The sequence below is a fragment of the Rhizobium sp. N621 genome, assembly GCF_001664325.1.
GTDB classification, from domain to species: domain Bacteria; phylum Pseudomonadota; class Alphaproteobacteria; order Rhizobiales; family Rhizobiaceae; genus Rhizobium; species Rhizobium esperanzae.
The window spans coordinates 909,089-966,230 of sequence record NZ_CP013495.1 but is presented as its reverse complement, the minus strand read 5'-3'; the positions used below and the strand labels follow the sequence as shown (position 1 = coordinate 966,230).

General features: G+C 63.1%; 48 protein-coding genes (2 of these 48 cut by a window edge). 21 read left to right on the top strand and 27 right to left on the bottom strand.

The features are described from left to right. Together AMK00_RS04670 and AMK00_RS04665 are read left to right on the top strand one after the other, a co-directional pair. Positions 1-759, top strand: the 3' portion of a protein-coding gene (locus AMK00_RS04670; protein ID WP_064809726.1) for an SDR family NAD(P)-dependent oxidoreductase. The gene continues 9 nt to the left of window position 1, outside the view; the window shows 759 of its 768 coding nt (coding positions 10-768); its start codon lies off the left edge, out of view; it ends in the stop codon at positions 757-759. Positions 760-837: 78 nt separating this feature from the next. Beyond that, positions 838-1,761 (top strand): pirin family protein, encoded by a 924-nt coding sequence (locus tag AMK00_RS04665; RefSeq protein WP_064809725.1) that lies wholly within the window; start codon positions 838-840, stop codon positions 1,759-1,761. Between the two features lie 36 nt (positions 1,762-1,797). Here the strand turns inward: AMK00_RS04665 and AMK00_RS04660 are convergent, their stop codons facing one another. Next, on the bottom strand, positions 1,798-3,774 hold the full coding sequence (locus AMK00_RS04660) for a phospholipase D-like domain-containing protein (protein ID WP_064800890.1): 1,977 nt from the start codon (positions 3,772-3,774) through the stop codon (positions 1,798-1,800). A gap of 263 nt (positions 3,775-4,037) precedes the next feature. Here AMK00_RS04660 and dxs point away from each other — a divergent pair, with 263 nt between their 5' ends. Continuing rightward, a complete protein-coding gene (gene dxs, locus AMK00_RS04655) occupies positions 4,038-5,954 on the top strand; it encodes a 1-deoxy-D-xylulose-5-phosphate synthase (RefSeq protein WP_064809724.1) in 1,917 nt (638 codons plus the stop codon). A 282-nt stretch (positions 5,955-6,236) separates the two neighbouring features. On the opposite strand, the gene AMK00_RS04650 is transcribed toward dxs, so the two are convergent. After that, a complete protein-coding gene (locus AMK00_RS04650) occupies positions 6,237-8,180 on the bottom strand; it encodes a methyl-accepting chemotaxis protein (RefSeq protein WP_064809723.1) in 1,944 nt (647 codons plus the stop codon). 265 nt (positions 8,181-8,445) lie between these two features. On the opposite strand from AMK00_RS04650, the gene AMK00_RS04645 reads away from it, so the two are divergent. Together AMK00_RS04645 and AMK00_RS04640 are read left to right on the top strand one after the other, a co-directional pair. Beyond that, entirely contained in the window at positions 8,446-9,192 is a 747-nt protein-coding gene (locus tag AMK00_RS04645) for a TlyA family RNA methyltransferase (RefSeq protein ID WP_064809722.1), read from the top strand. After that, the gene (locus tag AMK00_RS04640) at positions 9,189-10,439 is read left to right on the top strand and encodes a class I SAM-dependent RNA methyltransferase (RefSeq protein ID WP_064800886.1); all 1,251 of its coding nucleotides are present in this window, start codon (positions 9,189-9,191) and stop codon (positions 10,437-10,439) included. Before AMK00_RS04645 ends, AMK00_RS04640 begins: the two co-directional genes overlap by 4 nt. Positions 10,440-10,498: 59 nt before the next feature. On the opposite strand, the gene AMK00_RS04635 is transcribed toward AMK00_RS04640, so the two are convergent. Beyond that, a complete protein-coding gene (locus tag AMK00_RS04635; RefSeq protein ID WP_064800885.1) occupies positions 10,499-10,948 on the bottom strand; it encodes a winged helix-turn-helix transcriptional regulator in 450 nt (149 codons plus the stop codon). 85 nt (positions 10,949-11,033) lie between these two features. On the opposite strand from AMK00_RS04635, the gene AMK00_RS04630 reads away from it, so the two are divergent. Together AMK00_RS04630 and AMK00_RS04625 are read left to right on the top strand one after the other, a co-directional pair. Further along, positions 11,034-11,852 (top strand): oxidoreductase, encoded by an 819-nt coding sequence (locus AMK00_RS04630; protein WP_064800884.1) that lies wholly within the window; start codon positions 11,034-11,036, stop codon positions 11,850-11,852. Between the two features lie 80 nt (positions 11,853-11,932). After that, positions 11,933-12,937: an MBL fold metallo-hydrolase gene (locus tag AMK00_RS04625; RefSeq protein WP_064800883.1), complete on the top strand. Its 1,005-nt coding sequence runs from the start codon at positions 11,933-11,935 to the stop codon at positions 12,935-12,937. A 29-nt stretch (positions 12,938-12,966) separates the two neighbouring features. On the opposite strand, the gene AMK00_RS04620 is transcribed toward AMK00_RS04625, so the two are convergent. Both AMK00_RS04620 and AMK00_RS04615 read right to left on the bottom strand, forming a co-directional pair. After that, on the bottom strand, positions 12,967-13,719 hold the full coding sequence (locus AMK00_RS04620; RefSeq protein ID WP_064800882.1) for a crotonase/enoyl-CoA hydratase family protein: 753 nt from the start codon (positions 13,717-13,719) through the stop codon (positions 12,967-12,969). Between the two features lie 29 nt (positions 13,720-13,748). Further along, positions 13,749-15,524 (bottom strand): acyl-CoA dehydrogenase, encoded by a 1,776-nt coding sequence (locus AMK00_RS04615; protein ID WP_064809721.1) that lies wholly within the window; start codon positions 15,522-15,524, stop codon positions 13,749-13,751. Positions 15,525-15,729: 205 nt separating this feature from the next. On the opposite strand from AMK00_RS04615, the gene AMK00_RS04610 reads away from it, so the two are divergent. Continuing rightward, positions 15,730-16,725 (top strand): transporter, encoded by a 996-nt coding sequence (locus AMK00_RS04610; protein ID WP_064809720.1) that lies wholly within the window; start codon positions 15,730-15,732, stop codon positions 16,723-16,725. 421 nt (positions 16,726-17,146) lie between these two features. Further along, positions 17,147-17,410: a DUF982 domain-containing protein gene (locus tag AMK00_RS04605; RefSeq protein WP_064805928.1), complete on the top strand. Its 264-nt coding sequence runs from the start codon at positions 17,147-17,149 to the stop codon at positions 17,408-17,410. A gap of 134 nt (positions 17,411-17,544) precedes the next feature. Here the strand turns inward: AMK00_RS04605 and AMK00_RS04600 are convergent, their stop codons facing one another. Both AMK00_RS04600 and AMK00_RS04595 read right to left on the bottom strand, forming a co-directional pair. Then, positions 17,545-18,012 (bottom strand): BA14K family protein, encoded by a 468-nt coding sequence (locus AMK00_RS04600; protein WP_064809719.1) that lies wholly within the window; start codon positions 18,010-18,012, stop codon positions 17,545-17,547. A 125-nt stretch (positions 18,013-18,137) separates the two neighbouring features. Further along, complete coding sequence (locus tag AMK00_RS04595; RefSeq protein WP_064811639.1) at positions 18,138-19,382, bottom strand: aromatic ring-hydroxylating oxygenase subunit alpha; 1,245 nt, start codon at positions 19,380-19,382, stop codon at positions 18,138-18,140. Between the two features lie 402 nt (positions 19,383-19,784). Between AMK00_RS04595 and AMK00_RS04590 the strand changes: the two genes are divergently transcribed. The 3 genes from AMK00_RS04590 to AMK00_RS04580 all read left to right on the top strand — a co-directional run bounded on the left by AMK00_RS04590 (position 19,785) and on the right by AMK00_RS04580 (position 22,908). Continuing rightward, a complete protein-coding gene (locus tag AMK00_RS04590) occupies positions 19,785-20,393 on the top strand; it encodes a DUF6656 family protein (RefSeq protein WP_064809718.1) in 609 nt (202 codons plus the stop codon). 68 nt (positions 20,394-20,461) lie between these two features. Next, positions 20,462-21,442: an L-threonylcarbamoyladenylate synthase gene (locus AMK00_RS04585; protein ID WP_064809717.1), complete on the top strand. Its 981-nt coding sequence runs from the start codon at positions 20,462-20,464 to the stop codon at positions 21,440-21,442. Between the two features lie 29 nt (positions 21,443-21,471). Continuing rightward, positions 21,472-22,908, top strand: coding sequence for an FAD-binding oxidoreductase (locus AMK00_RS04580; protein WP_064809716.1), 1,437 nt, complete (start codon positions 21,472-21,474; stop codon positions 22,906-22,908). Positions 22,909-23,226: 318 nt separating this feature from the next. On the opposite strand, the gene AMK00_RS04575 is transcribed toward AMK00_RS04580, so the two are convergent. After that, positions 23,227-26,562, bottom strand: coding sequence for a DUF1217 domain-containing protein (locus AMK00_RS04575; protein WP_064809715.1), 3,336 nt, complete (start codon positions 26,560-26,562; stop codon positions 23,227-23,229). A 301-nt stretch (positions 26,563-26,863) separates the two neighbouring features. Between AMK00_RS04575 and AMK00_RS04570 the strand changes: the two genes are divergently transcribed. Beyond that, positions 26,864-27,430: a DUF6101 family protein gene (locus AMK00_RS04570; protein WP_064800872.1), complete on the top strand. Its 567-nt coding sequence runs from the start codon at positions 26,864-26,866 to the stop codon at positions 27,428-27,430. Between the two features lie 95 nt (positions 27,431-27,525). On the opposite strand, the gene ubiA is transcribed toward AMK00_RS04570, so the two are convergent. The 5 genes from ubiA to AMK00_RS04545 all read right to left on the bottom strand — a co-directional run bounded on the left by ubiA (position 27,526) and on the right by AMK00_RS04545 (position 34,067). Next, positions 27,526-28,485 (bottom strand): 4-hydroxybenzoate octaprenyltransferase, encoded by a 960-nt coding sequence (gene ubiA, locus AMK00_RS04565; RefSeq protein WP_064809714.1) that lies wholly within the window; start codon positions 28,483-28,485, stop codon positions 27,526-27,528. A gap of 274 nt (positions 28,486-28,759) precedes the next feature. Next, positions 28,760-29,572, bottom strand: a complete 813-nt coding sequence (locus AMK00_RS04560) for a MipA/OmpV family protein (protein WP_064809713.1) — start codon at positions 29,570-29,572, stop codon at positions 28,760-28,762. Between the two features lie 176 nt (positions 29,573-29,748). Further along, positions 29,749-30,330: a histidine phosphatase family protein gene (locus AMK00_RS04555; protein WP_064811638.1), complete on the bottom strand. Its 582-nt coding sequence runs from the start codon at positions 30,328-30,330 to the stop codon at positions 29,749-29,751. Positions 30,331-30,364: 34 nt separating this feature from the next. Next, entirely contained in the window at positions 30,365-31,624 is a 1,260-nt protein-coding gene (locus tag AMK00_RS04550) for an SAM-dependent methyltransferase (protein WP_064800870.1), read from the bottom strand. A 133-nt stretch (positions 31,625-31,757) separates the two neighbouring features. Then, positions 31,758-34,067 (bottom strand): Tex family protein, encoded by a 2,310-nt coding sequence (locus AMK00_RS04545; RefSeq protein WP_064809712.1) that lies wholly within the window; start codon positions 34,065-34,067, stop codon positions 31,758-31,760. Positions 34,068-34,487: 420 nt separating this feature from the next. Between AMK00_RS04545 and glyS the strand changes: the two genes are divergently transcribed. Further along, positions 34,488-36,602, top strand: coding sequence for a glycine--tRNA ligase subunit beta (gene glyS, locus AMK00_RS04540; RefSeq protein WP_064809711.1), 2,115 nt, complete (start codon positions 34,488-34,490; stop codon positions 36,600-36,602). Positions 36,603-36,795: 193 nt separating this feature from the next. Next, positions 36,796-37,284: a DUF523 domain-containing protein gene (locus tag AMK00_RS04535; RefSeq protein ID WP_064809710.1), complete on the top strand. Its 489-nt coding sequence runs from the start codon at positions 36,796-36,798 to the stop codon at positions 37,282-37,284. Between the two features lie 136 nt (positions 37,285-37,420). Here the strand turns inward: AMK00_RS04535 and AMK00_RS04530 are convergent, their stop codons facing one another. The 10 genes from AMK00_RS04530 to AMK00_RS04485 all read right to left on the bottom strand — a co-directional run bounded on the left by AMK00_RS04530 (position 37,421) and on the right by AMK00_RS04485 (position 48,406). Beyond that, positions 37,421-39,244 (bottom strand): methyl-accepting chemotaxis protein, encoded by a 1,824-nt coding sequence (locus AMK00_RS04530; protein WP_064809709.1) that lies wholly within the window; start codon positions 39,242-39,244, stop codon positions 37,421-37,423. Between the two features lie 417 nt (positions 39,245-39,661). Beyond that, positions 39,662-40,123, bottom strand: a complete 462-nt coding sequence (locus AMK00_RS04525) for a plant virulence effector HPE1-like domain-containing protein (RefSeq protein WP_064809708.1) — start codon at positions 40,121-40,123, stop codon at positions 39,662-39,664. Positions 40,124-40,216: 93 nt separating this feature from the next. After that, on the bottom strand, positions 40,217-41,500 hold the full coding sequence (gene purD / locus AMK00_RS04520; RefSeq protein WP_064809707.1) for a phosphoribosylamine--glycine ligase: 1,284 nt from the start codon (positions 41,498-41,500) through the stop codon (positions 40,217-40,219). 66 nt (positions 41,501-41,566) lie between these two features. Beyond that, complete coding sequence (locus AMK00_RS04515; protein ID WP_064809706.1) at positions 41,567-43,498, bottom strand: DUF2207 domain-containing protein; 1,932 nt, start codon at positions 43,496-43,498, stop codon at positions 41,567-41,569. A gap of 37 nt (positions 43,499-43,535) precedes the next feature. Further along, the gene (locus tag AMK00_RS04510) at positions 43,536-44,798 is read right to left on the bottom strand and encodes a 3-phosphoshikimate 1-carboxyvinyltransferase (RefSeq protein WP_064809705.1); all 1,263 of its coding nucleotides are present in this window, start codon (positions 44,796-44,798) and stop codon (positions 43,536-43,538) included. Positions 44,799-44,889: 91 nt separating this feature from the next. After that, positions 44,890-45,441 carry a LemA family protein gene (locus AMK00_RS04505; RefSeq protein WP_064809704.1) on the bottom strand — a complete coding sequence of 184 codons (552 nt, stop codon included), beginning with the start codon at positions 45,439-45,441 and terminating at the stop codon, positions 44,890-44,892. Positions 45,442-45,502: 61 nt separating this feature from the next. Next, positions 45,503-46,054, bottom strand: coding sequence for an AAA family ATPase (locus tag AMK00_RS04500; RefSeq protein ID WP_064809703.1), 552 nt, complete (start codon positions 46,052-46,054; stop codon positions 45,503-45,505). Further along, entirely contained in the window at positions 46,051-47,007 is a 957-nt protein-coding gene (locus AMK00_RS04495; protein ID WP_011424229.1) for a glycine--tRNA ligase subunit alpha, read from the bottom strand. Before AMK00_RS04495 ends, AMK00_RS04500 begins: the two co-directional genes overlap by 4 nt. Before the next feature lie 328 nt (positions 47,008-47,335). After that, positions 47,336-47,527: a hypothetical protein gene (locus AMK00_RS04490; protein WP_064809702.1), complete on the bottom strand. Its 192-nt coding sequence runs from the start codon at positions 47,525-47,527 to the stop codon at positions 47,336-47,338. Positions 47,528-47,545: 18 nt separating this feature from the next. Further along, positions 47,546-48,406: a S49 family peptidase gene (locus tag AMK00_RS04485; RefSeq protein WP_064809701.1), complete on the bottom strand. Its 861-nt coding sequence runs from the start codon at positions 48,404-48,406 to the stop codon at positions 47,546-47,548. A 182-nt stretch (positions 48,407-48,588) separates the two neighbouring features. Here AMK00_RS04485 and AMK00_RS04480 point away from each other — a divergent pair, with 182 nt between their 5' ends. After that, the gene (locus AMK00_RS04480) at positions 48,589-49,929 is read left to right on the top strand and encodes an Nramp family divalent metal transporter (protein WP_064809700.1); all 1,341 of its coding nucleotides are present in this window, start codon (positions 48,589-48,591) and stop codon (positions 49,927-49,929) included. On the opposite strand, the gene AMK00_RS04475 is transcribed toward AMK00_RS04480, so the two are convergent. Both AMK00_RS04475 and AMK00_RS04470 read right to left on the bottom strand, forming a co-directional pair. After that, entirely contained in the window at positions 49,919-50,716 is a 798-nt protein-coding gene (locus AMK00_RS04475) for a tRNA1(Val) (adenine(37)-N6)-methyltransferase (RefSeq protein WP_064809699.1), read from the bottom strand. The two genes, AMK00_RS04480 and AMK00_RS04475, sit on opposite strands and share 11 nt — an antisense overlap. 7 nt (positions 50,717-50,723) lie before the next feature. Continuing rightward, on the bottom strand, positions 50,724-50,951 hold the full coding sequence (locus tag AMK00_RS04470) for a putative signal transducing protein (RefSeq protein ID WP_064800855.1): 228 nt from the start codon (positions 50,949-50,951) through the stop codon (positions 50,724-50,726). A gap of 108 nt (positions 50,952-51,059) precedes the next feature. Between AMK00_RS04470 and AMK00_RS04465 the strand changes: the two genes are divergently transcribed. The 4 genes from AMK00_RS04465 (at position 51,060) to moaB (ending at position 55,484) form a co-directional block, all read left to right on the top strand. Then, positions 51,060-52,076 (top strand): polyprenyl synthetase family protein, encoded by a 1,017-nt coding sequence (locus AMK00_RS04465; RefSeq protein WP_064800854.1) that lies wholly within the window; start codon positions 51,060-51,062, stop codon positions 52,074-52,076. A gap of 127 nt (positions 52,077-52,203) precedes the next feature. Beyond that, positions 52,204-54,036: a tetratricopeptide repeat protein gene (locus AMK00_RS04460; RefSeq protein ID WP_064809698.1), complete on the top strand. Its 1,833-nt coding sequence runs from the start codon at positions 52,204-52,206 to the stop codon at positions 54,034-54,036. A 12-nt stretch (positions 54,037-54,048) separates the two neighbouring features. Continuing rightward, on the top strand, positions 54,049-54,933 hold the full coding sequence (locus AMK00_RS04455; protein ID WP_064809697.1) for a 4-(cytidine 5'-diphospho)-2-C-methyl-D-erythritol kinase: 885 nt from the start codon (positions 54,049-54,051) through the stop codon (positions 54,931-54,933). Continuing rightward, positions 54,933-55,484: a molybdenum cofactor biosynthesis protein B gene (moaB, locus tag AMK00_RS04450; protein WP_064800851.1), complete on the top strand. Its 552-nt coding sequence runs from the start codon at positions 54,933-54,935 to the stop codon at positions 55,482-55,484. The genes AMK00_RS04455 and moaB overlap by 1 nt, the downstream gene beginning before the upstream one ends. Positions 55,485-55,566: 82 nt before the next feature. Here moaB and AMK00_RS04445 read toward each other — a convergent pair whose 3' ends face one another. Both AMK00_RS04445 and AMK00_RS04440 read right to left on the bottom strand, forming a co-directional pair. Beyond that, positions 55,567-55,902 carry a hypothetical protein gene (locus tag AMK00_RS04445; RefSeq protein WP_064800850.1) on the bottom strand — a complete coding sequence of 112 codons (336 nt, stop codon included), beginning with the start codon at positions 55,900-55,902 and terminating at the stop codon, positions 55,567-55,569. Between the two features lie 408 nt (positions 55,903-56,310). Continuing rightward, the gene (locus AMK00_RS04440; RefSeq protein WP_064809696.1) at positions 56,311-56,829 is read right to left on the bottom strand and encodes a glycosyltransferase family A protein; all 519 of its coding nucleotides are present in this window, start codon (positions 56,827-56,829) and stop codon (positions 56,311-56,313) included. 139 nt (positions 56,830-56,968) lie between these two features. Here AMK00_RS04440 and AMK00_RS04435 point away from each other — a divergent pair, with 139 nt between their 5' ends. After that, positions 56,969-57,142, top strand: the 5' end (the start) of a protein-coding gene (locus AMK00_RS04435) for a PA0069 family radical SAM protein (RefSeq protein ID WP_064800848.1). 984 nt of this gene lie beyond the right edge of the window; 174 of the gene's 1,158 nt are visible here — the first part of the coding sequence; the start codon lies at positions 56,969-56,971; the stop codon falls past the right edge of the window.

Here is a 57,142-nt window from a genome sequence, read left to right as displayed (position 1 = left end):
AGATTGAAGGGCAAGGTCGCTATCATCTCTGGCGGCGCGACCGGCATGGGTGGCGCTGCCTCGAAGCTGTTTGCGGCCGAAGGCGCGCGTGTCGCGATCATCGACCGCAATGGCCAGGCGGCGGCCGAGACCGTCAAGGCGATCCGCGATGCCGGCGGCGAGGCCGACTGCTGGACGGCCGATGTCTCGGATGAAGCCGCTGTCAAAACAGCCGTCGCCGGCGTCGAGGAACGCTACGGCGCGGTCACCGTGCTCTTCAACCATGCCGGCACGATCGTCATCAAACCCTTCCTGGAAACGACCGTTCAGGAATGGGACTGGCTGCATGCCGTCAATGTGCGCTCGATGTTCCTGATGACCAAGGCTGTGCTGCCGAAGATGATTGCCGCCGGCGGCGGCTCGATCGTCTGCACCTCGTCGATCTCGGCGGTCGCCGCCACGCCGATGGAAGTGCTTTACGACACCACCAAGGGCGCCGTGCATATGTTTGCCCGGGCAATTGCAGTGGAATTCCGCGACCGCAACATCCGCTGCAACGCCGTCTGCCCCGGCTTCATCCGCACGCCGCACGGTCTGCGCGAGGTGGCCGACCTGCAGGCGCTCGGCGTCGATGTTTCGGATGCCGCCATCGCCGCGCAGCAGGGGCGGATCGGCGAGCCGGAGGATGTGGCACGGGCCGCCCTTTATCTCGCCAGCGACGAGTCGAGCTTCGTCAATGGCGCCCATCTCTTCGTCGACAACGGCTTCACCGCCATCTGAGCGCAAGCCCATCTCGATTGGACGCGCGAGGTGTGAGTCTCTATCTATGGCCGACGTCCTTACAAGCGGAGACCCGTCATGTCCTTCTTTCCCGGTAAAGACCCCCTGCCCGGCGATGCCTTCGCCTGTGACGCGATCGAGAACCTGATCATTCCGCGCACCAGCGATATCGGCGGCTTCCAGGTGCGGCGCGCCCTGCCGACAAGGCAGCGGCGGCTGGTCGGACCGTTCATCTTCTTCGATCGCATGGGGCCGGCGATCCTGAAGCCCAACGAGGCGCTCGACGTCAAGCCGCATCCGCATATCGGGCTGTCGACCGTCACCTATCTCTTCGACGGCGAGATCCGCCATCGCGACAGCCTCGGCACCGAAAAGGTCATCCGTCCCGGCGATATCAACCTGATGACGGCCGGCCGCGGCATCGTCCATTCCGAGCGCACGCCCGACAATCTGCGCGGCCACCCGCTGCTGATGTCGGGGCTGCAGACATGGCTGGCGCTGCCCGACGACAAGGAGGAGATCGATCCCTCCTTCGCCCACACGGAAAAGACCGACATGCCGCTGATCGAAACATCCGGTGTGCGCGGACGTGTCGTCATCGGCTCGTTCGAAGGCATGACATCGCCGGTCGGCACGCTCTCCGACACGCTCTATGTCGATCTCAACCTGCAGCCCGGCGTGCGCTTTCCCTTCGGCGCCGGCCATGAGGAACGTGCCGTCTATGTGCTGTCGGGCGAGGTGGTGATCGCGGGCGACCGTTTCGCCGCCGACCAGCTGCTGGTCTTCCGACCGGGTGATGCGATCACGCTCGAAGCCGGCGGCGACGGCTGTCACCTGATGCTCTTCGGGGGCGCGGCGCTGAACTCGAAACGCTATATCTGGTGGAATTTCGTCTCCTCCTCGAAGGAGCGGATCGAGAAGGCCAAGGAGGAATGGCGCACCGGCCGCTTCGATATCGTGCCGGGCGACGAGGAGGAATTCGTGCCTCTGCCGGAAGGGTGACGGCGGCGATGCAGCGCCGCCGGCAACGTGCGAACATCAGCCCGCCGCGAAATAGCGCGTCAGCGCACCCTTCGTGCGATTGATGTAGCCGTCCTGCCAGCTGTCGTCGACGTTGAGAAAGCCCGACCAGCCTTTCTTGCCCTGCCGCTTCAGCTCCGCCTCGACGGCACGGAAGCGGTAATGATCGTAGACATCGAGGATATGCACCGCATAGGCTTCGGCAAGCGCCCGGTCGCCTTTGACGATCAACATGTTCTCGTCATTGGCGTACGAGGCCTTGAAGCCGAGATTGTGGCTGCCGAGGACGACGACGCAGTCCTCCGACAAGGGATCGATCACCAGCACCTTGTCGTGAATGATGGCGCCGACTTTCTTGGCCGTCAGCTCCTCCGCACCGAAATCCGCCAAAAGCTGGCGGTCGTCGATGCGCGAGGCGCGGACGATCGAGACATTGGCCTCGTCGAACGTATGGGGCGAGACGGCGTCGACATCGTCGTCCTCATCGTCGGGGTCGTTCTTCTTGCCGGCGACGTAATTGGGCATGGCCTGCGGGCTGGAAACGGCGCCGGTGACGATCAGCTTCTGATCCTTGAGGCCGATATCGATCGCCTCGCCGACGATGCAATCCCTGCCCGATTGGCCGGGATAGAAGGCGAGGAACAGCACGGCGTGCTCGGCACGGCGCATCAGCCGGTAGACCTCGCGCAGGTCCGGCGGCGTCGCCTTGCCCTTCTTGCGGCTCTGCATGTTTGGCGAAAACCATGCTTCGATCGAATCGCCATTGACGGTCGGGATGAGCGAAGGCGTTTCGTTCGAGTGCCGGAACGCCTTGCTCTGCTGGTTGTCGGGCATGCCGTCGTCGAATTCGACCGGCGCTTCCAGCGTCGCATTGTCTTCCAGCATCCGCTCCCAATACGAAACATAGGCCGCGGCGACGGCATCGTTCCTGACGATCAGCGCATTGTTGGACTGGCCGGCAAGGCCGGTGGCCGTCCAGTTGGTGCTGCCGGTGAAGACGCTGCGGTCACCGCCGGCCGGCGGAATATGGACGACGAACTTGTTGTGGCCGATCTGGCTCGAATTGTTGAACATGCGGTGGTGAATCTCGACGCCGGCCTCGATCAGCGCCGTGCGTGCGTGGGCATTGCGCACATCCCAATCGTCTCCGACTTTTCCGGTATTGGCGAGGATGATCCGCAGCTTGTCCTTGTTGGCAAGCAGCAGGTCGAGCAGTTCCAGGTCCTCCAGCTCATAGAGGGCGACAAGGAAGCGGCCGGGCGCATTCATGAAGTCCCTGAGCATCGGGATGACATCGCCGGCAAGATATTTGCGGATGCCGTTTTCCGGATTGGAGATCATGTCGATCAGCTCGTTCGGCTGCTTGACACCGTCTTCCAGCAGAACGTTGCGCAACCATTGGGCGGCAAGGATGCCGTTGGTGAAGCTGGATTCGAACTGGCCGCGCTTGCGCGTCACGTGCACAGGATTGGAGGCGACGGCCGGCCCGAGATAACCGAGCGGCCGCGGCGGCCCTTCATAGGCCTTGACCGCGATTTTCTCAAAGCTGCCGTTCTTCTCGATCGGCTTGCCCTTGTCGTCCCGCTTGTTGATCTCGACCGTCTGAGGCGTCGGATCGGGCGCGGCCTGCATGCCCGGTTTCAGGTCGCCGAGCGGGCGGATCTCATAGCGCACGCGGACCTCGTCCGGCCGCCGTTTCATTTCGTTGCGCCGCTTGCGCAGCGTCAGGTCGCGCCAGGAGAACTTCTGCACCGGCCAGAGCGAGGTGGTTTGCGGCAGCCAGTGCGGATTGCGCTGTCCCTTGAAGGCGACCCAGGCGGCGCAGGTCACACGGTCCTCGCTGCCATCAAGCTTTTTCGCCACGTTTCCCTGCTCGTCGAGATAAACGCGGACGACTTCGAACCCGAGGCATCCCTCGATCTTGGCATCGATGTCCCAGGCCACATAGGCGACCTCGTTGTTGACATAGGCATGCGCTGCAACAATCGTTCCCATGATCTGTCCCCCAGCCAGTGCGGCAACAGTGCTACCATTCCGTGTCATATTCAAGCTGCTCGCCGGTTTGCCGCGCGTTCGCTCGGCTGGGCAAATCAGGCGAATGCAACTCACAGAAATAGAAAGTGATATCTTCCGAAACCGCTCACACTTTTTTCCGCCATGCTCTAAGGTGAAAACCTTCGGTTCCTGAAATGCACTTGTTTTGCCCCGATCTAATCGAATAAAGCGAAACGAGGAAAAGCAAGAAAGAGCGCCCGCCCGTGACACAACTGCCGAAGACCCCCCTGCTCGACCAGGTCGTCTATCCCGCCGACCTGCGCAAGCTCGAGGATCGCGAGCTGCCGCTGCTTGCCCGCGAGGTCCGGGACGAAATGATCGATGCGGTGTCGCGCACCGGCGGTCATCTCGGCGCCGGTCTCGGCGTGGTCGAGCTGACAATCGCCATCCACAGCGTCTTCGATACGCCCAATGACCGGCTGATCTTCGATGTCGGCCACCAGTGCTATCCGCACAAGATCCTCACCGGCCGGCGCGACCGCATCCGCACACTGCGCCAGGAAAACGGGCTTTCCGGCTTCACCCGCCGGGCGGAAAGCGAATATGATCCCTTCGGGGCGGCGCATTCCTCGACCTCGATCTCGGCTGGCCTCGGCATGGCGATCGCCGCCGATCTCGAGAAGACCGACCGCCGCGTCATCGCCGTCATCGGCGACGGCGCGATGTCGGCCGGCATGGCCTATGAAGCGCTGAACAATGCCGGTGCCCTCGATGCCCGCCTCATCGTCATCCTCAACGACAACGACATGTCGATCGCGCCGCCGACGGGAGCGATGAGCGCCTATCTCGCCCGCCTCGCCTCCGGCCGCACCTATATGGGCTTCCGCGACTTCGGCAAGAAACTGACGGCCTATCTCGGCAAGAATATCGACCGGGCGATCACCCGCGCCGTCGAGCATGCCCGCGGCTACGTCACCGGCGGCACGATGTTCGAGGAGATGGGCTTCTATCATATCGGGCCGATCGACGGGCATTCCTTCGATCACCTGCTGCCGGTGCTGCGCAATGTGCGCGACAATGCGCGCGGCCCGGTGCTGATCCACGTCGTCACCCAGAAGGGCAAGGGCTATCCGCCGGCCGAAGCCGCCGCCGACAAATATCACGGCGTCAACAAGTTCGACGTCATCACCGGCGCCCAGGCGCGGGTGAAGCCGAACGCACCGAGCTATACCAGCGTCTTTGCCGAGGCGCTGGTGCAGGAAGCTGCCCTCGACGAGAAGATCGTCGGCATCACCGCCGCCATGCCGAATGGTACCGGCCTCGACAAGCTCGCCGAAGCCTTTCCGTCGCGCTGCTTCGATGTCGGCATCGCCGAGCAGCATGCCGTGACCTTCGCCGCCGGCCTGGCTGCGGAAGGCTACAAGCCGTTCGCCGCGCTCTATTCCACCTTCCTGCAGCGCGCCTATGACCAGGTCGTGCACGACGTGGCAATCCAGGGACTGCCGGTGCGTTTTCCGATCGACCGCGCCGGCTTCGTCGGCGCCGACGGCCCGACCCATGCCGGCTCCTTCGACACCGCCTTCCTCGCCACCCTGCCCGGCTTCGTGGTGATGGCAGCAGCCGACGAGGCCGAACTCAAGCATATGGTGCGCACCGCCGCCGCTTATGACGCCGGCCCCATCTCCTTCCGCTATCCCCGCGGCGAAGGTGTCGGCGTCGACATGCCGGCCCGCGGCGAAATCCTGCAGATCGGCAAGGGCCGCATCGTCAAGGAAGGCACCAAAGTGGCCCTGCTTTCCTTCGGCACCCGGCTTGCCGACTGTCTGCTGGCCGCCGAAGATCTCGAGGCCGCCGGCCTGTCGACGACGGTCGCCGATGCGCGCTTCGCCAAGCCGCTCGACCACGACCTGATCCGCCAGCTCGCCCGCCACCACGAGATGCTGATCACCGTCGAAGAAGGCTCCGTCGGCGGCTTCGGCAGCCAGGTGATGCAATATCTCTCAAGCGAAGGCCTGCTCGACAACGGGTTGAAGATCCGTTCGCTCGTGATGCCCGACATGTGGATGGAACAGGCCAAGCCGGAAGCGATGAACGCCCATGCCGGGCTTGATCGCGCCGGGATTGTTTCGACGGTGTTCCGGGCGCTGGGGCGCAGTATTGCGGTTGGGGTTGCTGGATAATGATTGGTGAGGGTGCCGTGTGGCCCCCTCATCCGCCCTACGGGCACCGTCTCCCCTCTGGGGAGAAGAGATTTGCGGCGACGTCTCGACTCCCTCTTCTCCCCTCGGGGGTCCGAAGGACGGGTTGAGACCCGTGGCTCAACCCCGGTCGGTGCCCGTAGGGCGGATGGGGGGGGGGCCGCGAGGTCGGACGGAGACAGAAGCTTATTCCCAACAAAAAGGCGGTGCATCCGCTGCGCCGCCTTTTTCATTTGACGTCTCTTTCCGAGAAGGAGCGCCCTCTCAGAACTCCGTCCAGTCTTCCTGCACCGCAGCTGCTGCCGTTGCCTGTCTTCCGCCGAAGGCTTTGCTGACCTTGCTGGCGAGCGCACGGGCCGGTGAGGCGACCGGGCGGGAGGCGGGCGTTGCGGCTGAAGTCTTCTGGGCCGGAGCGGCAAGCTGGGTGCCGAGCTTGAACTGACGCAGCAATTCGTCCAGGGCGCTGGCTTCCTGGGCGAGCGCATGGCTCGCCGCAGTCTGTTCCTCGACCATGGCCGCATTCTGCTGCGTGCCCTGATCCATGTTGTTGACGGCGGTGTTGATCTCCTGCAGCCCGATCGACTGTTCGCGCGTGGCGGTGACGATCGCGTTGACGTTGCGGTTGATCTCCTGCACCTCGGCGACGATGACTTCCAGCGCCTTGCCGGTCTCGCCGACCAGCGACACGCCGGTCTGCACATGCGTGCCCGACGTGGTGATCAGATCCTTGATCTCCTTGGCCGCCTTGGCGGAGCGCTGGGCGAGCTCGCGCACTTCCTGGGCGACGACGGCAAAGCCCTTGCCGGCCTCACCGGCGCGGGCGGCCTCGACGCCGGCGTTCAGCGCCAAAAGGTTGGTCTGGAAGGCGATGTCGTCGATGACGCCGATGATGTTGGAGATTTCGCCGGAGGATTTTTCGATCTGCTGCATGGCGGAGACGGCGCGGCGGACGACGTCGCCCGACTTTTCGGCGCCGAGGCGGGTGCGCTCGACGAGATTGCCGACATCCTCGGCGCGCTTGGCGCTGTCGCGCACCGTCGTCGTCACCTCTTCGAGTGCTGCTGCGGTCTGTTCGACAGCGGCGGCCTGCTGCTCGGTGCGGTGGGCAAGATCGTCGGCGGCCGAGCGGATCTCGCCGGCGCCGGCATTGATCGCCGAGGCGTTGTGGCCGACCGACTGGAGTGCTGCCTGCAGCTTTTCGACGGCATTGTTGAAGTCGTTGCGCAGGCTGTCATATTGCGGCGCGAACGGCGTCTGGATGCGGGCGGCGACATCGCCGACAGCAAGGCCGGCAAGGCCGCCGGCCAAGGCGTCGACGGCATGGCGGAGCTCGCCTTCCTCGCGCGCCTTCTGCTCATCGCTTGCCTGGCGCTGGCGCTCGGCATCGTCACGCATGCGGTCTGTTTCACCGGCAAGGCGCAACTTCTCGATCGCCGCCTGCTTGAAGACCAGCACCGACTGCGCCATGCGGCCGATTTCGTCGCCGCGCTCGACAGCCGGGACCTCGATGTCGTTCTGACCGCCGGCGAGGCGATCCATGGCGGCAGTCATGCCGACGACCGGGCGGACGATGGTACGCGACATCAGCCAGGCAAGAAGGGCGGCGGCAAGCGAGGCGACAATGCCACCAGCAAGCAGTGTCGTCGCCAGATCGCTGTTGGCATCGGCCCGGATCGCGGCAAGCGCATTCGACTTTTCGCGGGCGGTGGCCTTGATCTTGGCGGACGCCTGGCGGAAACCGTCGAGCTGGCCCTTGGTGGCGTTGACGCCGATCTTGACGACCTCTTCGATCGGCATGTCGGTTTCCTTGCGCGCCTTGGTCTGCGGTTCGGCAAGCTCATGGAAATAGAGGTCGGCGGCCTTCTGCATGCTGTCGATCATCTCGACCAGCTGCGGCTCGCCTGATGCCGTCTGCCTGGCGGCGGCGATCGCCTTCAGCATGCGCTCGCGATTGGCGAAGACGTCGCCATAGGTGCTGTCACTGCGGAAGAGGATGAAGCCGCGCAGGTTGACCGCCTGCTCGAGCATGGCCTGCAGCGCATCATCGATCTGATTGACGAGCAGCTCCGATTTTTCCTGCTCGGCGGAGGCAGCCGCCGATGCCGTCGCCTTGGAATAGACGAAAGCCGAAACGGAGATGAAGATCAGAATGAGGGCTGCGAACGTGGCCGCAAGCTTCCCGTTCAGGGATATGTTTTTAGCAGACATGGTCAAATTCTCCTGACGACAATCGACGCGGCGAGAGACGGTCGCGCGCTAGGCGCAACCGCAGAGATTTGGAATCGGAAACATGATCGGCGGAAGACGCCTGCGCCTTCATGGCACCAAGCGGTTTGGACCAACCGCTGCAATCGTGCCGACCCTATGCGGGCAGACTTTAAATTTGCTTAAATTGCGCATCTCAGGAATTGCCCTTTAATCGGCTGGGAATAAAATGCTTGCAACCGACTGATTTGCCGGTCATTCACAGCCGATGTCCGATCAGAACAGCCAACGCCTCGACCAGCTTCTCGTTTCCCGCGGCCTCTTTGCCAGCCGCTCGCGGGCGCGCGACGCCGTGCAGCGCGGCACGGTCAGGATCGGCGGCCAGGTCGTAACCAAGGCCGGCGCGCTCTTCGACGACGATGCCGATATCGAGATCGACGATCCGGCACAGGCTTACGTCTCGCGCGCCGCCCTGAAGCTTGCCGCCGCTCTCGACCATTTCCGACTCGATCCGTCCGGCCATCACTGTCTCGATATCGGCGCTTCCACCGGCGGCTTCACCGAGGTGCTGCTGCAGCGCGGTGCTGCGCATGTCACCGCAATCGATGTCGGCCATGGGCAGATGCATCCGCGGATCTCGGCCGACCCGCGGGTGACGAACCGCGAAGGCCTCAACGCCCGCCATCTGACCGCCGACGATATCGGCGAGCCCGCCACCTTCATCGTCTCCGATGTCTCCTTCATCTCGCTGAAGCTGGCGCTGGCTCCGGCGCTCGATCTTGCCGTGGCGGGTGCCGTCGGCGTGCTGCTGGTCAAGCCGCAGTTCGAGGCCGGGCGCGAGGCGATCGGCAAGGGCGGGCTTTTGAAGGACCTCTCGTCTGCTCCGGCCGTCGCGTCGGAGCTGGAGCGTTGGTTCACCGAGGACATGGGCTGGAAAAGCCTCGGCCTCATCCCCTCCCCGATATCAGGCGGCGACGGCAATCGGGAATACCTTCTGGCAGGATTGAAACCGTGAGCACCGAAACCGTCACGATCGAGAAACTCGGCGCCCAGGGCGACGGCATCGCAAGCAACGCCGGCGGGCCTGTCTACGTGCCCTTTTCCCTGCCGGGGGAAATGGTGGCGATCGCCCGCGTCAAAAGCCATGGCACGATCATGTCGATCGCAGCGCCCTCGCCCGACCGGCAGGAACCGCCCTGCCGGCATTTCGGCCCGGATGGCGTCAACGGCACCTGCGGCGGCTGCACGCTGCAGCATCTGGCCGACGGCCCCTACCGCGCCTTCAAGCGCCAGCTGGTCGTCGATGCGTTGAAATCCAAGGGGTTGACGCCTGATGTCGGCGAAATCGTTCCGGCCCACCCGGGCGAGCGCCGGCGTGTGGTGTTTGCGGCGCGCCGGACCGAGAAGGATATGCTGATCGGTTTCAACCAGGCCGAAAGCCATCATATCGTCGCCATTGAGGAATGTCCGATCTCGTCTCCGGGCATCGTCGCCCGGCTGCCGGCGATCAAGGCGATCGCTGCGTCGCTGGCGACCAGCGCCGAACCCTTCCGGATCGCCGTGCTCGAAACGCTCTCCGGCCTCGACCTGGCGGTCGACGAGATCAAGAAACTCTCCGACCCGCAGCGGCGCAAGGCGATCGAAACCGTGCTCGGCCTGCGCGGCATCGCCCGCGTGACGCTGAACGGCGAAATCCTCGTCGAGCCGGCCAAGCCGATCATCGATTTTGACGGCGTCGAGGTTTCACCGCCGGCAGGCGGCTTCGCCCAGGCGACCAAGCCGGCGGAAGAGGCGATGGCGGAGCTGGTGCTCGCCCATGTCGGCAAGGCCAAGCGGATCGCCGATCTTTTTGCCGGCGCCGGCACGTTTTCGCTCAGGCTGGCGCGAATCGGCCGGGTGCATGCGGTCGAGGCCGAGGCAACGGCGCTCGCAGCCCTCGACCAGGCCGCCCGCAAAACCCAGGGGCTGAAGCCGGTGAGCGTCGAAAAGCGCGATCTCTTCCGCCGCCCGCTGATGACGCAGGAGTTCAAGCCGTATGACGCCGTCGTCTTCGATCCGCCGCGCGCTGGCGCGGAGTTTCAGTGCAGGGAGCTTGCCCGCTCAGCCGTGAAGAAGATCGCGGCCGTCAGCTGCAACCCGCTGACGCTGGCGCGCGATCTCGCGATCCTCGTCGAAGGCGGCTACCGCATTACCGGGGTAACGCCGATCGACCAGTTCCTCTGGACCTCGCATGTCGAGGTGGTGGCGACGCTGGCGAAATAGGCGGCTGCCTGACGCTTCGCAGTCAATGCGATCGCGATATCCGGAGCGTCAGCAACATCTTATCGATCGCCCGGTTCGCTTCCCTGCGGCAAACTCATGCGCATTGGCCGCGTTCCGAGCTTTGCGCCGGTAACGGCATCGATTGCGATCGGCTCGATCTCCGATCCTGACTCGACGTCGATATAGCGGGCGAGTTCGCCATCGCAATGGCGGTGCGCCCAAGCCCCGATCATCATCAGCACAGGCAGAAAATCGCGCCCGGCTTCGGTGAGGACATATTCTTCGCGCGGCGGCCGTTCGGAATAGAGCCGCTTCTCCAGCAGACCGTCCTCCGTCAGCGCCTTGAGACGCTTGGTCAGCATGGTCGGCACGATGCCGAGGCTCTTCCTGAACTGGTCGAAGCGGGTGAGGCCCGTATGGGCGTCGCGCAAGACCAGAATGCTCCACGCGTCACCGACGGATTGAAGGCCGCGGGCGACCGGGCATTGCGGAATCGGATTATTTTTCATTTAGTATCTTTTCGATAGTGACACGATATCGAAAAGATAGTAACAGATCGGCCAACGATGATCCACTCTTTTGGAAGCTGACGATATGACCGACAAAAACAGAAGCGTTGCACTGGTCACCGGTGCGTCCTCAGGCATCGGCCTTGCGACGGCGGAGTCTCTGGTGAAGGCCGGCTACCGCGTGTTCGGGACCAGCCGCAAACCGGCCGCCGACAGGCCCGGGATAACGATGCTGATCTGTGACGTGGCCGAGGAAGCCTCGGTGCAGGCGGCTGTTGCGGAGGTCGTCCGGCAAACCGGCCGGCTCGACCTCGTCGTCAATAATGCCGGCATCGGCCTCATCGGTGGTGCGGAAGAATCCTCGATCGCCCAGGCCCAGCGGCTTTTCGACGTCAACGTCTTCGGCGTGGCGCGCGTCGCCAATGCGGTACTGCCGGTCATGAGGAAGCAAAAGAGCGGCCGGATCATCAACATGAGCTCGATCCTCGGCCTCATCCCGGCTCCGTATAACGCCTTCTATGCCTCGACCAAACATGCGCTCGAGGGTTATTCGGAATCGCTCGATCATGAAGTGCGCAACTTCGGCATTCGTGTTGTTCTCGTCCAACCCGGCGTCACCAGAACATCCTTCGAGGAAAATCTGACGCGAGCAGACCAACCTCTTCCGGTCTATGCTTCGGAACGCGCCCGCAGCGAAGCGCTGATGCGCAAGTGGGTGGAAACGGGCGATGCGCCCGAGGTCGTCGCCGACATGGTCGTGAAAGCCGCAACCGCGAAGAAGCCGAAGCTGCGCTATTCCGCCGGCAAGCAATCGCGCCAGGTCCGCTCGCTTCGCCGCTACCTCCCCGAGCGGCTGGTCGACAGCCTGCTGCGCAAGGTCAACGAGTTTCCGGCCTCAGCCTAACGCGTTCATCGAGGACCGGATTCCGATTTCAAGCCGACAGGCTTAAACTTCCTGTCCTCGACCACGGAAACCGATTCTCAATGCGCAAGACCAAAAGACGCAATCCCTACTATGCGGGCCCGGTGTCCGATCACTTCGACGGCACGCTTTTCTTCAATCCCGAAGGCATCGAGCCGCTTGGTTTCCGCGAACTCTTGCGATGGCAATTCGGCGGCGGCCGTGAGCGATGGCCGCGGTCGGTCCCCAGCCCATATCCGGCCGCCAAGCCGGACCCCCGTGTCGGTGGCGGGGATCTGCGGGTGACCATGGTCGGGCATGCAACGTTGCTGGTGCAGGTCGCCGGGCTCAATATTCTCACCGATCCGGTGTGGTCGGAGCGGGTCAGCCCCTTCACCTTTGCCGGCCCCAGACGCGTCGTTCCACCGGGCATCGCCTTCGATGATTTGCCGCCGATCGATCTCGTGCTGGTCTCGCACAATCATTATGACCATCTCGATATCGCAACGCTGAAACGGTTGCATGCGAAGCATCGGCCGCGGATCGTGACGCCGCTCGGCAATGACACGATCATGCGCCGCGCCGTGCCCGACATACAGACGACATCGATGGACTGGGGCGAGCGCATCTCGCACGCCGGCATAAGCATCGATGCGGAGCCGGCCCATCACTGGTCCGCTCGCGGCGGCGCCGATCGCCGAATGGCGCTCTGGGCCTCGTTCGTTTTGTCGACACCAGCCGGCAAGATCTATCACGTCGGCGATACGGGCTTTCACCGCGGCATCAATTACAAAGCGGCGCAGCGGAAACACGGCGGTTTTCGCCTGGCGATTTTACCCTTCGGCGCCTATGAGCCGCGATGGTTCATGAAAGGGCAGCACCAGAATCCTGAGGAGGCGGTGATGGGGATGAAGCTGGCAAATGCGGCCTATGTGGCCGGGCACCACTTCGCCACGTTCCAGCTGACGAATGAAGCGGTCGACGCGCCGGTGAGAGCGTTGCAAGAGGCGATGCGAGAGCATGATATTGCCTCGGACCGGTTCCGGCCGCTCAGAGCCGGTGAGGTGTTCAATGTGCCGATGGTCTAATCGGTATCCGTTTGCTGCCGGGGCGCCGTTCAGCGGCGCATGAAGGCTTCGAAGGCCGCCCGGGCTTCGGCGCTTTTCAGGCGCGCGGCGAAATGACGGGCCTCGACGTCGATGCGGGCGATGACTTCTTCCCGGGAGCCGCAAATGAGATCGCGGGCGATCTTCAAGGCTTCCGGTGGCTTGGCGGCGAGTTTCGCAGCCGCGGCAATCGTCGCATTCTCCACCTCGCCCGGTGTCGTTACCTTCCAGATGAGGCCGGCCTCGCGGGCTTCCTCGGCGCTGAAGGCCTCGCCGGCGGCCAGCATGGCAAAGGCGCGCTGGTGGCCCATCACACGCGGCGCGATCAGGCTGGAAGCCGCTTCCGGCACCAAAGCCAGATCGACGAAAGGCGTGCGGAACTGGCTGCGGTCGGAGGCGATCGTCAGGTCGCAATGCAGGTTGAGGGTGGTGCCGATGCCGATCGCCAGGCCGTCGACCCCTGACACCAGCGGCTTTTCGGATCTGGCGAGCGCGTAGAGGAAATCGATCAGCTCGTCTCCCATGCTGCCGCCCATGGCAGTGGCAAGAAAATCGCCGATGTCGTTGCCGGCCGAAAAGCTGCCTTCGGTGCCGAGAAAGACCGTCACTTTGACATTCGCGTCCGTATTAGCGGCGGTGAGCGCATCGGTCATGGTGCGATACATCGCCCGTGTGAAGGCGTTCTTCTTTTCCGGCCGGTTGAAGCGGATCAGCTGAACGCCGGGATGGGCGGAAGGCTGCTCGACGATGATGTGATCGGTCATTGGATCTCCTCGGAACTTATGGGGTCTCGTCAGGCAAGCAGAATGCGGGCGGCGGCAAGGCTTGCCGCGCCGTTGACCACCCGGTCGCGCAAGGCCGCGGTCTCGGCGAGCAGGTTTTCAGCGGCGAAGCGGCAGAGCGCGATACGGCCCTCACCCTTGCCGTCGCCGCTTTCGGCCAGAGCCCCCTTTGCGAGGTAACAGCCGGTGAGCGCGAGGCCGAACAAGCGCTGATAGGAGGTGGCGCCGGCAAGCGCCTCGCTAGCCCTCCCATCGGCAAGTGCTGCCAGAAGCCAGCCGGTCGTCTCTTCGAGATCTGAAATCGCGGCGCCGAGTCTGGCGGCAGTCTCGCCGAAACCATCGAGATTGGAGCGGCTGACAGCCTCGGCGATCGCCTTCAATTCGGCAATGAAGCCCATGACCTGATCGCCGCCGGAAAGCGGCAGCTTGCGGGTGACGAGGTCGATCGCCTGGATACCGTTGGTACCCTCATAGATCGGGGCGATGCGGGCATCACGCAGATAACGCGCCGCCCCCGTCTCCTCGATGAAGCCCATGCCGCCATGCACCTGGATGCCGAGCGAGGCGACATCAACGCCGGCATCGGTTGAAAACGACTTGGCGATCGGCGTCAAAAGCGCGGCGCGCTCCTGCCAGTGGCGGCTATCGCCTGCCCGGCGCGACATGTCGAGCGCATGGGCGCAGGCATAGGATATGGCGCGCGAACCTTGGGTCAACGCCTTCATGGTGAGAAGCATACGGGCAACGTCGGGATGTTCGACGATCGGGCTCATGCCGGGCCCGGTCGCACCCGGCGCCCTGCCCTGCGTGCGTTCCCTCGCAAAGGCTAGCGCCTTCTGGGTGGCCGCCTCCGAGATCGCCACACCCTGCATGCCGACGGCGAGACGGGCATTGTTCATCATCGTGAACATGCAGGCGAGCCCCTTGTTCTCCTCGCCGACCAGCCAACCGATCGCGCCCTTTTCGCCGCCGAACCGGCCGTCGCCATAGATCATCGTACAGGTCGGCGAACCGTGGATGCCGAGTTTATGCTCCAGCGAATGGCAGAAGAGATCGTTGCGGGGTCCGAGCGAACCGTCGTCATTCACCAGGAATTTCGGCACGAGAAAGAGCGAGATGCCGCGTGTGCCGGCCGGCGCATCCGGCAGCCGCGCCAGCACCAGATGGACGATGTTGTCGGCCGCGTCGTGTTCGCCCCAGGTGATGAAGATCTTCTGGCCGAAGATGCGGTAGCTGCCGTCGGGCCGGCGTTCGGCGCGGGCCTTCAGCGCGCCGACATCCGAGCCGGCATGCGGCTCGGTCAGGTTCATGGTGCCGGTCCATTCGCCGGACACCATCTTTGCCAGATATTTGTCTTTCAGCGCGGCGCTGCCATGCGCGCTGACCGCCTCGATGGCGCCCATCGTCAGCGTCGGCGCGAGCGCAAAAGCCATGGAGCCGGAATTCCACATTTCCAGCGCCGCGACATTCAGCATATCAGGCAGGGCCTGGCCGCCGAAGGCCTCCGGCGCCGTCAGGCCGTTCCAGCCGCCGGCAATCCAGTTGCGGTAGAGATCACGCCAGCCGTCCGGCAGCCGGACCTCGCCGTCGACGAGGCGGGCGCCCTGGCGGTCGCCGATGTCGGCGAGCGGCGCCACTTCCTCTGTGGCAAAACGTCCCGCCTCGGCCAGGATGGCGTCGACGAGATCCTCGCCGAGATCGCCGAAAAGACCGTTCGACATCGCCTCGCCCATGCCGGCTACATGCTTCAATGTGAACGCGATTTCCTCAACGGGCGCCTTGTACATGCTTCCTCCTCCGTGGGTGCCTGCACCTCATGCAAAGCCCTCCCCGGCAAGGGCTAGTTGATTTTTACGTAAACGTCAATTTTGATTCATAGGCCACGACGCGATAATTCCACCCGGCATGGCGCTTTCTTCTTGCACAGTTGCGCCCATGGACGGCATGGAGAACTGTAGACAATATATCGCCCTCGCAAAGGATCGGCGACCCATGGATACATTGCCCGTCAACATACCCGGTTTCGTCTGGGCCTATCGTTTCTCGCCGGATGAAAAGACGGCGGTGCGGCTGACCAACACCGCGACGGTGGCGGATCTGACCGCCGAGAACTGTTTCTACTGGCTGCATCTCAACCTCGTCGACGCCCGCGTGCCGGCCCTGCTCGAAACGCTCGACGGACTGACGGAGGACGCGAAATCGGCATTAACGACGCATGACACGCATGCGGCTCTGACCGTCGACGAGCAGATGCTCTACGGCACGCTGGTCGATTGCCAGCGCGACTTCGACCAGGATACCAACAATCTCGGCTGGCTGCATTTCGCCATGTCGGACCGCTTCATCGTCACCACAAGGCTGCAGCCGCTGCGCAGCGTCGAGCGGGCACGCACGCTGATCGAGAAGAACCCGGGCAAATTCTCGCGGCCGGTCGATCTCTTCGAACTGCTGGTGATCGAGTTCCAGCGGACGCTGATTGCGATCGTCATCGAACTCACCGAAGAGCTGAACCAGATCGAGGATATCGTCTACGACAATGCGCCGCGCGACGAGCGCCGGCGGCTGGCGCCGGTCCGGCGAACCGTGGTCCGGCTGCACCGGCATCTGCGCACGGTGCTGGCGCTGATGCGCCGCGCGGCGGCGGCCGATGACGATGAAATGCCCTTCGGCTTCGACGATGTGGCGCGGCGGCTGACGAGCCGGTTGGAAACGGTCGACCACGATGTCTACGCTTTGCAGGACCGGGCGCGCCTGCTGCACGAAGAAATCGATTCGAAACAATCCTCCGAGACCAACCGCCATCTCTACCTGCTGTCAATCATGACGGCCTTCCTGCTGCCGCCGACGCTGGTGACGGGTTTCTTCGGCATGAATACCGCCAACCTGCCCTTCGCCGTCGGCGATTACGGCACGGAATACGCCGTGATCCTGATCATCGCCTCGATCGTCTTCGCCTGGTGGCTGCTGCGGCGGGTGGATATTCTTTGAGGGTGAGAGTTCGAGGATGACTGTTGGGAGGCGCAGTCGCTTCTATACCATCAAACGTCGCGGCACTTGCCACAGAGTTCACCCCACGCGCCGTCATCCTTGCCCCGAGGATCCACGTAGGCCTCCTCCATCAGCACCGGGCATGGATCCTCGGCTCAAGGCCGAGGATGGCGGAGGGTGGGTTAACGTTCTTGCCAAATTCGCCGCCGACGTAGCGGATGGCGCGGCGTTGCGCCTATCGCATCATGCGGGACGCGGCCACTGTCAGCATTGCGACGCTTCATCCATCTGATTTTTGACTCGGCGGTGGCAGGCAATTTAAGCGCTCGATGCCCGGGTGATCAGCTGGTTTATGCCACTACCCGCCCGGAACGGTTCTTGCACGGTTACTAATATGTTCACCGTGGGGAGGCCGGATGTCATGAAGTGGCACACACCTGGAGAATTCAGTCCGCTGATGCTCGTTGTGAACGGGCCGGAAAAATACAAGCTTATCGCGAGCCTTTGGGAGGCGGCCCAGATGCTGACGGCTTGCTGGCCATTCGACGACGGCGAAGAATATCTTACGGCTGTTATGGCATGCCGCGATGCGATCCATGGGGACCTCCCGGCTGAGGACGCGAGAGAAGCGCTGATTCGTGCTGCCAAGGAGGCAGGCATTTCGGTGATCACCGTCGTTCACTGAGTATCGCAGCCGACGATTAAAGGGGTTCACGGGCTTCTTCATGCCACCGCCCTCTCGTTACTGCTCCCCAAGTTCGACATGTCCCCTCCCCCTGTTTTTATGGGGAGAGGGTCAGGGGTAGCATTCTGCGCCTGTCAATAAGGCGAATAGCACTGCTGGCGCGGGCCGTTATAAGGCTGGAAGGTGTTGTCGTAAGCCCGATAGGAGCGGTAGCGGTTTTCGCACCAGGCAACGTGAGCCGAACCCATGCGCCGCGCGGGCACCACGTAGCGCCGCGGCGGAGCGACGATGGCGCCGCCGATCATCGCGCCGGCGCCGAAGGCGGCGAGCGGATACCAGTAGCCATTATAGCGGCGATAGCCGGGACGGTAGTACGTATAACCGCGATAGCCGCCATACCAGCCGGGACGATAATAGGCGCCGGGGCGATAGCCGGGCCGGTAGTAGTCGCGTCGGTAATAGTACTGGACATTCTCGACAGCCGAGGATTTTTCAACCTGCGGCGCGGCCGGCATCTGTATTGCCTGCGACGGCGCGAAACTCGTTAAAACGATAGCAGCGGCCATCACCGCGGTTGCCATCCTGTTTCTCAGCCCGATCATTTCTCTCTCCCATTCAACAGCGATCACCGCTGGCCTGCAACGCTTGCGAGCGAGAATGGTTCCAAAAGCCGCCGGAACCGGCAGCTTCTGGATGAGTAGAGCTTGACCCGCTCAACCGGCAGAGATCAAGCGACGGCGGAAATTTTCGCCTGGTCGCCCTGCAGGCGGTTCACCATGAAGTTCGAATACCATTCGAGGAACTGCATGACGCCGCCCTCGTGCAAGGAGGAATAGGGGCCGGGCTCATAGGCGGGCGAGTGGATGCCGAAGGCATTTTCCTCGACAATGCGGCGGTCCTGGTCGTTGGTTTCGGTCCAGACGTGCGTCAGTTCCTCGAGATTGTAATCCACGCCCTCGACGGCGTCCTTGTGGACGAGCCACTTGGTCGTCACCGCCGTCTCGTTGGCGCTGAGCGGCAGCACCCGGAAGGAGATGGCGTGGTCGCCGAGCAGGTGGTTCCACGTCGTCGGGTAGTGGAAGAGCAGCATCGTGCCGATACGATTGATCGAGATGTCGTCGGAGATCCGGCGCTGCACCGCCGGCTTGCCCGACATGGTGTAGCTTTCGGCGTCCTCGATCAGCGGCATGCGGGCGGTGCGGAACTGGCCGTCCGGCGAGATCTGGAACTTGCTCGGCAGGCCGGCGGCCTCGCAGCGCGCCCAATGGCCGGCGATCTCCGGATCGTCGGCGCCGCCGTCAGTGCCGGTGACGCTTGGGGCTTCGGGATAGGTGCGGCAGAGTTCCGGGTGATTGGCGGCGCAGTGGTAGCACTCGCGGTTGTTTTCCCAGACGAGCTTCCAGTTGCCCTTCTCGATGATCGTGCTCTGGAAAGCGACCTTGGTCTCGCCGATCCGGTGCGGCGCCATATAGGGCTCGATCTTGTCGCGCACCGGCTTGAAATCCGGGGCAACGTCGGCAAGGCAGATGAAAATATAGCCTGCGACGCTCTCGCAGTGGACGGGCTTCAGGTTGAAGCCGGTTTTGTCGAAATCGTCGCCCATGTGACGGGCAAAGGCGAGCTTGCCGTCGAGATCGTAAGTCCACTGATGATAGGGGCAGACGAGGCGCACGGAAGAGCCATGCTCCTTCGTGCAGACGCGCGAGCCGCGATGGCGACAGCTGTTGTGGAAGGCGCGGATGACATTGTCACGGCCGCGGACGATGACGACCGGATACGTGCCGATCTGGACGGTGAAATAGGCGCCCGGCTTCGGCAGTTCGCAATCATGGCCCATGAACAGCCAGTCGCGATAGTAGATCATCTCCATGTCGAGCTTGAAATAATCCTCGTCGGTGTAGAACGGCTGTTCGAGGCTGAAGCCCTCGCGGCGGTTCTTGAGCTGACGTAAAACGTTGCTGCGAATATCCATCTTCATGTCCTCGTGCACCGGCTGCCGCTTTCAGCGGAAGGCTATGGAAGCGCGCCTGCTTCCTTCTCCTGCGGGAGAATTGTTCATGACGCCATTTAATCACCTGGCATTCCTGCCGCTTGGTTGTAATGCGACATCGGCTTCGAAATTGACGACAGGATGCGCCGAGGTTTCAAAGAGCCCCTGCCAGTCGACCAGATCGTCCGACTCTGCAGGTAATTATCGTCAATTGCGACATTGCGTAAAGACCGGACCGGCAAAGAGGGCGGCTCTCCGGTATCGGCTATTGTCGCATTTACGACATCGCCGGCTTCCGCCCGATGCCCCGGTCGCTTCTTAATGCTGCGTTAAGCATACGATCTTATCCTGCTGTCGACCTCAGACCGACGAAGCATGTAGACCATGGCCAGACTCCGCTATTTCGACGCGAAAGAAGTAATCCGGCCGCAGGAGCGGCAACTGGTTGCCGCGCATTCCGAATTCCTGCGCACCGGCCGCATCCCCCGCGACCGGCGCCACTGGCTGGCCGAGGAAAGGCGCTACCTCACCCATGACGAGGTCGCCGAAAAGACCGGCCGCAAGCTGCAGGCGGCCGGCGAGAAGACGCATCAGCACATCAACGGCTTCCACCACTCGATTCAGTTTCCGAAGATGATCTTCCATCGGACGCTGCAAGACAGCCCACATCTCGGTTATTGCCACGTCACCGCGGCGCGCACGAAATTCGCCCGCTACGAAGAGGTCAGCTGGGCCTTCTACATCGCCAACTTCTATTCCGACATCGGCGACAACGACAACTTCTTCGAACGGATCGATGTCGGCTATTCCCGGATGTATTTCGCCGTCGCGATTAAGCCTGGCGAGGAATCCGCCGAAAAGATGACGATCGACCGGTCGGTGCGCGGCAATGGGCTGCTCTTTCGCACCCACGATCCGCAGGCGGCGATCCGAAACATCCTGCTGCTCGGCGCCCGCAACGAACAGCTGCGCGAAATCATCCGCCAACTGTGAGCGAACAAGGCGATTGATCGTAAGCGGCGGAAAGCCTAATGACTGCCGGAACCAGAGACGGGCAGCATATGGCACGCATCATTGACATCAGGGCAGACAGGCAGGCGGCGCTCGAAGCGGCCTGTGCCGCTCTTTCCGATGGCTTTGCCATCGCCATGCCGACGGAGACCGTCTACGGCCTTGCGGCCGACGCCACCAATCCGGCCGCCATCACCCGCATCTATGAGACCAAGGGACGGCCGCGCTTCAACCCGCTGATCTGCCATATGGCCGATCTCGAGATGGCCGGACACCATGCCGAGTTCGACCCCGTATCGCGGGCGCTCGCCGAAGCCTTCTGGCCCGGCCCGCTGACGCTCGTGCTGCCGCTGAGGCCCGCAAGCCCGATCCACGCGCTGGCGACCGCCGGTCTCGACAGCGTCGGCGTGCGCGTGCCCAAGGGCTTCGCCGGCACCTTGATCGGCGCCTTCGGACGGCCGCTCGCAGCGCCGAGCGCCAACACCTCAGGCGCCATCAGCGCGACCAGTGCGGCCCATGTCGAAGCCGATCTCGGGGCGAAGATCCCGTTGATCCTCGATGCGGGACCGAGCGCCGTCGGCGTCGAATCGACGATCGTCAAGGTGGAGGGCGACCGGGTGAGGCTGCTTAGGCCCGGAGGCTTGGCGGCGCGCGAAATCGAACGCATTGCCGGCCGGCCACTGCTGCGCGCCAAAAAGGCTTCGGCGGCCATCGAGGCGCCTGGCATGCTCGCCTCGCATTATGCGCCGAGCGCCAGCGTGCGCCTCAATGCGACGGCGGTGGAACCCGGCGAAGCGCTGATCGCCTTCGGCGGTGCGTCGGTCGAAGGCGCACGCGCGGCACGCATCGTTCTCGATCTCAGCCCGGCCGGCGACCTGGCGGAAGCGGCGGCCAATCTTTTCGACTATATGAAGCGGGCCGATGCCAGCGGGGTGTCGAGCATCGCCTTTTCGCCAATCCCGGACGAGGGACTCGGCGAAGCCATCAACGACCGGCTACAAAGGGCCGCCGCGCCCCGCGCGACTGCCTGACCTGATAGAAGCGATAGAGGATCGACCTGATGAGCAGTGCCGGCATTTCCACCGATCTTCTCGACCGTTTCGCCGGCATCGTCGGCGAGAAATATGCACTTCGCGGCGAGGCCGATCTGGCGCCGCATCTGATCGAAAACCGCGGTCTCTATCATGGCTCTTCCCCTCTCCTGCTGAAGCCTGGTTCGGTCGAGGAAGTCTCCAAGATCATGAAGCTTGCGACCGAGACTAAAACGGCGATCGTGCCGCAGACCGGCAATACCGGCCTCGTCGGCGGCCAGACGCCGCGCACCGGCCAGGCCGATATCATCCTGTCGCTCGAACGCATGACGAGGATCCGCGACGTCGACCCGGTGGCGAACGTGCTGGTCGCCGATGGCGGCGCGATCCTGGCCGATGTGCAGAAGGCGGCCGAGGCGCATGGTCGGCTCTTTCCGCTGTCGCTCGGCTCGGAGGGCTCCTGCCGCATCGGCGGCAATCTCTCCACCAATGCCGGCGGCACGGCCGTGCTTGCCTATGGCAATATGCGCCAACTCTGCCTCGGCCTCGAAGTGGTGCTGCCGACCGGCGAGATCTGGGATGGCCTGCGCCGGCTGAAGAAGGACAATACCGGCTATGACCTACGCGATCTCTTCATCGGCGCCGAAGGCACGCTCGGCGTCATCACCGGGGCGGTGCTGAAGCTGTTTCCCCAGCCGCTCGGCCATCAGGTGGCGTTTGCCGGCCTCAATTCGGTCGAGGATGCGCTCGCCCTCTTCAACCTTGCCGCCAGTCTGTGCGGCACCTCGCTGACCGGTTTCGAGCTGATGCCACGCTTCGGCGTCGAGATCACCACCCGCCACATCGACGGCGTGCGCGATCCGCTGGAAGCGGCATACCCCTGGTACGTGCTGATCGACATTTCGACGTCGGATTCGGCCGAGACGGCGGAGCGGATGATGAACGGCGTGCTGGAACAGGGCTTCGAGGCCGGGCTGGTGCAAGACGCCGCGATCGCCGCCTCGGTCGCCCAGCAGAAGGCGATCTGGCATATGCGCGAGAGCATGTCGGATGCGCAGAAGCCGGAAGGCGGTTCGATCAAGCACGATGTGTCCGTGCCGGTGTCGAAGATCCCGCATTTTATGGCCGAGGCGGAAAAAGCCGTGATGGCGGCCATGCCGGGCGCCCGCATCTGCGCCTTCGGCCATATGGGTGACGGCAATATTCATTACAATATTTCCCAGCCGATCGGCGCCGACAAGGACACCTTCATCGCGCGCTGGCGCGAAATGAACCATATCGTCCACGGGCTGGTGCTCGCCCATGGCGGCTCGATCTCGGCCGAACACGGCATCGGCCAGCTGAAGCGCGACGAACTGGCGGCAATCCGCCCGGCGATCGAAATCGAGCTGATGCGCCGCATCAAGCGCGCCTTCGATCCCGCCAATATCATGAACCCAGGAAAGGTCGTCAGTCTCGAGGTGTGAGCGGCGGCAGTCAGGGAATTGTCCCTCGTCCGCCTGCGGGCAGGGACCGTTGTCGAGCGCCCTGATTGGCTCTCCCGTCGACCTCACACTCCGTCATGCTCGGCCTTGAGCCGAGCATCCACACCGCATCCACCAGTAGCGGCGACATGGATCCCAGGCTCAAGGCCTGGGGTGACGGAGTATGGGATTAGCTTTTCGCCAAACGAAACGGGTGCGCCGGCTTCACCGCCGTGGGCGAGACGAGTGGCTCACCCCCCGGTAAGGTTACGGTGAGGGGCCGCCACCCGCGCCGCTCTGCGCGCTCCTGCCTGAACCACCTTAAGCCTGCTGCGTGCCGCCGCCGGTCAGGATCTGCAGGGCCGGTGACTGCTGGGTGCTGTTCTGGACGTCGTACATCGCGGTAAAGCGCCGCAGCAGCTTGTCGACCTTCTTCGGATCCTGGAGGTCCTCGAGCTTGACGAAACGATTAATGAGATCGGCCTGCTTGGCGACGTCCATGCTCGATATCTGAGCTGGCAGGCTGTAGGCTGTGGTGATGACCTGATAGAGCGCCTTGTCGCCGAGGATCGAATAGATCGAGGTGATGCTCGGGGCCTTGCGGCTGAAATAGAGCGCCAGGCGCACACCGTCGTTGCTTTCGCCTTGCTGGGTTTCCAACGTCTGCTTGATGAAGAGGTCCTGCGTATGCGCCTCGGCCGCCTTGTTCTGGATGGCGCCGATCTTGGCGCGGGTCAGATTGCCGTCCTTGTCGAAGTTGAAGGCGGCGACGATATCCTTGAAGCGCGCATCGGCCTTGGTGTTGAGGTAGCTCTTCTTGTCGTCGGGATCGGAGGTGAAGATCTTCTTCAGCGTCGCCTTGTCATAATCCTTCGGGTCGAGGTTGTTCGCCTTCAGCACCAGATCGGTCAGGCGGCTGTCATCGAGGAAATCGTCGAGCGACTGTACCTTGGCCATGCCCTTGGCGAAATAATCCACCTCGGTCGTCGCATCCTTCGATGCCTTGTCCTTCACCGGGCCGGCCTTCAGCAGCATGGTGACATGCGCCTTGTAATCTGTGGCGTATTTGGCCAGGGTCGCGTCGGGCAGCGCCTGCAGAGGTGCTGCCGCCTTGCCGTCGGGGCCGAAGTTGAAGGCGCGGGCAAGGTTGGTGATGCGCTCGTCCTTCAATGAGGCGATATAGCCGTTCGGATCGTAGGCATCGCTGGTCAGGATCTTGCGCATCATCGAGCGCGGGACTTCCTGGTCCGTCAGGCCGAAGGCCTGCAGCGCCACGTGATAGGGGTCGGGCAGATTGTCGTTGCTCTTCTTGAAATCGGCCGAAGCATTGGTGCGCAGGAAATCGTTGACGGTCTTGATCTCGGCCGTATCGAGCAGGCTGGTGCTGTCGGCCATCATGCTCGAGTAATTGTCGGCGACCTCTTCGATCGCCTCGTCGCGCTCGTCGTCATAGCGCGCCATGTAGTTGTCATTGGTGGTCTGCGCCTGATCGGCGGTCTGGACCGAGCTGACGGCCGGCAGCGATCCGTCGGCGGCGAAATTGAAATCGGCGTTGAGATCGGCATGGCCGGCGGCTGCGGCAGCCGTCGCATCGGTCAGGATGCTCTTCAGCTCGGCGTCCGAGATGTCGAACGGCAGATCGTAGGTGCTCTTCAGGAAATTGGTGATCGCGGGATCGGCGATGAGCTCGTCGACATTGGCGATCGTCGCCATGCGGGACGAATAATCGTCGGTGCGCGCTCCGGCGGCAATCTTCGTGTTCGTGGTCTGGCTCGAGGTCTGCGCCGCCAAGCCATCCTCGAGCGATCCATCGGCCTTGAAATTGAAGGCGGCGGCGACATCCGCATAGGTGCCGGTGCCGCTCTGATCGGTCAGGATGGCGCGAAGATCGACGTCGCTGACGGTGGACGGGATGCCGTAGGCATTGCGCACGAAGTTGTTGAGCTTCTGGTCCGCCAGCAACTGATCGACGTTCGAGATCCCGGCGATGGTCGACTGGTAATAGACGGCCGCACTGTCGGCCTTGCTTGACGTGTTGGCGCTTTGTGCGGCGGTCTGCGTGGCATAAAGCGTTGCGACCGACCCATCCGTCTTGAAATTGAAGAGATCGTGAACGTCGCTATAGCCCTGGGCGCTGGCTGCCGCGGGATCGACGAGGAAGGTCCGCAGCGTCGCGTCGGAGACGCTGTCGGCGATCTGCATGCTGGTTCTGAGATAGCTGACCGCGACGGGATCGGACATGATGTCATCGACATTGGTGACATTGCCGATCATCGCGTTGAAGTGGGCCGCGTTCGCCGCCGATTTGTCGGTGGTCGACTTGCGTTGCGCGGCGGTCTGAATCACCGAACCGTTGATCGACCCATCCGCATTGAAGTTGAAGTCGGCATTGAGGCCGGCCTGCCCCTGGGCGGCGGCATAGGCCGAGTCGGTCAGGATGTTCTTCAGCTCGGCATTGCTGAAATTCACGCCGAGGCCATAGGCATCCTTGATGTAGCGCGCCATGACGCTGTCGCCGAGCAGGTCGTCGACATTGGTGATGCCGCTCGATTGCGAGGTCACGCTATAATAGTTGGCGGTGCTCGAGGCGGCCGACGCCAGCTTGTTCGCCTGGTCGATCGTCTGGGCGCGGGCCGTGGTCGAGGTCGAACCGTCCGACTTGAAGTTGAAGGCGTTATAGACATTGGTAAAGCCCATCAGCTGGGCATAGCTTGGATCGGTCAGGACCATGCGCAGCGCCGGCGCGGTGAAGTCGGCGCCCATGCTGTAGGCGGTCTTGATGTAGGAGGTCAGGCGGGCGTCGGCGACGAGATCGTCGACATTGGTGATCGTGCCGATCTTGGCGGTATAATAGGCCTTGTTGTAGTCGGCCGCCGTCTTGCTGACGTAGACAACGTCGGAACCGACCGCATTGTCGATGATGACGGATTGGGAATTCAGCGTGTAGGTCTCGATGACCGAGGCCTTCTGCGCCGCCGTCTGGGCCGTGCCGGTGACGGTGCCGTCGGCGTTGAAGCTGAACTGGGCGGCAAGCGCCTTGTACTTGTCGCCGCCCTGCGTGTTGACGACGCTTGTCGGGTCGCTGAGATCGCTCGTCAGCACCTGCCGCAGAAAATCTTTCGACGCATAGGTGGGATCGATCTTGAAGGTCTTCAGCACATAGGTCCGCAGCCTTGTGTTGTTGACCAGGTCGTCGACGGTCTGCACGCTGTCGATATTATTGCTGTAATAGGTGCTCTCGGCGGCCGCGGCCTTGTCGGCATCGACGAAGGACTGCTTGTAGAGGCCGATCAGATCGTCCTCCTGGGCATCCGTCTGTACGTCCTTGTCAGGCGCGTTGAAATTGAAGGCGGCCGCGAATTCACGGTAGCGCGTATCGGAGAGCTTGTTGGCGTAGCTGTTCGGGTCGGTCAGATCGCTCTCGAGCACCTTCTTCATGAAGGCCTTGGCATAGGTCATGTCCTCGAGGCCATAAGCCTTCATGGCGTAGCTGTAGAGCTTGTAGTCGCCGAGGAAGTCGTCGACGTCTTTGACCTTGTTGATGTTGTCGGCGTAGTACTGGGCATCCTTCTTGACCGTCGCCTGCGCCGCAACCTTGTTGAGGCTCGACGTCATGTCCTTCGACAGGATCGTGTACGCGAGGGAGGCCGTGATCATGAAAAGCGCCCTTTTTGGCAAAATCTCTAAAAGAACGACGAACTGCTGGTAGGCACATTTTGCCACGCAAAACTTACCCGAGACTTACCTTTGGATTGCGCCATTTCAGGACAGCGGGCCGTTCACCTTCCGGAAACCCTGCCGGATTCGGTTTTGATAACCATCAAGGGAGGCAAAGTTTTCTTAACCGCAATTTTTAAGCTGTACGGAAGGGGGGCCGCCTATTGTCGGCCATAGAGGACGAAAAGTCCCGAGGAGAAGACCGCAAACCGGCTCTCAGGTAAGACAAGGGTAGAATGAAATGAACAATCCCGTTTTGAAGCCCGCTTGGGCCGACACGACGCTGCGTCTGGATCCGTCCCGCTTCCCGCAGCAGGTCAGCTACGCCATCCATGATTGTTCGGATGACGTCAGCATCACGATAGACGAACGCGGCGCAGTCCTGCGGAAAGTCCTTCCCTCCAGCGGCCTGCCGCTCTCGATTGCCCTGCCGAGGCGCGTCTTCAAGGGTGTCGCCGCCCGCGCCATCGACCATGGCGACGGCGAGGTCACCGTCACGCTCGAGCTTCACCATGCGGATCCGGAACTCTGCATTCCGCTGCTCGTCGCCCATGATCTCAGCGACATCGCCGCCGACTGGCGCAGCTGGTCGGAGGCCTTCCGCATTCCGATGCTGATGGTCGAAGCCGATGGCGTCGCGCGGCCGCTCGAAGACCATATCGGGGCGCTGCGCACCAGTGACCTCAAGCCGCGCCGCCGTCATTCCTACTTCGCCAATCGCCGTCCGCGCTTCCTCGTGCGCCGCACCACCGGGCAGCTGGGCGTCGCCATGAAGATCGAAGGCAAGGAAATCATCGCCCGCAACTGACCGAAATCGCGACAGCGCCATTTCGGCGGTAGGATCTCGGAAAATTTCGAAACCCGGCGCTTGTGCCGGGTTTTTCGTTTCACGCGTCGTTGCCCTCAGGGAAGGGCGAAGAGCAGCGAAAAGAACAGGCCTAGGAAGATGGTCAGGCCGACGCGGTTGTTCGACTTGAAGAGCGCCAGGCATTGGGCGGGATCGTTGATATCAAGCCGGATGATCTGCCAGGCGAACATGCCGGCCGCGCCGAACAAGGCCAGAAAGGCGATGAGATTGGCGCCGGCGAGCGCGAAGGCCGCAAACATCAGTACCAGCGTCAGCCCATAAAGGCCGATCAGCCACTGCCTCGTCTGATCACCGAAAAGGCGGGCGGTGGAGCGCACGCCGATCAGCTCGTCATCCTCCTTGTCCTGATGCGCATAGATCGTGTCGTAACCGATCGTCCAGGCGACGGAGGCGGCGTAGAGCAGGATGGCGGCAAAGGAGAGGCCGCCCAGAATGCCGGCCCAGCCCATCAGCGCGCCCCAGGAAAAGGCAAGGCCGAGGTAGAATTGCGGCCAGTCGGTGAAGCGTTTGGCATAGGGATAAAGCGCCACGATGCCTAGCGAGAGCAGGCCGAGAAAGACGGTGAACCAGTTGAACTGCAAGAGCACGAAAAGGCCGACCAGCGCCTGAATGCCGATGAAGATCTTCGCGCGGGCGCGGGTGACGCGGCCGGAGGGCAGCGGACGCGAGCGGGTGCGCGCCACTTCCATATCGATCTCGTGATCGACGAGATCGTTATAGGTGCAGCCGGCGCCGCGCATGGCGACGGCGCCGATGAAATAGAGGAAAAGATGGGACACCAGCAGGCTGCCGGAATAGAGCCCTTGACCGATCGCCGCATTGGAGGCGAGCGTGGCCGACCAGAAGCACGGCCACATCAAGAGCTCCCAGCCGATCGGGCGATCCCAGCGTGCCAGCTGCGCATAAGGCCAGAGCCATGGCGGCAGGATCCGGTAGACCCAGTTATCGGAAGGTGCGTCGGAGACGCGATCGTTGAACTCGCCGGTATCTTGCATGCCATTCATCTAGCGGCGGGCTGGCGATCCGGTCAAGAAGTGATCGCGACGGCGCTAAAAGCGAGTCGCATTAAATTTGGTTCGTATGACGCGCTTTGGCTCTTTGTTTATGCATGTCGTTAACCCGGAACCGCGGCACACTTCCGGGCGACATGCGTTAAGTTTACGCATGTCGTTGCCCCGGAACCGCGGTACACTTCCGGGCGACATGCGTTAAGTTTATGCATGTCGTTGCCCCGGAACCGCGGTACACTTCCGGGCGACATGCATTAAATCACTGCAGCGAGAAATTGAACCTGTAAGTCGCTGAGACACCGATGAGCACCTGGTTCCTCGAGCCGCGCTGCCGCACGAGACTGCTGTCGGCCGCCGGACCCGCCAGTCGCTTGTATTCGAGGAAAGAGCTGGCCGACAGGTTCTCCGTCGCCTTCCATGTCAGAGCCGCGCCGGCGCCATAGGACTGGATGCCCGACGACGGCTTGTATTGATCAAGCCCGCTCGCCGCCGACTGTTTGGCGTTGACGCCGTAATAGGCGTCGTAATAGCCGCTGGTGGCGAATGTCGCGCGTGGACCGCCTGACAATTGCAGGTCGGGGGCGATATCGGTGAAGGCATCGACGGCGAGATCGGCAACGACCCCGTCATGGGAGCGGATGCCCTGGCGAACTTCGGCGCGGGCGCGCAGGAAATCGGTCGGATAAACTTCGACGAAGCCGCCGGCTTCCGCGCCCCATTTGACCTTCTTCATGCCCTTCAGCTCATGACCGTCGCCCTCGTCGCGCGAAGGCACGAATTTGCCGACGATGCCGGCGCGGAAAGCACCATTATCCATGAGGGCGAAGGACGGATTGTCGTTGCGCGAGGAAAAGCGCGGAGCCGAACCCTGCCGGCCGGCCGAAATCAGCGGGCTGAACCGGAATTCGTAACGCCGCGAGCCCTCGAATTTCGGCGCGGAGAAGCCGGCGACACCGACGCTCAGATACCAGTCGCCGGACCAGAAATGCTGGCCGCTTTCCTGCGCGAGCGCCAAGGCCGGGGATGAAAAGGCAATAGCCAGGGAGATCGATACGACTGATCGATGAAACACGTCCGCACTCCAGAAAACGCAAAAACAAAGCCGCGGAGGGCGGCGGTGGCTAGACTTATCCCGATGTTGTTACCCCAATGTTAACCACGGCGCGCAAAGGGCGCCCATGAAAGGCGTGCCAACGACAATTTCATCGTTCTGAAGAGACATCACCGCAAACCCACCCCGCTGCACCCCTACCGCTGGTTCCACTGACGAATGACCGGTTCGGCCAAATCGTGTTCGTAACCGAGCACGCTGATGCTTGTCGTATCGAGGGAAAAAAGCGCGCCGCCCTGCGGCGGCAGGCCGAGCCAACGGGCGGCAAGCACGCGCAGGAAATGCGAACTGGAGAAGATCAAGACGGGAGCACCCGCCTGGCGAAGCGCCTCGACGACGGCGTCGGCACGGGCGCCGACATCGGCGGCCGTTTCGCCATTTGGGCAGCCGTCGCGAAAGAGCTGCCATCCGGGGCGCTTCCCCAGAATCTCCTTCGTCGTGATGCCTTCATAGGCGCCGTAGTCCCACTCGGCGAGATCCTCACGGATCACCGCGCCCGAGCCGAAGCCGGCGAGCGCGCAGGTCTTGCGGGCCCGCTCGGAGGGGCTTGACCAGACGGCAGCGAAGGAGAGGCCCGACAGCCGCTCGGCAAGCTTGCGGGCGGCGGCCTCGCCCACGTCCGTCAGCGGAATGTCGCTGCGTCCGGTGTGGCGCCCCGACCGGCTCCATTCGGTCTCGCCGTGGCGGACGAGGTAGATCTCGGGAAACGCGCTGCTCATCGGCATGTCCTCTCATAGGTCCGACCGCTGTCGCTCAGAAGGTCACCTTTTCCAGCGGCGGGCGCCGCGCCTCGAATTCCTTCAGCTTGGCTTCATTCTCCGCGATGTAGTTGCGGTTGTCGGGAACGGCGAACTGGTTCTTGGCGATCTGGATCTGCAGGATGAACAGCTCGTCCCAGCGGAAGCCCATTTCGGAACCGGCGAGATAGAATTCCCACATGCGGAAGAACTGCTCGTCGTAGAGCGCCACCGCTTCAGCCCTGCGCGCTACGAAACGCTCGCGCCAATGACGCAGCGTATAGGCATAGTGCATCGGCAGGATTTCGACATCCCTGACCAGCAGCCCCGCCTTTTCGAGCGGCGCCACCACCTCGCCGACCGAGGGGATATAGCCGCCGGGGAAGATATATTTCTCGATGAAGGCGTTGGTGGCGAAGCTCGGTTTCGGGCGGCCGATCGAATGCAGCACCATGACGCCGTTGTGGTCGAGCAGGTCCGCCACCTTGCGGAAGAAATTGCCGTAATTGCCGATGCCGACATGTTCGAACATGCCGACCGAGACGATGCGGTCGAATTTCCGGCCGTTCATGCTGCGATAGTCCTGCAGCTCGAAACGCACGCGATCGGACAGACCGCGTTTTTCGGCGCGGGCGCGGGAGACCTTCAGCTGCTCTTCGCTCAGCGTAATGCCGGTGAACTCGGCGCCTTCCGTCGCCTCCGTCAGATACATGCCCATGCCGCCCCAGCCGGAGCCGATCTCCAGGATCCGCTGGTTGGGCTGAAGCAGAAGCTTCGCGGCGATGTGGCGTTTCTTGGCAAGCTGCGCCTCGTCGAGTCCGATGCCCGGCGGCTCGAAATAGGCGCAGGAATATTGCCAGTCCTCGTCGAGAAACAGATCGAAGAGCTTGGCCGACAGGTCGTAATGGTGGGCGACATTGTGTTTGTTGCGGTTGACCGGAACGCGGCTCTTCAGCTGCTGCCAGGCAATGCGGCCGACGAGCAGCGCCGCCATCTTGAAATCGAAGATCTCGTTGGTGGTGTTCTGCTTCACCAGCGACAGGAAATCGTAGATGTTGCCCTGTTCGAGAATGAACCGGCCCTGCATGTACATTTCCCCGAGTTTCAGGGTCGGATCGCTGCGGATGGCGTCCTCGGCCTCCTGATCGGCAAGGCGGGCGGCCACCATGTCGCCGGTGCCGTCGCCGATCATGTGGGTCTCGCCATTGGCAAGGGTAAGTTTCAACGAACCCTTGCGGATGATTTGCTGGACGATCGATAAGAAAGCCGACGCCATGGACGCCTCGCAAATGTGACAGGATGGTCACATCAACTTAATAACTCTCCCTCGCCTTACAAGCGCCGGATTTAGCAGTCCGCGCAGAACGCTGCCAAACTGTGGCATTTTTGCCAGAATACCGGCTAAACCCTTATTTTCTCTTCATGGCTTCGGCGAGTGCCGCGCCGAAAGCCCCCTGACTCTCCGGTTTCGGAGCTGCAGGCCGGCGCTCGGTCTGCGGCCGGCTGCCCTGACTTGCGCGAGAATCACCCCGCGGCTGAGACGCCGAAGAACCGTCGTCGCGTCGCATGGAGAGACCGATGCGCTTGCGCTTGGCATCGACTTCCACGACCCGCACCTTGACGACATCGCCCGCCTTGACGACCTCGTGCGGATCTTTGACGAAACGATCGGCAAGCTGCGACACATGCACCAGACCGTCCTGATGCACGCCGATATCGACGAAGGCGCCGAAGGCGGCGACATTGGTGACGGTGCCTTCGAGCACCATGCCGGGCGTCAGGTCGGAAATCTCGTTGACACCCTCGGCGAAGGTCGCAGTCTTGAAGCTCGGACGCGGGTCGCGGCCGGGCTTTTCCAGTTCCGAGAGGATGTCTTTCACCGTCGGCAGACCGAATTTCTCGTCGATGAACTGACGCGGATCGACCGATTTCAAGACGGCACTGTCGCCCATCAGCGCCCGCAGATCGCGGCCGCAGGCAGCGACGATCTTCTTGGCGACGCCGTAGGCTTCGGGGTGGACCGAGGAGGCATCGAGCGGCTCCTTGCCGTTCGGAATGCGCAAGAAGCCGGCGCATTGCTCGAAGGTGCGGCCGCCGAGTCTTGCGACCTTCAGCAGATCGCGCCGCGTCTCGAAACGGCCCTCGCTGTCGCGATGGCGGACGATGGCCTCGGCGATCGAGGGCCCGAGGCCGGAGACGCGGGAGAGCAGCGGCGCAGACGCGGTGTTCAAATCGACGCCGACAGCGTTCACCGCGTCTTCGACGACCGCATCGAGCGAACGCGACAGCTTCTGCTGGTCGACATCGTGCTGATACTGGCCGACGCCGATCGACTTCGGTTCGATCTTGACGAGCTCGGCGAGCGGATCCTGCAGGCGGCGCGCGATGGAGACGGCGCCACGCAGCGACACGTCGAGATCGGGAAACTCCGCCGCGCCGGTCGCCGAGGCGGAATAGACCGAGGCGCCCGCTTCCGAGACGATGACCTTGGTCGGCTTCGGCGCTGGCAGTTCGGCCAGCATGTCGGCCACCAGCTTTTCCGTTTCGCGGCTGCCGGTGCCGTTGCCGATCGAGATCAGCTCGACATTGTGCTTGCGGATCAGTGAGGCGAGTTCGATCTGGGCGCCGCGCACGTCGTTGCGCGGCTGGAAGGGATAGACGGTCGAGGTCGCAACCACCTTGCCGGTGCCGTCGACGACGGCGACCTTGACGCCGGTGCGGATGCCGGGATCGAGACCCATCGTCGCGCGCGAACCGGCGGGGGCAGCCAATAGCAGGTCCTTGAGGTTGCGGGCGAAGACATGGATCGCCTCCTCTTCGGCCCTTTCGCGCAGCTCGCGCATCAAGTCGAGCGATAGCGACATGGAAAGCTTGACGCGCCAGGTCCAGCTGGCGACCTCCATCAGCCAGCGGTCGCCGGGACGGCTTGCACCGATCTCATAGGCCGCCGCGATCATGCGTTCGACCGGCTTGTTCGGCGAAGCGATCTCGGCATCGGCCTCGATCGTCAGCGTCAGCACCTCCTCGTTCCAGCCGCGCAGCATGGCGAGCGCGCGGTGGCCAGGCGCCGTCGCCCAGCGCTCGGAATGATCGAAATAGTCGGAGAACTTCTCGCCGGCCGCCTGCTTGCCGTCGACGACCCTGGCCTTCAACAGCGCAGCCTGGCGCAGATGGGCGCGCAATTTGCCGAGCAGATCGGCATTTTCGGCAAAGGCTTCGGCGATGATATCGCGCGCGCCTTCCAGCGCCGTCTTCACGTCGGGCACATCAGCCGCGACGAAGCCTTCGGCGAGCGCCGCCGGTTCGCGGCCGCGATCGGCCAGGATCGCCTCGGCGAGCGGCCCGAGGCCGCGTTCGCGGGCGATCTCGGCGCGGGTGCGGCGCTTCGGCTTGTAGGGCAGATAGAGATCCTCGAGCTCGGCCTTGGTTTCGGCGCCCGCGACCTTCGCCATCAGCTCGTCGGTCATCTTGCCCTGGCCGGTGATCGATTCGACGATCGCGTCGCGCCGGGCTTCAAGTTCGCGCAGATAAACCAGCCGCTCGGCGAGGTTGCGCAGCTGGGTGTCATCGAGCCCGCCCGTCACTTCCTTGCGGTAGCGGGCGATGAAGGGCACGGTGGCGCCTTCGTCGAGCAGCTCGATGGCGGCCTTGGCCTGGTCGGGCCGTGCATTGATTTCGGCCGAGATGCGGGCGGCGAGGAAACGGAGATCAGCGGCCATGGGATTTCCTATGTCGACGAAAGTTGCGGGACCATAGCGGCGAAAAGCGGCAAGGCAATGCCCGAGCGTGGTTTCCACAGCGGAAGTTGATGGATTGGGGGATCCGGCAGGCGTGTTGCCGTGTGGCCCCCTCATCTGCCTGCCGGCATCTTCTCCCCCAGGGGAGAAGGGACATGCCGCGCTGCTTTCCTCCATCACAACGGCAGCGGCAAGAATGGGTCGCTGCCGCACCTCCCCTTCTACCCATCGGGGAGAAGGTGGCCCGAAGGGTCGGATGAGGGGGCCACACGGCACAACGCTACCAACCAGCCACCCCATCGCTCTCTTCCGTTTTTGCGGTTGTGCAGATGCGGCATTCTTTGATAGCAGAAGCAACGTTTTTGGATCGCCCTGCCCCGCGGGCGCAAGGAAAAGAGTGACATGCCAAACCTTCTTCTCGAACTTCGCTCCGAAGAGATTCCGGCCCGCATGCAGCGCAAGGCTGCCGGCGACCTGAAGAAGCTCGTCACCGATGCGCTCGTCGAAGCGGGTCTGTCCTATGAGGGCGCGCGCGAATACTGGACGCCCCGGCGGCTGGCGCTCGACATCCACGGCCTGACGGCGCGCTCGGCCGATGTGCGCGAGGAGCGCAAAGGACCGCGCACCGACGCCAACGAAAAGGCGATCGAGGGCTTCCTGCGCGGCGCCGGCCTTTCCTCGGTCTCCGAGGCGCAGGTGGTGAGCGATCCGAAGAAGGGCGATTTCTACGTCGCGGTGATTTCAAAGCCGGGCCGCGCGACGGAGGAAATCGTCGCCGAGGTGATGCCCGGCATCATCCGCGATTTTCCCTGGCCGAAATCGATGCGCTGGGGCAAGGCTTCCTCCAAACCGGGCGCGCTGCGTTGGGTGCGGCCGCTGCAGTCGATTGTCTGCACCTTTGGCCCGGAGCATGAAGAAACCGTCGTCATCCCCTTCGAGATCGACGGCATCACCGCCTCCAACGTCACCTACGGCCATCGTTTCCATGCGCCCGAGGTGATCACCGTGCGGCGCTTCGACGATTACGCGGCGAGCCTGGAAAAGGCGAAGGTCATCCTCGACGCCGAGCGGCGCAAGGACATCATCCTGCATGATGCCCGCGACATCGCCTTTGCCAACGGGCTCGAGCTGGTGGAAGACGAAGGCCTGCTGGAGGAAGTCTCCGGCCTCGTCGAATGGCCGCAGGTGCTGATGGGCAGCTTCGAGGAGGATTATCTTTCCATTCCCTCCGAGATCATCCGGCTGACGATCAAGACCAACCAGAAGTGCTTCGTGACGCGCAAGCAGGGCGAAGAGACGCTGTCGAACAGGTTCATCCTGGTTTCCAACATCCAGGCGCATGACGGCGGCAAGGAGATCGTCCACGGCAACGGCAAGGTGGTGCGGGCCCGGCTTTCGGATGCCCTGCATTTCTGGAAGCGCGACCAGGGCGACATGCCCGATCTCGACACGCTGAAAGCATCTGCAGCAAAATTCGGTCTCGACCTGACGAAGCCGCTCGACCAGCGCATGGCCAAGCTCGATGCGCTCGACGTGACCTTCCATGCCAAGCTCGGCACGCAGGGGGACCGGGTCGCCCGCATCCGTGCGCTGGCAAAGGAGCTCACCGCTATCACTGGCGCGGATGCGGCTCTCGTCGATCGCGCCGCCGTGCTTGCCAAGGCGGATCTGCGCACAGAGGCCGTCGGCGAATTCCCGGAGCTGCAGGGTCTGATGGGGCGCAAATATGCGGTACTGCAGGGCGAAAACCTCTCCATGGCCGCGGCGATCGAGGATCATTACAAGCCGCAGGGTCCGTCGGACCGCGTGCCGGAGGACAAGGTGGCGATTACGCTGGCGCTTGCCGACAAGCTCGACACGCTGACGGGCTTCTGGGCGATCGACGAGAAGCCGACGGGTTCGAAAGACCCGTTTGCGCTGCGGCGTGCCGCCCTCGGCGTCGTTCGCATCCTGCTGGAACGCAGGGTCCGCCTGCCGCTGCTGGCGACGACCAAGGATGGTGATCTGCTCTCCTTCTTCCATGATCGTCTCAAGGTCTACCTGCGCGACCAGGGCGCCCGGCACGATCTGATCGACGCCGTGCTGACGCCCGAGGCCGACGACCTGTTGATGGTGGCGCGCCGCGTCGAGGCGCTGACGGCCTTCATCACCTCGGAAGACGGCAAGAACCTGCTCGCCGGCACCAAGCGCGCGACGCAGCTGCTCGCCGCCGAGGAGAAGAAGGGCACCGTCATCGCCGACGGCGTTTCGCCGGCGCTCTTCAGGCTCGATGCCGAGAAGGAGCTGTTCGCCGCCATATCGAGCGCTTCGAAGGACGCGGCCAATTCCGTTGCCGGCGAAGATTTCCGCTCCGCGATGGAAGCGCTTTCCAAGCTGCGCGGCCCGGTCGACCGCTTCTTCGAAGACGTGCTCGTCAACGACGAGGACGCCGCGATCCGCGCCAACCGCCTCGCCCTGCTCAGACTGATCCGCGAGGCAACGGGAACGGTGGCGGATTTCTCGAAAATTTCGGGGTGAGCGGTCTTGGGCTGGGTTCTCTTCCCAGTGCTAACGCCCACGCTGTGCTTGCCGCATGGTTCCTCGGGTCAAGCCCTGGGCTTGACCCGAGCATCCATGCAAGCACTCTGCTTGCGTGATTTATTTTGGTCGGTCACGATAAATCGATGACCCAACCCTAGCATCACCGCCCCATGGGATGACTCAAGCAGCGATGCAGAGCAAGATTCTCGTCAGCGCCTGTCTCATGGGGCATGCCGTTCGTTATGACGGGCGGGCGAAGCCGTTGCTTCATCCGGCGATCGAGAGGTGGCGGGCCGAGGGCCGGCTGGTGACGATCTGTCCGGAGATGTCGGCGGGCATGGCGGTGCCGCGGCCGCCGGCGGAGATCGCGGATGGAGCGACCGGCGAGGAGGTTCTGGCCGGCACGGCTCGGGTTATAGAGCTGACGGGCGGCGATGTGACGGCAGAGTTTCTGCAGGCGGCGGAGAATGCCGTGGCGCTCGCACGGCAGACCGGCTGCCACTATGCGCTGCTTATCGACGGCAGTCCGTCCTGCGGCTCCGCGTTCATCTATGACGGCACGTTTTCCGGGCGCCGGCAAGCCGGCAACGGCGTCACGGCGGCGGCGCTGAAAGCGGCCGGCGTCGAAGTATTTTCCCATGGTGAAATCGACCGATTGATCGACCGTCTGGCACCATAGGCCCCAAAGGACACGGCCGCCGAAGAACCGACGGCCGCTAAGATTTTGGTGCTGAAAACTCTGATTGTCCCCGCGCCGTTTATGTTTTTACGCGGTTCCTGACGGAAAACCGTTTCACACTTTTCCTGGAATTGCGCTAGGCGGCGCGGCGACCTTGATGCGCGACGGGAGCAGCGGCGGCACTGTTGACGCGGAAACCGCGGATGAGATCGATCAGTTCGTCGGTGTCGGCAGCCAGCGTCTCGGCCGACGCCGTGGTCTCTTCGGCCATGGCGGCGTTCTGCTGGGTGGCGGCGTCGAGCTGGTTCACCGACGAGGAGATCGAGCGCAGCGTGGTGTCCTGTTCGGAGGCGCTGTGGGCGATCTTGGCGACGATCTCGTTGGCGGCCTTGATCTGGTCGGAGATGCGCTTCAGCGCCTCGCCTGCCTCGCCGACCAATCGGACGCCGTGATCGACCTGGCTGGAGGAGCGGGCGATCTGATCCTTGATCTCCTTTGCCGCGGCAGCGGAGCGCTGGGCGAGTTCGCGCACTTCCTGGGCGACGACGGCAAAGCCCTTGCCGGATTCGCCGGCACGGGCCGCCTCGACGCCGGCATTCAAAGCCAGGAGGTTGGTCTGGAAGGCGATCTCGTCGATGACGCCGATGATCTTCGAGATCTCCGAAGACGATTTCTCGATGCCGCTCATCGCCTCGATCGCCTCGCTGACGATCGCATCGCTATGGGTGGTCTCGGCACTGACGGCATGCACGCGCTTGCTCGCCTCATGGGCGCCATCGGCGGTCTGGCGGACGGCGACGGTCAGCTCATCGAGGGCGGCAGATGTTTCCTCCAGGCTTGCGGCCTGGCGCTCGGTGCGCTGCGACAGCTCGTTGGAGGCACGGCGAATTTCTTCCTTGCTCGTACCGATGTCACTGCCCTTGGCGCTGACCTTGGCCATGGCGGCTTCGAGATGCGACAGCGCATCGTTGAAGTTGTCGCGAAGGGCGGCGTATTTCTGGCCGAGATCGGCGCAGCGGACGGTGAGGTCGCCGCGGGCGATCAGCTCCAGCGCCTGGCCGATCGTCGTCACGACGCGGGCCTGGAGTGCGGTCTCGTCCTGCTGCTGGCGCAGGTTGTTTTCGCGCTCGCTTTCCAGCGCGAGCTGCTGTGCCGCCTCGCGATCGGACATCTGATGGCGCTCCCTGATTTTCTCCTGCAGCGACAACGTCGCCTTCGCCATCATGCCGACCTCGTTGTTCATGCCGGTATGCGGGATGGCGATGGAAACATCCTCCTCGGAAACGGCCTTCAAGGCCGCATGGACATTGTTGAGAGGCCCCGAAATGCCGCGAATGACGACGTAGGCGGCCGCCATGGCAAGGAAGAAGAGAACGATGCTGCCGGAGAGCGCGGTCAGGATCGTGCCGTTAATCTGGGCATCGAGATCATCCATATAGACGCCGGTGACGACGACGACCTTCCAGGGGTCGAAGGCCTGGCCATACGCCGTCTTGCGGTAATCGCCGGCCGGCTGCCCCGGCTTGCTGGTGGAGTAAAATTCGACGAGACCGCCGCCCTGCTGACCGAGCTTGACCAGCTCTTCACGATAGAGCTTGCCCTTGCTGTCCGGCTGCCCCTTCAGGTTCTGTCCGACCTTCGCGGCATCGTAGTGGAACATCATCTGGACATCGTAGCTGTAGCCGAAGAAATAGCCGTCCGGATCGTATTTCATGCCGTTGACGGTGGTGTAAGCCTGCTTCTGGGCATCCTCCAGCGTCATCTCGCCTGCGGTGACCTTAGCCTGATAGAGCTTGAAAACCGAGATTGCCGACTGAACCTCGGCACGGAGCATGTCGTAACGCTCCTTGTAAATCGCATCGACCGAGGAGCGGATCTGCAGGGACGTGGCGATCGCAAAGGCTGCCATCAAGCCGACGATCAGCAATATGAGCTGCTTCGATATCTTTAAATTTTTCATGATTCCTCGCAAAGGGGAATGAGGGAATACATTCCGGTGCGGTCTTCTACCGCCTGTGCGAGCGCATCTGAGAGGGACGCGTCTACCGCTGCTGAACAACATGCTGCGACCGGCGAGTAAGAATTGAAGCTGACTCGATAAGAAAGCTTTAATTTTATTCAAAACGACGCGAATTTCCCTAAAAATCGGGGGGCGGAGTTACAAGACCAACCGCTGATTTTCACTGAATATCACTTGTTTTCGCGCTGCAGATCTGCCGGCGCTCAAAAGCAGGAATGCACCCCCGCTTCTCTTCGAGGGTGCATTCGCTCCACCGCGGTGGAACCCCAAGCGATCGAAACCTTGATCGGGCAGGGGCAGGGAACTGTCGCAGCGGCTCAAATTGGCTTAGTACACAGCCCTCAGATGCCGTGGCTTTTAGAAACGCAGCTTGAATTCGGAAACGTCGAGAGCCGCCGGCGGCTCAGCCATTCCGGCAGCGACCGGCCTGGCATCGCCGCCGATGACGGCTGCGGTCGTTGCGTTCATGTCGATGCCTTGGGCGGGCGGCATCGAAGGTTCGGCGGCAGCCAAGGCTTCCGGTGTTGCCTTGCTGACGAAGACGACGGGCGAACCGCCCATCCAGGCTTCGGTGCGGAAGATCTTCGTTTCGCCGCCGACGTCGCGGACTTCGCTTGCCTGGAGGACGCCGGGCTTCAGTTCCGGCACCGTATAGTCCTTGCGGTTCTGCCCGGCCTGCAGCGGCGGACAAGCGGCGCAGCTTTCGGCTACGATGCTGCCCTCGGCACGTGCTGCCGTTTTGCCGATCACCTCAATCGAGGAGGCCATCGCCGAGCCTGCCATCAGCAGGATTGCCGCACCGAGGAAAATCTGACGCATCAACGCACCTCCGTCTCACTACGGCAACGGTATAGCGCAGCTTCGTTTCCATCCCGTCAGGGGAAAGAGTAAAAATTTAAGGAACGCGGCGATTTATGCTTTGTCCGAGATTTTTTCGCGCTCGATCGCACGCCAGCCGATGTCGCGCCGGCAGAAGCCGTTTTCCCAACGAACCCTGTCCAACAGGGCATAGGCGCGGCCCTTCGCTTCGGCAACCGTACCGCCTGACGCGGTGACGTTGAGCACGCGGCCGCCGGTCGCGACCAGCACGCCGTCCTTCATGCCCGTGCCGGCATGAAACACCTTCTCTCCCTCGCCTGCCTCGGGCAGCGACTGGATCGGTGTGTTTTTCTCATAGGCGCCGGGATAGCCCTTCGAGGCCATGACCACTGTCAGGGCCGGATCTTCGCTCCATTCGGCGCTTACCTGATCGAGCGTGCCATTGGCGGTGGCAAGCAGCAGCGGCAGCAGATCGCTCTTCAGCCGCATCATCAGCACCTGGCATTCCGGGTCGCCGAAGCGGACATTGTATTCGATCAGCTCCGGCCCTTTCTTCGTGATCATCAGTCCGGCGAAAAACACGCCGGAGAAGGGATGACCGCTCTCGGCCATACCGCGGATCGTCGGCTCGATGATCTCTTTCATCGTCCGCTCGACCATCTCGGCCGTCATAACCGGCGCCGGCGAATAGGCACCCATGCCGCCGGTATTGACGCCGGTATCGCCCTCGCCCACTCGCTTGTGATCCTGGGCGGTCGCCAGCGGCAGCGCATGTCTTCCATCGCAGAGACAGAAGAAGCTCGCTTCCTCGCCATCGAGATAGGCTTCGACGACGACTTCGGCGCCGGCGGCGCCATAGGCGCCCTCGAAGCAATCATCGACCGCGGCAAGCGCCTCGTCGAGCGTCATCGCGACGGTCACGCCCTTGCCGGCGGCAAGGCCATCGGCCTTGACGACGATCGGTGCGCCCTGGGCGCGAATATAGGCTTTGGCTTTCGGCGCGTTGTTGAAGCGCTGGTAGGCGCCGGTGGGAATGCCGTAGCGGGCGCAGATATCCTTGGTGAAGCCCTTGGAGCCCTCGAGCTGGGCGGCACCCGCGGAGGGCCCGAAGACTGCCAGGCCGTCGGCGCGCAGCCGGTCGGCGAGGCCGGCGACGAGCGGCGCCTCGGGCCCGACGACGACGAAATCGATCGCCTTGTCCTTGCAGAAAGCCGCGACCGCTTCGTGATCCTCGACATTCAAGGGCACCACAATGGCATGTTCGCCAATGCCGGGATTACCGGGTGCGGCGTAGAATTCGCTCATCAACGGCGATTGCGCCAGCTTCCAGGCGAGCGCGTGCTCGCGTCCGCCCGATCCGATCAACAGAACCTTCATGCGCGACCCCTTTCCTGTTCCGTCAGGCGGTTAAGGGCCAAGGGCCGAAAGGTCAAGCGGGAAAGCTTACCAGCCCCCGCCTCCCCCGCCTCCGCCGCCACCGCCGGAGGAGCCGCCGCCGGAAAAACCGGAGGATGAACTCGACGGCGGCGCGGGGATCGTCGACGCGATGGTGGAGGCCATCGACGAGGAGAAACCGCCGATACGGTCGGAGAAGCTGCCGCTGTTGAAATCGCCGGAATACCAGGAGGGCGCATAGGCTGCGGCCGTGCCGGCGGCGGCAGCCGCAAGCCAGGTCTCGAAGGTGCGCGACCAGGGCTTTTCGACACCCAAAGCCACCGCGTAGGGCAGCAGCGTCTCGAAATGCTGCGGCGACATTTTGGGAGCGCCGGCCATGTTCATGCGGTCCTTCTCGGCCAGCGTCAGGTATTGCCGCAGGCCGTCCACGCCGTCCATCATCCGGGCGCCGAGCGGAGTCGGCGCGCCCATGATGAAGACATAGAGGATGTTGAGCAGCACGATGCCGCCGATGGCAAAGAGCATCGGCGTCTCGTGCAGTTCCACCAGAGACGAGGCAAACGTCAGCATCAAGATCCCCAGGATGCTGACGCCCACGAAAACACCGACCGCCGCGGCAATGATGGCCATGACCTTGGCGAACAGCGATCTTCCTTGGTGCAGCGACTTGACCAAACCGGCGATGAAGACGGCAATGAAAACCGAGATGGCAATCGGGATCAGCATCAGCGCGATCGTATCGGGCTCCAGCGAGCCGAAGACGAACAGCGCCACCAGGGCGGCGGCACTGAGCGCAACGCCGCCTGTGGTATAGCCGATGTTGGAATTGTAATATTTGCCGCGATGCTCTCTCTCGATTGCCGAACGGAAGGCTTGGCCGACCGTCTTCACCCGCTCGCCATTGGCCTCGTCGATCGTTAGCGTCCTGCCCTCGCCGCCGGCGACCTTCAGCAGCTCGGCCTCGCCGGCCTGGAATTTCTCTTTGCCGACCGGCTTGCCGGTGCCGCGGATGATGATCGAATCCTTGAGGTCTTCGAGCTTGACATAGCCGCGCACCGCCAGATTGAGGGCGGTTGCAGCTAGCGCCGTCCAGCCGCCGCCGGAGAAACCCTTATTGTCGATATAGTTGACCAGCGCCGGCGAGATGCCGTCCGGCGCGTCCCAGCGCGGCACGACGACGCCACGGGCGGGATCGCGGCCGACCTTCAGCCAGGATCTGAGATAATAGGCGAAAACCAGGATCAGGCCGCCGAAGCCGATGAAATAATTGCGGTTATCCTTCAGCCACCAGGTGCTTTCCATGTCCGCGCTCGGCGGATCGATCGAGCCCTTCGGCATGCGGATCGCAAAGGTCAGGCCTTCCTTGGGCCCAAGAGGCGCGGTGGTGGAAAACACGAGGCCGGCGCCGCTTTCGCTGACACGGGCATCCTTTCCCCTGGCGCCCTGCGGGCCGGTAAAGAAGGTCGTCTCAGTCGCGCTGACATCAGGCGGCAGCTTCACGGTTGCGGTCACTGACCGGATCGGGAAGATCCAGCCATTGCCGGTGACATTCCAGTAGAGCTCGTCATGATCGTCGAAATAGCGGATCTGGCGATTGGTCCTGTAGGTGAAGACGTAGCGGTGACGGCCCGGCGTCACCGTCACCTCGGCGGAGCCGGCATAGATGCGGATGCCGCCCGATATCGATTCCGTGTGCCAGGGCTCCTCCGCACCGTCGCGCGTGACCGACACCATATCGAAATCGACGCTGCGGCGACGGCCTGCGCCGTCGGTGAAATAGAGCGGGAAGTCGCGGAAGATGCCGTGGTTGATCCGGTTGCCCTCGGCATTGACCGTGATCGTTTCCGCTACCGTCATCTCACCGCTCTTTTCGAGCGCGATGTCGGAGGCGAAACTATCGACAACCTCGGCGGCAAAGGCCGCCGGGGCGGCGACCATCAGGAGCAGCGCCAAGCAAAAACCGAAAAACCGACGCCCCATCCTGTCTCCCCGCCGGCTGCCCCGGCTGCGCCTTGCTTCAATCCTTGTCCCGATAGGTCACGCCGAGGGCGGCGAGCGTCCGCCAATAGGCGGGGAAGGTCTTGCCGACACAATCGGGGTCGAGAATGGTGATGCCATCGATCTTGAGGCCGGCGAGCGCAAAGCTCATGGCGATGCGGTGATCGGCAAAGGTGTCGATCTCCGCCGACAGCGTTTGACCGGCGAGAGCAGGATCGGAATGGACGATCAGATCGTCGCCCTCCTCGACGGCGAGACCTTCGCGGATATTGTTGAGCCCCGTGGACAGGGCGCGGATGCGGTCGCATTCCTTGACGCGCAGATTGGCGATGCCGACGAAGCGGACCGGCGTCTCGTTGAAGGCGGCAAGCACGGCGATCGTCGGAACGGCATCCTGCATCTGCGAGCCGTCGATTTCAGCCGGCAGGCGCGGGAACTTGGCGATCATCTCATAGGCTTTGGCATCCGGCTGGGTGAAGGCATCGTTCGGCACGCCGAGATCGATCCTGCCATCGCTCAGCACTTCGGCCGCCCAGAGATAGGTCGCGGCGGATGCATCCGGCTCGATGACGAAATCGGCGGCGTGGTAGCCGGTCGGCTCGACGCGCCAAGTGACGGGGCTGGTCTTTTCGACCCTGGCGCCGAAGGCCTGCATCGCCGCCGTGGTGAGATCGATATAGCCGAGCGCGCCGATACCCTCGCCGACGAGTTCGATGTCAACAGGACGGTCGCCACCGGCCGCCATCATCAGCAGGGCCGAGACATACTGGCTGGACAGCCCGCCATCGATCAGGATGCGGTCGGCCTCGAAGCGGCCGGTGCCCCTGACAGTGACCGGCGGGCAGCCGGTCTCGGCGCTGACATCGATGCCGAGTGTGCGCATCGCCTCGACCAGCGGGCCGATCGGTCGCTTGCGCATGTGCTCGTCGCCGTCGACGATGACGGTGCCGTCGACGAGAGCCGCAGCCGCCGTCAGGAAGCGTGTGGCCGTACCGGCATTGCCGAGGAAGAGCGGCGCCTTCGGCGGCGCGAGCCTGCCGCTGCCGGTGACGACGAAGGTGGTGTCATCGGGTTCGTCGATCGCAACGCCCATGGCGCGCAGCGCATCGGCCATATAACGCGTGTCGTCGCTCTTCAGCGCCCCGGTCAGCCGGCTCGTGCCCTTGGCAAGGCCGGCGAGCAGCAGGGCGCGATTGGTGATCGACTTCGAACCCGGGGGCATGGCGCGGCCCGAAAGCGGCTTGCCCGGCGGGATGATCGTGAGTTTGGCTGTGCGTGTCATGCTGTGTCTTCCGTCCGTGAGCGAGGCTAAAGCGCGTCGCCGTCTGCCCTTGCTCTTAACCGCTTTCTTGCAAAGGCAAAATGCCGGATCGTCAGAATTTGACGCTGGGAACGGCGCGATCGGCCTCATTGGTGATCTCAAAATACTCCCGCTTGGCAAAACCGAACTGGCCGGCGACGAGATTGGAGGGGAAGCTTTCGACCTTGACGTTCAGGTCGCGGGCCGCACCATTGTAATAACGCCGCGCCATCTGCAGCTCGCCTTCCAGGGTTTCGAGCGACGCCTGCAGTTCGGTGAAATTCTGGTTGGCCTTGAGATCGGGATAGGCCTCGGCAAGCGCGATCACCCGGCCGAGCGCCTGGCCGAGCAGTCCTTCCGCCTGCGCCCTGCCCGCAACATCGCCCGATGGCACGGCCTGCGCCTTGTTGCGGAGCGCAACCACCTCTTCGAGCGTCGACTTCTCATGGGCGGCATAACCCTTGACCGTCTCGATCAGGTTCGGAATCAGATCGGCGCGGCGCTTGAGCTGGACGTCAATGCCCGACCAGGCTTCCTCCGCCATCTGGCGGGAACGCACCAGCCCGTTGTAGATGAAGACGATGTAGAGTGCGATGACAGCGACGACGGCAAGTGCAATATACATCGCGAATCCCCTGCGGCGAAGTAATGTTCGCGCGGAGACTACGCGGGTTTGCCGGCTGCCGTCAAACGCCGATATCGGCGAGGATTCGGGCCGCCGTCTGCTCCGGCGAAAGGTTCGTCGTATCAATTTCGACTGTCTGTTCAGCCAGTCCGCACAACAGTTTGTAGGTCGCCCGGAGCTGTTGCAGCTTCGCCGTATCCGTCAGCTTGAGCGCCTCGGATCGGCCGGGAGAGATGAGGCGCCTGGCATTCTCCTCCGGCGCGCAATCGAGCAGAACCGCGACCAGATCCGCGCCTCTGGCGGCAGCCAGATCGACATACCAGGAGAACATCGCCCTATCCTGCTCGTCATCCGCAAGAGCATCGGTAAAGACGAAACTTTCAGCCGGATCGGCGTGCACGGCGTGGTCGAAAACCGCTCGCCGAATCTGCTCACGCAGTGATGCATGCAGAGGGTTGCTGCGGGCGAAAAGAGCTTCGGCCGGATTAAGCAGCGTGTGATTGTCGATGAGCCGCGCGCCGAGCCTTGTCGCGAGCAATCGGCCGATCGTCAGCTTCCCGGTGCCTGGCCAGCCGTTGAGATGGACTATACGGCTGGCAGGCTTTTGCGTCATGCCGCCTCTTTCGACAGGTTGACGCCGCCGGCGTCGGTCAGCAAAAAGGCTTCACCGCAGGCCTTGGCGAGCGTGCGTACCCGCAGGATGTAGCTCTGGCGCTCGGTGACCGAGATGACGCCGCGGGCGTCGAGCAGGTTGAAGACATGGCTGGCCTTGATGCACTGGTCATAGGCCGGGAAGACGCATTTGTGCAGGCGCTGGTTGGCGCTGTCATCGGGCGCGCCGGCATCGAGCAGCGACCGGCATTCCTTCTCGGCATCGACGAAGTGGCGATGCAGCATCTCGGTATTGGCGAATTCGAAATTGTGACGCGAATATTCCTGCTCGGCCTGCAGGAAGACGTCGCCATAGCTGATCTTCTCGTCGCCCTCGCGGCCGTTGAAATTCAGATCGTAGACATTGTCGACGCCCTGGACATACATGGCGAGGCGCTCGAGACCATAGGTCAGTTCGCCGGCGACCGGCGCGCATTCGATGCCGCAGACCTGCTGGAAATAGGTGAATTGCGAGACTTCCATGCCGTCGCACCAGCATTCCCAGCCGAGGCCCCAGGCGCCGAGCGTCGGGCTTTCCCAATCATCCTCGACGAAGCGGATGTCGTGCAGCAGCGGATCGAGACCGATCGCCGCCAGCGAGCCGAGATAGAGTTCCTGCAGGTTAGGCGGGTTCGGCTTCAGGATGACCTGATACTGGTAATAATGCTGCAGCCGGTTCGGGTTCTCGCCATAGCGGCCGTCCGACGGGCGGCGCGAGGGCTGGACGTAAGCGGCCTTCCAGGGCTTGGGGCCGAGGGCGCGCAAGGTGGTGGCCGGGTGGAAGGTTCCGGCGCCGACTTCCATGTCGTAGGGCTGCAGCACCGCACAACCCTTGTCCGCCCAGTAGCTATGCAGGGTCAGGATCAGCGCCTGGAAGGAGCGCTTCGGGTTCATATGGTCTGGGATAGCTGACATGGGATGGCACCGCTGGCTTGGGAATTATCGGCGCGACAGGTGCCATGGAGGGCGGCAGGGGTCAAGGGTTTTGCGGCGGTCGGCGACGCTCCGTGGTGACGCAAGCGGAGTTTCGCCGCCCTACCCATCCTGTATTTCGCTGGGCGGTGCCGCATATCCCTTCTCCCCAACGGGGGAGAAGATGCCGGCAGGCAGATGAGGGGGTGAGCTGCGATAGGAGCGAATGCACGGCGCGCAAGCGAAGGGCAATCAATGGCGTGCCGTGCGGCCCCCTCATCCGACCCTTCGGGCCACCTTCTCCCCGCTGGAGAGAAGGGAGAATTGAAGTCTATTCCTCATCTCGCTTCAGCCGATACTCCCCGGTCACCGGGTCCTTGACCAGGGTGCCGATCGCGCCGGTCTGGCGTTCCTTTTCGGCGCGGCGCGATTTTTCGGCGAGCTTGCGGGCATCGGAGACGAAGCGGCGGTAGAACCACCAGGCTGAGAACACCAGGATCAGGATCGTGATAAGCTGTGCCATGCCCCTCTCTTGCTCCTCTCAAAGCCCGAAGCGGCTCCACAATGCTCTCTCTTCCGCCGCTTCGACAAGTCCTGTTGCGAGACCTGCCCCCGCGCCCTCGAGTGTAACAGGCGATACGCCGGGAATGCGGCGGCCGAAGAGCCCGCGGCCGGCGGTGACGAGTTCCAGTCGGGTCTTTTGCCCGTAGCGCCGCTTCAATTCCTGGCGCATGTCGCCGAGACCGTCGATGAGGCCAAGCTCGAGGCCGCGGGTACCGCTCCAGAACAGGCCGGAAAACACCGCCGCATCATCCGTCAGCTTGCCGGCGCGGCGCTCGCGCACCATTGCGATGAAGACCTGGTGGATTTCGAGCTGCAGGCTCTTGAGGTACTCGATGTCCTTTTCCTTTTCCGGCTGGAACGGATCGAGGATCACCTTGTTTTCGCCGGCCGTATAGACGCGGCGCTCGACGCCGATCTTCTTCAGGAGTTCGGGAAAGCCGAAACCGCCGGAGACGACGCCGATCGAGCCGACGATCGAGGTGGGGTCGGCGATGATCTCGTCGCCGGCAAGTGCGATCATATAGCCGCCGGAGGCGGCGACATCCTCGACGAAGATCAGAACCTTCTTCTTCTTCTCCCGCGCAAGCTCGCGAATGCGGGTGAAGATCAGCCGGGACTGGACGGGCGAGCCGCCCGGCGAGTTGATCGCAATGGCCACCGCCGGCGCGTCCTTCATGGCGAAGGCCTTTTCCAGAACGGGGGCGACATTGGCGAGATTGAGGGTCGGCCGGAACTGGCCGCCGCCGCTGATGATCGCGCCCTGCAATCTGACGACCGGGATGGTGACGCCATCCTTGCGGAACCGTTTTGGCAGCAATTTTCTCAAGAATCCGGCCATTTCCTATCCTTCGCTTCGGCTCGCCCGATCGTCATCTGCGATCGGCATCCATGTATGCGCTGGAACGACAAACGCAATGGCCGCGTTTGCAAAACATCGAGGATGATTTTTCTTGTTGCGAATGACTTGCATTATCATTCTAATTCGTCATAGTGCAGAGACGATAAACAGGTGGAAATGGCATGGACGCCCTCAATCCCAATGCAACAAGCGGCTGGCGGCACGAACGCGGAGAGGCGTCGCTGTCGGATGTCTACCGCACGGTCGGAACCGGGCGTCACAGCTCGAGATGGCGCAGAGCGGCGGCCTTTGCCGGGCCGGGCTATATGGTCGCCGTCGGCTATATGGACCCCGGCAACTGGGCGACCTCGCTCGCCGGCGGCTCGAAATTCGGCTATGCGCTGCTCACCGTCGCACTGCTTTCCAACCTGATGGCAATCGTCCTGCAATCGCTCTGCGCGCGTCTGGCGATCGCCTCGGGCCGCGACCTTGCGCAGGCCTGCCGCGACGCCTATCCGAAATGGGTTTCGGTGCCGCTCTGGGCCTTTGCCGAAATTGCCATCATCGCCACCGACATCGCCGAGGTGATCGGCACCGCGATCGGCCTCAACCTGCTGATGGGCATTCCGCTCGAACTCGGCGTACTCATCACCGCGCTCGACGTTTTCGTGATCCTTTTCCTGCAGAAGCTCGGCTTCCGCTGGGTGGAAGCCTTCATCATCGCACTGCTCGGCGTCATCGCGCTCTGCTTCGGCGTGCAGATACTGCTTGCCGACCCGCAATGGGGCTCCGTCATCACCGGCTTCTTCCCGACCACCGAGATCGTCACCAATCCTGAGATGCTTTATCTGGCGCTCGGCATTCTCGGCGCGACCGTCATGCCGCACAATCTCTACCTCCACTCCGGCATCGTGCAGACGCGGGCCTACGGCCATACGGTTCCGGAAAAGAAAGAGGCGCTGACCTATGCGACGATCGATTCGACGGTCGCTCTCTGTTTCGCGCTGCTGATCAACGCCTCGATCCTGATCCTGGCCGCGGCCGCCTTCAATGCGCATGGCAGGACCGACATCGTCGAACTCGGCGAGGCCCATTCGCTGCTGTCGCCGCTGCTGGGTCTGGCGATCGCGCCGACGCTGTTCGGCATCGCGCTTCTGTGCTGCGGCCTCAACTCGACGGTGACGGCGACGCTTGCCGGCCAGATCGTCATGGAAGGTTTCCTCAAGATCCGGCTGCAGCCATGGGTGCGCCGACTGATCACCCGGGCGATCGCCATCGTGCCGGCGGCAATCGTCACCATCTGGTACGGCGACCAGGGCACGGCGCAGCTTTTGATCCTCACGCAGGTGGTCCTCAGCCTGCAGCTTTCCTTCGCCGTCTTCCCGCTCGTGATGTTCACCGCCAGCAAGGCCAAGATGGGCGAACTCGTCGCACCGCGCTGGCTGAGCGGCATCGCCTATGTGATCGCGGTCGTCATCGCCGGGCTCAACGTCAAGCTGCTCTTCGACTTCATCACCGGCTAGACGTTGAGAGGCGAAGCCTGGCATAGGCCGCCCGGCCATTGTTGAAATCGTCGACGAGAGGGGAGAACTTGTGGCTCCCCTCTTCGTGCATGATGAGGGCCGCGCGCAGCGACAGCCGCGCCCGCGATCCCTTGATCGCGGTCACCAGAATGCGCACGGCATTTTCACCGGGGCGCGGATGGATGGCCGTCATTTCAATGCCGCCGAAGCGTCGGCCGCAGGCATCGATGATCTCGGCGATCGATTGGGGCCTGGCGATCAGCGACAATTGCCCGCCGGGGATCATGATCGCGCCGGCCGTGCGGATCCAGCTTTCGAACAGGCCGTCGGTCATCGCATGGGCTTCGGCCTTCAGCGCATCGGGCGTGCGCCGGTCGCCGGCATCGTTGAAGGGTGGGTTCATGATCACGTGGTGGAAGCTCTCATCGGCAAGCCCGGCATCGTTGCGCGCCTTGGCGGTCAGCGTCACATCCGCCTCGACGACGCTGACGCGGGCGGCAAGATGGGCGTTTTCCGGCAGGAGAATGCTGCGGCGGGCATAATCGGCCATCTCGGCCGAACGCTCGAAGAGCACCACTTGCGCCTTGGCAAGGCGCGAGGCGACGGCAAGGCCGGCAGCACCGGCGCCGGCGCCGAGATCGGCAACCCTGACCGGGCGATCGTCGGCGACGAGGGCGGCCAGCAGCATCGCATCCATGCCGGCGCGATGACCCCTGCCCTTCGGCTGCACCACATGAAAGGCGCCGCGATGGAAGGCATCGATGGTTTCAGCGGGTCCGCCGGTCATCGCCCGCTCACGTCCTGTCGCGCAGCTCGCCGCCGAGGCCGGCGTCGATCAGGATGCGGCGGGCCTGGTCGGCCATGTCCTCATCCACCAGCAGGCGGCGCGGCAACATGCCGAGCGAGCCTTCCAGCACGCTCATGCCCTGATCGGCGATGAAGCAGTGAATTCCGGCGTCCTTCATCAGGCTCTCGGCAAAGGAGAGCAGAACGGGATCGTTGGCGCGGATAAGTTCATGCATTTGCCGTCATTTTCCTTCCAATTTCGCCTTGCGCGACAATTCACCTCTTGCCGCGTCCATCGCCCCTTTCTATTGTCAGCTCTAATGAATGAACAGGAGTCCGGGTCGTTGGGCGTGGTCATACCGCTTGAAGAAAGCAAAAACAAACTGGCATCCATCAAGCCGCTGGTCGATCTCACCAGGGCCGATATGGAGCGGGTGAACCAGCTTATTCTGTCCAAGGCCGGCTCCGACGTGCAGATGATCCCCGAAGTGGCCAACCATCTGATCTCGTCCGGCGGCAAGCGGCTGCGCCCGATGCTGACGCTGGCGGCGGCCTCGCTGTTCGACTACCGCGGCGAAAACCACGTCAAGCTCGCCACTTCGGTCGAATTCATGCATACGGCGACACTGCTGCATGACGACGTCGTCGACGAAAGCGACCTGCGCCGCGGCAAGTCGACGGCGCGGATGATCTGGGGCAACCAGGCAAGCGTGCTGGTTGGCGACTTCCTGCTCGGCCAGGCCTTCCGCATGATGGTCGATGTCGGCTCGCTCGACGCGCTCGACGTGCTGTCTTCCGCCGCCTGCGTGATCGCCGAAGGCGAAGTGCTGCAGCTTTCCGTCGCCAAGAACATGGAGACGACGGAGGATGATTACCTCTCCGTCATCCGCGCCAAGACGGCCGCCCTCTTTGCGGCTGCCGCCGAAGTCGGGCCGATCGTCGCCGACGCCGGCCGCTCCGGCCGCAACGCGCTGAAATCCTACGGTATGAATCTCGGGCTCGCCTTCCAGCTCGTCGACGATGCGCTTGACTACGGCGGCAAGGCCGCCGATCTCGGCAAGAATGTCGGCGACGATTTCCGCGAAGGCAAGATCACCCTTCCCGTCATCCTCGCCTATCGCCGCGGCACCACGGAGGAGCGCGCCTTCTGGCGTGATGCGATCGAGGCCGGCAACAGCAGCGACGCCAACCTGGAAAAAGCGCTCGGGCTGATCACCAAATACGGCACACTCAGCGACACGATCGGCCGGGCGGTCCATTACGGCACGATCGCGCGGGACGCGCTGGCGCCGCTTCCCGATACGGTATGGAAATCCGCCCTGATGGAAGTGATCGACTTCTGCATCGAACGCGTCAATTGATCGAACGCCGCGATCGAGGCTGATTTTCTTGCAGCGCCGCTCCAAAAAAGCCATCCTGTTATGAATCAGTGATGACGACTGATTTGCGACCGGCAGCGGCCGGACGCTCTCGAAGAAAGGTTTTCTAATGCGGCAGAGAATTGCCATCCGTCTTCTTACGAGCGCAGCGCTGACGGCTGTCCTTTCGCTCGGCGGCATCGCCGGCGCGAGTGCCGAAGATGTGGCCAAGGCGGGCGATGCCGGCAAGGCCGAGAGCTTCTTCGATGCCGATAGCGTCACCACTTTCTCCGGCGCCTTCCTCGCCGCGCGCACTGCCGATGTCGATCACGATTACGAGACCGCAATCGCGCTCTACAAGAAGGCGCTGCAGATCGAGCCCGGCAATCCCGAGATTCGCCAGCGGCTGATGATCTCGCTGCTGCTCAACGGCGACATCAAGGAAGGCGTCAAATACGCCAATGATCTGAAGGGCGATCCCTCGGTCGAGCGCATCACCACGATCGTGCGCGGCATGGATGCCGTGCGCCGCGACGACTACAAGACCGCCGAGTCGATCCTGAAATATAAGGGGCCGAACGATCTCGACCGGATGATGAACGACCTGCTGCTCGCCTGGGCCCGGGTGGGCGCCGGCCGCGGCAAGGAAGCGCTCGCCATGGTCGAGAAGATGAAGGGGCCGGACTGGTTCCGCATCTTCCAGAACTACAATGCCGGCGCCATTGCCGTCGTTACCGGCGACGTGAAGTCGGCCCGCCAGCATCTCAACGACGCCGTGCTCGACAAGGAAGGCGGGGCGACGGCGCCCGACACCTTCATGCGCGCTGTGATGGCGCTTGCCCGCCTCGAGGCGATGCAGGGCAACAAGCAGAAGGCGCTCGACGCCGTTTCGGTCGGCGATAACCTGCTGCCGAACTATGCGCCGCTGAATGCGCTGCGCGACAGCATCGAAAAGGGCGAGAAGCAGGAGCAGCAGGTCAAGACCGCCGAAGAAGGCGCCGCCGGCGTGCTCTTCTCCGTCGGCGGCGCGCTGAACCGCGACGGTGCCGAAGACATCGTCTCGCTCTACCTGCAGACCGCCAACGCGCTCGACCCCAACAGCGCCGATACGCTGGTGCTGCTCGGCGGCATCGCCGAAAAGCAGAACCAGATGGATCGCGCCATCTCCCTCTATAAGAAGGTGCCGGAAGATTCGCCGATGCGGCGCATTTCCGAGCTGCAGCTCGGCCTTGCCCTTGCCCAGGGCGGCAAGGTCGACGAGGCGCGCAAGCACCTGCAGGCGCTGATCGCCTCCGACCCGAAGGACATCCGCAGCTACCTCGCCTATGGCAGCGTGCTCTCCGACGCCAAAGACTACGAGGCGATGGCCGCCAATTACGACAAGGCGGTCGAAGCGATCGGGCCGATCCCCGGCCGCGCCAACTGGAGCGTCTTCTTCCAGCGCGGCATCGCCTATGAGCGGCTGAAGAAGTGGGACCAGGCCGAACCGAATTTCCGCAAGGCCCTGGAACTCAATCCCGATCAGCCGCAGGTACTGAACTATCTCGGCTATTCCTGGATCGACATGAACCGGAACCTCGACGAAGGCCTTGCCATGATCAAGAAGGCCGTCGATCTTCGCCCTGACGACGGTTACATCATCGATTCGCTTGGCTGGGCCTATTTCCGCCTCAACCGCTTCGACGACGCCGTCGACGAGTTGGAGCGGGCGGCGCAGATCAAGGCCGGTGACGCGACGATCAACGACCATCTCGGCGATGCCTACTGGCGCGTCGGGCGCAAGCTCGAAGCCGTCTACCAGTGGAACCGGGCGCTCGCCTCCGAGCCTGAAGCAGCCGAAATTCCGAAGATCAAGGAAAAGGTCGCAAACGGCCTGCCCGCCAACGACGATGCCAAGGCGGCCGACAAGAAGCAGCCGGATCCGGCGCCTGTCACGCCGCCGCCGATCGACAAGAAGTCCTGACGGGCGCCACCGATGCCTGAGCAGGGCTTGGCCAACGCTTTCGGCGTCACCGAAGAGGCGCGCGCGAAGATCAATCTCGCCCTGCATGTAACGGGCCAGCGGCCGGACGGCTATCATCTGCTCGATATGCTGGTGACCTTCGCAGATTGCGGCGACCGGCTGGGCTTCCTGCCGGCGCAGGCCGACACCTTCACCCTGTCTGGCCGCTTCGGCGAGACGCTTGCCGACGACGGCGGCATCAACCTGGCGATCAGAGCGCGCGACCTCCTGCGCGAGGTCGTGGGCGCCCTTGCGTTCCCCGTTCACATCCACCTCCAGAAGAACCTGCCTGTTGCCTCCGGCATCGGCGGCGGCTCGGCCGACGCGGCGGCGACACTGCGGGGGCTGATGCGCCTCTGGGGCACTGGATTGCCGATAGAGACGCTGGCTGCGCTGGCGCTGAAGCTTGGCGCCGACGTGCCCATGTGCCTCGAGAGCCGGCCGCTGATTGCCCGCGGCATCGGCGAGGAGATCGAAGCCGTGCCCGATCTGCCGTCCTTCGCCATGGTGCTTGCCAACCCATTGAAGGGAGTTTCGACGCCGGAGGTTTTCCGCCGGCTCGAGGCAAAGAACAATTCACCCCTGAACCTCTCCCGGCCGGCCGGCTGGCTTGCGGCAATCGGCGCGGCCCGCAACGACCTGGAGCCGCCGGCGCGCCAAGCCGTGCCCGAAATTACGGCGATCTCGGCGATGCTGCAGGCTGAGGGCGCCTTGCTGACCCGCATGTCCGGCTCCGGCGCCACCTGCTTCGGGATCTTTGCCGACATGGCCGCCGCGCGAGAGGCGGCAGCGGCTCTTCACGAGGCGCGGCCCGACTGGTATTTCCAGGCGACGGAAACGGTTTCGGGAGGCATGTGATGGCAGGCTTGGACGAAAAACGGCCCTTCATCGCCGTCGGCATTGCGGTTCTTACCGTTTCGGATACGCGCACCCCGGAGACGGACAAGTCGGGCGATACGCTGGCGGCGCGGATTGCCGAGGCTGGCCACAGGTTGGTCGAGCGGGCGATCGTGCCCGACGACCGGGAGAAAATCGCCGCCCAGGTCAAGACCTGGACCGAGCGGGATGAGATCGACGTCGTCATCACCACAGGCGGCACTGGCTTTACCGGCCGAGACGTGACGCCCGAGGCGCTGGAACCGCTGTTCGAAAAGCGCATGGACGGCTTTTCCGCCGTCTTCCACCGTATTTCCTATGATAAGATCGGCACGGCGACGATCCAGTCGCGCGCCACTGCGGGCGTTGCCAACTCGACCTTCATCTTCGCCCTGCCCGGCTCGCCCGGCGCCTGCCGGGACGCCTGGGACGGCATACTGAAAGCACAGCTCGATTATCGCAGCGTACCGTGCAACTTCGTGGAGATCATGCCGCGCCTGGACGAGCACTTGAAACGCGGCGCACAGAAATAGACCGGCGCTGCCGTTACAGCCGCCGCGATCGCGCCGTCGAAAATCCGATTCAGACTTTTCGGGGCCGACGCGCCGGCGTTTGTCATGTGGCAATGCCCGGCAGAGCCGGCATCGAATCCCAGCTATCACCCGACAGCAAGATGCAGCTTATGCCGTGAACATCCGTGACCACGAGCGTCCAGGTGCCGCTTTTGGCGGCATAGACCTCGAGAACGGCGTTCTGGTTGACCAGCCCGACCGCGGTGAGCTTCTCACCGAAATTCCTGTCGAGGAAACTGACGACGTCGGATCGGCCTGCGCAACTGAGCATCGTCTGCGATGCTGCCGAATGCGGATGCGCGATCACCAATGTCGGCAATATGACCGCCAGCAGCCCGCAGATCATACTGCGTACGCCGTCGATCTTACCGCGTGTCATGACGCACCTCCTTTCGCCGGAAACCCGGCAGAAGAGGAGATTTGCCGACCTGTTCTGCCGTTCACCGGCATTTCACGGCATCCGTTGCGAAGCGCGGCGCTTCGGCGGCGCCATGCGCAAATTATAGCGCGAAATCCGATTGGGCGCCATCTTTGCGCGATGGCGGGACGTAATCACAAAGCGCACTTACGGCGAGACTAGCCCCTAATCCGGCTGCCGCCACCGACCGGGGTCGAGCCACGGGTCTCGACCCGTCCTTCGGACCCCCGCTTGCAGGGCGACGGGGATTTGCCGCGCCGGCTTCCTCCATCTCGACGTTGCGTTGGGCACGCCCCCTCGCCCCGTTTTTAACGGGAGAGGGTTAGAGTGATGGGCATCTCGGACAGCGTCGATGCAGGGATGGGCATTCTACCGCGCAGCGCGCGCCACCCAGGAGGGAATCAATTCACTTGAGAGCTTGCGCGGCTTCTGCCCCTTGGCGAAGTCGGAAACAGGCATACCGCTTCTGGCGGCGGCGAGCGCCAGGTTCTTCGGCATCAACAGCCCGAGCTCCAGCGGCGGCCGGGCGCGGGCGACGCGCTGGAAGAAGGGGCGCCGATAGCCGCGCGACGCGGTAAAGCGCGCCGGCGTCTTGTTCAGCGCCACGTATTCGGCGATCTCATCGATCCAGCCGGCCTGCGGCCTGGCGCCCGGCTCGACGAAGAGCAGCCATTCGCCGCGGGCGGAGCGAACGATGTCTTTGATATCCCACTGTGAATGGAAACGGCAGCCGGCGGCGTCGGCGACCCGCGAGGTGCCGTCGCGCGAGCCGTGATCAAGCACGATCACATCGCTGACGAGCCCTTCCACCGCGCCTGCCACCAATACCGATAAGGTCTGCGCCAGTTCGGATTCCTGATCCTGGCATTCGAGAACAACCGTCAACATCGATTATTCATAATGCGCCGCACAATTTTTTGCCAGCACCCTTTTGCGCATTTTGTTCTTGCATTGTTCTCATTTTGTCGATAGGAATTTAATCATCAAAACGGGTGGAGGCAACGGCTTTCCGCCGCGGGAGAATCCGATGAGAGAGCAGTCCCTGGCAGGGCAGGCCGCATTCGCGCCTGCCAATACGGCAGATATTGCCGATGCGATGATCGTGTCCTCCGGTCTCAGGGTCGAAGGCGACCGCCGGCGCGGGCGCGGAGCCGGATTGAATCCAACAGGACGGTTCGAAGCGCTGCAGCGGGAGACCTTC

Excerpts from the sequence above, each read along its gene's own strand:
- AMK00_RS04665 (WP_064809725.1), top strand. The coding sequence starts at position 838 with ATGTCCTTCTTTCCCGGTAAAGACCCCCTGCCCGGCGATGCCTTCGCC.
- AMK00_RS04660 (WP_064800890.1), bottom strand. The coding sequence starts at position 3,774 with ATGGGAACGATTGTTGCAGCGCATGCCTATGTCAACAACGAGGTCGCC.
- AMK00_RS04650 (WP_064809723.1), bottom strand. The coding sequence starts at position 8,180 with ATGTCTGCTAAAAACATATCCCTGAACGGGAAGCTTGCGGCCACGTTC.
- AMK00_RS04645 (WP_064809722.1), top strand. The coding sequence starts at position 8,446 with ATGTCCGATCAGAACAGCCAACGCCTCGACCAGCTTCTCGTTTCCCGC.
- AMK00_RS04635 (WP_064800885.1), bottom strand. The coding sequence starts at position 10,948 with ATGAAAAATAATCCGATTCCGCAATGCCCGGTCGCCCGCGGCCTTCAA.
- AMK00_RS04630 (WP_064800884.1), top strand. The coding sequence starts at position 11,034 with ATGACCGACAAAAACAGAAGCGTTGCACTGGTCACCGGTGCGTCCTCA.
- AMK00_RS04625 (WP_064800883.1), top strand. The coding sequence starts at position 11,933 with ATGCGCAAGACCAAAAGACGCAATCCCTACTATGCGGGCCCGGTGTCC.
- AMK00_RS04620 (WP_064800882.1), bottom strand. The coding sequence starts at position 13,719 with ATGACCGATCACATCATCGTCGAGCAGCCTTCCGCCCATCCCGGCGTT.
- AMK00_RS04615 (WP_064809721.1), bottom strand. The coding sequence starts at position 15,524 with ATGTACAAGGCGCCCGTTGAGGAAATCGCGTTCACATTGAAGCATGTA.
- AMK00_RS04610 (WP_064809720.1), top strand. The coding sequence starts at position 15,730 with ATGGATACATTGCCCGTCAACATACCCGGTTTCGTCTGGGCCTATCGT.
- AMK00_RS04605 (WP_064805928.1), top strand. The coding sequence starts at position 17,147 with ATGAAGTGGCACACACCTGGAGAATTCAGTCCGCTGATGCTCGTTGTG.
- AMK00_RS04600 (WP_064809719.1), bottom strand. The coding sequence starts at position 18,012 with ATGATCGGGCTGAGAAACAGGATGGCAACCGCGGTGATGGCCGCTGCT.
- AMK00_RS04595 (WP_064811639.1), bottom strand. The coding sequence starts at position 19,382 with ATGGATATTCGCAGCAACGTTTTACGTCAGCTCAAGAACCGCCGCGAG.
- AMK00_RS04590 (WP_064809718.1), top strand. The coding sequence starts at position 19,785 with ATGGCCAGACTCCGCTATTTCGACGCGAAAGAAGTAATCCGGCCGCAG.
- AMK00_RS04585 (WP_064809717.1), top strand. The coding sequence starts at position 20,462 with ATGGCACGCATCATTGACATCAGGGCAGACAGGCAGGCGGCGCTCGAA.
- AMK00_RS04580 (WP_064809716.1), top strand. The coding sequence starts at position 21,472 with ATGAGCAGTGCCGGCATTTCCACCGATCTTCTCGACCGTTTCGCCGGC.
- AMK00_RS04575 (WP_064809715.1), bottom strand. The coding sequence starts at position 26,562 with ATGATCACGGCCTCCCTCGCGTACACGATCCTGTCGAAGGACATGACG.
- AMK00_RS04570 (WP_064800872.1), top strand. The coding sequence starts at position 26,864 with ATGAACAATCCCGTTTTGAAGCCCGCTTGGGCCGACACGACGCTGCGT.
- ubiA (WP_064809714.1), bottom strand. The coding sequence starts at position 28,485 with ATGCAAGATACCGGCGAGTTCAACGATCGCGTCTCCGACGCACCTTCC.
- AMK00_RS04555 (WP_064811638.1), bottom strand. The coding sequence starts at position 30,330 with ATGAGCAGCGCGTTTCCCGAGATCTACCTCGTCCGCCACGGCGAGACC.
- AMK00_RS04550 (WP_064800870.1), bottom strand. The coding sequence starts at position 31,624 with ATGGCGTCGGCTTTCTTATCGATCGTCCAGCAAATCATCCGCAAGGGT.
- AMK00_RS04545 (WP_064809712.1), bottom strand. The coding sequence starts at position 34,067 with ATGGCCGCTGATCTCCGTTTCCTCGCCGCCCGCATCTCGGCCGAAATC.
- glyS (WP_064809711.1), top strand. The coding sequence starts at position 34,488 with ATGCCAAACCTTCTTCTCGAACTTCGCTCCGAAGAGATTCCGGCCCGC.
- AMK00_RS04535 (WP_064809710.1), top strand. The coding sequence starts at position 36,796 with ATGCAGAGCAAGATTCTCGTCAGCGCCTGTCTCATGGGGCATGCCGTT.
- AMK00_RS04530 (WP_064809709.1), bottom strand. The coding sequence starts at position 39,244 with ATGAAAAATTTAAAGATATCGAAGCAGCTCATATTGCTGATCGTCGGC.
- AMK00_RS04525 (WP_064809708.1), bottom strand. The coding sequence starts at position 40,123 with ATGCGTCAGATTTTCCTCGGTGCGGCAATCCTGCTGATGGCAGGCTCG.
- purD (WP_064809707.1), bottom strand. The coding sequence starts at position 41,500 with ATGAAGGTTCTGTTGATCGGATCGGGCGGACGCGAGCACGCGCTCGCC.
- AMK00_RS04515 (WP_064809706.1), bottom strand. The coding sequence starts at position 43,498 with ATGGGGCGTCGGTTTTTCGGTTTTTGCTTGGCGCTGCTCCTGATGGTC.
- AMK00_RS04510 (WP_064809705.1), bottom strand. The coding sequence starts at position 44,798 with ATGACACGCACAGCCAAACTCACGATCATCCCGCCGGGCAAGCCGCTT.
- AMK00_RS04505 (WP_064809704.1), bottom strand. The coding sequence starts at position 45,441 with ATGTATATTGCACTTGCCGTCGTCGCTGTCATCGCACTCTACATCGTC.
- AMK00_RS04500 (WP_064809703.1), bottom strand. The coding sequence starts at position 46,054 with ATGACGCAAAAGCCTGCCAGCCGTATAGTCCATCTCAACGGCTGGCCA.
- AMK00_RS04495 (WP_011424229.1), bottom strand. The coding sequence starts at position 47,007 with ATGTCAGCTATCCCAGACCATATGAACCCGAAGCGCTCCTTCCAGGCG.
- AMK00_RS04490 (WP_064809702.1), bottom strand. The coding sequence starts at position 47,527 with ATGGCACAGCTTATCACGATCCTGATCCTGGTGTTCTCAGCCTGGTGG.
- AMK00_RS04485 (WP_064809701.1), bottom strand. The coding sequence starts at position 48,406 with ATGGCCGGATTCTTGAGAAAATTGCTGCCAAAACGGTTCCGCAAGGAT.
- AMK00_RS04480 (WP_064809700.1), top strand. The coding sequence starts at position 48,589 with ATGGACGCCCTCAATCCCAATGCAACAAGCGGCTGGCGGCACGAACGC.
- AMK00_RS04475 (WP_064809699.1), bottom strand. The coding sequence starts at position 50,716 with ATGACCGGCGGACCCGCTGAAACCATCGATGCCTTCCATCGCGGCGCC.
- AMK00_RS04470 (WP_064800855.1), bottom strand. The coding sequence starts at position 50,951 with ATGCATGAACTTATCCGCGCCAACGATCCCGTTCTGCTCTCCTTTGCC.
- AMK00_RS04460 (WP_064809698.1), top strand. The coding sequence starts at position 52,204 with ATGCGGCAGAGAATTGCCATCCGTCTTCTTACGAGCGCAGCGCTGACG.
- AMK00_RS04455 (WP_064809697.1), top strand. The coding sequence starts at position 54,049 with ATGCCTGAGCAGGGCTTGGCCAACGCTTTCGGCGTCACCGAAGAGGCG.
- moaB (WP_064800851.1), top strand. The coding sequence starts at position 54,933 with ATGGCAGGCTTGGACGAAAAACGGCCCTTCATCGCCGTCGGCATTGCG.
- AMK00_RS04445 (WP_064800850.1), bottom strand. The coding sequence starts at position 55,902 with ATGACACGCGGTAAGATCGACGGCGTACGCAGTATGATCTGCGGGCTG.
- AMK00_RS04440 (WP_064809696.1), bottom strand. The coding sequence starts at position 56,829 with ATGTTGACGGTTGTTCTCGAATGCCAGGATCAGGAATCCGAACTGGCG.